The sequence below is a fragment of the Brucella pseudintermedia genome (assembly GCF_008932435.1).
GTDB classification, from domain to species: Bacteria; Pseudomonadota; Alphaproteobacteria; order Rhizobiales; family Rhizobiaceae; genus Brucella; species Brucella pseudintermedia.
In genome coordinates this window covers 1-55,851 of the sequence record NZ_WBWE01000018.1, presented here as the reverse complement: position 1 = coordinate 55,851, position 55,851 = coordinate 1, and the positions used below count along the sequence as shown (strand labels likewise).

Sequence of the window (55,851 nt, the reverse complement as noted above, 5' to 3'; positions counted from 1 at the left end):
GACAAAATCAACGAGCAGTTCCGAGGTATCGATTTTCTGCGACATGATTGCTCTCAGAACGGGCAGGGCGCGGTGAAGCTCACGGCCCGGCCATCTGGGTGCCGGAAAGACAGCTCTTCCGCGTGGAGAAGAAGGCGGTCTGCGGCGGCGAGCGCTTCACCTTCGGCGTAGAATTCGTCGCCGAGGATCACATGGCCGAGCGCTTTCATATGCACCCGCAGCTGATGCGTGCGGCCAGTCAGGGGAAAGAGGCGCAGGCGCGTGGTGTTTTCGCTCCGGCCCAGAACCTGCCAGCGTGTCTGCGCGGGCTTGCCGTGAGCGTGATCGACACGATGACGCGGCTTGTTGTCGGGGTCTATCGCCAGGGGCAGGTCGATCAGACCCTGCTCTTCTTCAACGCGCCTCCAGACCACGGCGACGTAGGATTTTTCCGTGGTCCGCGCCTCGAACTGCGCGGCGATGGCGGCATGTGCCTTGCGGTCGAGCGACATCAGCACGATGCCCGATGTATCCTTGTCGAGACGATTGATCATCTGCGCCTGCGGATATTCTTCCTGAACGCGCGTTGCGAGACTGTCGGACAGGGCGGTATGACGCCCCGGTACGGACAGCAAGCCGCTCGGCTTGTCCAGCACGAGAAAACCCGCATCGCGATGAAGGATCGAGACATAGGGTTTCAGCGGGGGATGATAGACGGGAGCAACGGCGGATAACACACTCATGATCTTTTCTAGCATGGTTTCCTCCATGCGGAGAAGCATGCTCGTGTCTGCGGCGGCAAATGATGCGCTATCCACCGTCGGGCCATGTGATCGTGCAGGGAAACAAATGGCGGAGAGGGAGGGATTCGAACCCCCGATGGAGTTGCCCCCATGCCGCATTTCGAGTGCGGTGCTTTCAACCACTCAGCCACCTCTCCGCGTTGTGCAGCACTGTAAAACGACCCTTGAGGAATCGCACAGTAACAAGCATCAATAACGAATGCCGAGCGTGCAGCGGCTCAATAACGGGCCAGCGCCGATTAGACAAGAGCTAATTTGCATTCCGTTGTGAAAATTCTTGACTTTTCTGCCGCTTCGAACCTATAAGCACCAGACCTTGGGCGTGGGGTGATCCGCGCCTATTGTTTTGATTGCAGATTTCGGGCTTTCCCAAGGCTGCGATCAAGGGCAAGAGCCCGCTCACCAACCGACTGATAAAAAGACGGCCCATCGCTTCGACGCCAATGTCGCAGATCGTGAGAGCCGGACCGAACAACCGAAAGGACAACAAATGTTCGCAGTCATCAAGACCGGTGGCAAGCAGTATCGCGTTGCCGCAAACGACCTCATCAAGGTCGAAAAAGTTGCTGGCGAAGCCGGTGACATCGTAGAATTCGCAGAAGTCCTGATGGTCGGCACGACCATTGGCGCCCCGACCGTCGCCGGTGCCCTCGTCACCGCCGAAGTCGTTGAACAGGGCCGTGCCCGCAAGGTCATCGCGTTCAAGAAGCGTCGCCGTCAGAACTCGAAGCGCACCCGCGGTCATCGTCAGGAACTGACGACCATCCGCATCTCGGAAATCCTCACCGACGGCGCGAAGCCTTCCAAGACGGCCGCCGAGAAGAAGGCTCCGAAGGCAGACGCCGCTGAAGGCGAAGCCGCAAAGCCGAAGAAGGCAGCGCCCAAGAAGGCCGCAGCCAAGGCCGCAACGGCTGAGTAAACAGACAGATTAAAGGAGAACACCAATGGCACACAAAAAAGCTGGCGGTTCCTCGCGTAACGGTCGCGATTCAGAATCCAAACGCCTTGGCGTGAAGAAGTTCGGCGGCGAAGCTGTGCTCGCTGGCAACATCATCGTGCGCCAACGCGGCACGAAGTGGCATCCGGGCGCCAATGTCGGCCTCGGCAAGGACCACACGATTTTTGCAACCGTAAACGGCTCCGTGTCTTTCCGCACGAAAGCCAACGGTCGCACGTACGTGTCGGTTAACCCGATCGCGGAAGCAGCAGAGTAAGCCGGGCACTCTTTAAAGCACCGGCGTCCCATCGGACCCGGTGTAAATGGCAGCCTAGCCAAAAGATCGAAGGGAAGATGGGGCCACCCATCTTCCCTTTTTGCATTTGAGCGCATCTCGAAAAGTGTGAAGCGGTTTTCAAACAAGGTGCGCGTCAAATGAAACGCTCTGGAGGAACGAAAAATGGTTGTCGAAGTTCTGGAAGAAGATTGTTACGACGCTAGCAGTAGCGAAAGAAGAGGCAGTTACACCGATCTGTCGCCCGGCGCGGCAGGTGAAGCAAGCCCCGATCTGAGCGCGGATCTGGCTTATGAACTGGACTGTCCCGTCCTCGTCACTGAAAGGCTGGTGCTGCGCCCGCCACATGCCGAAGACGTGGATGCGATTTCCTATCTTGCCAATAACGCCCGCGTCTCCAGTATGCTTGCCCGTATGCCGCATCCATACACGCGTGAAAACGCCGTCGATTTTGTCGAGCGCGTGCGAAAAGGCGAGATGGGCAATTGCACCTACGCGATCACGCAAGCGGAAACCGGCATCTTCATGGGGTGCTGCGGCATCCATGCGCATAAGCACGGCGAGGGGCTGGAAATCGGCTACTGGCTGGGCGAACCCTATTGGGGCCACGGCTTTGCCACCGAAGCCGCGCATGTGCTGATCGATCTCGCTTTCCGCGCAACGGAAATCGAGCGGCTGCATGTCTCGTGCCGCGCCAGCAATGGCGGCTCGCGCCGCGTGATCCACAAATGCGGGTTCCAGTTCAGCAGCATGGGCATGGCCGACTCGCTTGCCGCAGGCAATGTGCCGGTGGAGCGCTATGTTCTCGACCGCCGCACCTGGATCGGGCTGAGAAGCTGGCAGTCGTAAGATAAGCAACGGTCCTGCGTGAAGCCTTTCCGGACAGGCGCAGGACCTATAATCATCGGGGAATGAAATGATGGATATGCACGCAATCGCCCGCGACAGGATCGTGGTGCGCGCGCTCGAAAAGGGCGACCTGCACCGCTACCGGGCTATAAGATTAAGCGGTTTGCAACTTGCGCCGATGGCTTTCGGTTCGAGTTTCGAGGAAGAAAACGCCTATTCGGACAGCGTCTTCGCGCGCCGTCTGGAACAGGTGGACGGCAATGTGGTTTTCGGTGCCTTCGACGGTGAAAACCTGCTGGGAACGGCAGGCATGTTCCGCCATGACCGCAAGTCCGAGCGCCATCGCGGTACGCTCTGGGGCGTCTATGTGGCTCCCGAAGCGCGCGGGCTGGACCTCGGCAGGGCTCTGGTCGGCAAGGTCGTCGACCACGCGGCCAGCCATGTCGTCGTTCTGGATGCCAAGGTGGTCGCGACCAACGAAGCCGCCAAACGTGTCTATTATGCGCTTGGCTTCAAGACTTACGGCGTGGAACCCAAGTCGCTCTGCGTTCAGGGCCAGTATCTGGATCAGGAATTGATCTATATCGATTTCACCGATCCTGAGCGGAACTCGAAATAGGCATAAACCGGCTTCCTCGACTGTTTGCAGGAAGCCGGTTTTGCTGTAATTGCAACACACCACAGGCGGGCACGCCCGCTTGTAACGATATCAGGGCGCGCGCCGCCCCAAAGCCTGCCGCAGCGCGGGCATCCAAGAAGGTTACGTTCAGATGAAGTTTCTCGATCAGGCAAAGATCTATATCCGCTCCGGCAATGGCGGGGCGGGGGCGGTTTCGTTCCGCCGCGAGAAATTTCTCGAATTCGGCGGTCCAGACGGCGGCGACGGCGGACGCGGCGGCGATGTGTGGGTGGAGGCCGTTGACGGCCTCAACACGCTGATCGATTATCGCTACCAGCAGCATTTCCGGGCCAAGACCGGCATGCATGGCATGGGCCGCAACATGACCGGCGGCAAGGGCGACGACGTTGTCCTCAAAGTGCCGGTCGGCACGCAGATTTTCGAGGAAGACGACGAAACGCTCATCTGCGACATTACCGAAATCGGCCAGCGCTATCGTCTTGCCAAGGGCGGCAATGGCGGTTTCGGCAACCTGCATTTCACGACCTCGACCAACCGCGCGCCGCGCCGCGCCAATCCGGGACAGGAAGGCATCGAGCGCACCATCTGGCTGCGCCTGAAGCTGATTGCCGATGCCGGTCTGGTCGGCCTGCCCAATGCCGGAAAATCCACTTTCCTCGCAAGCGTGACAGCGGCAAAGCCGAAGATTGCCGATTATCCTTTCACCACGCTGCACCCCAATCTGGGCGTGGCGCGTGTGGACGGGCGCGAGTTTGTCATCGCCGATATTCCGGGCCTGATCGAAGGGGCGAGCGAAGGCGTCGGCCTTGGCGACCGCTTCCTCGGCCATGTCGAGCGCACGCGCGTCCTTCTGCATCTGGTGTCGGCGCAGGAAGAAGATGTGGCCAAGGCCTACAAGGTCATTCGCGGCGAGCTGGAAGCCTATGAGCACGGGCTTGCCGACAAGCCGGAGATCGTGGCGCTGTCGCAGGTGGATACGCTGGACGCGGAAGCGCGCAAGGCCAAGGTCAAGGCGCTGAAAAAGGCATGTGGGCGCGATCCGCTGCTGCTTTCGGCGGTCAGCCATGAAGGTCTGAACGACGCGTTGCGCCAGCTCGCCGCCGTTATTGACCAGAGCCGCGCCGCAGAGGCCGGTACGGCGCAAGCCGAAGAATAAGCGTCGGATTTTATTTTGGATGCGGCGAGGGGAATGAAGGCATGCTGAAGAAACTGAAAGATTATCGCCGCATCGTTGTCAAAATCGGGTCCGCACTTCTGGTGGATCGTGCAAGCGGCCTCAAGCGCGACTGGCTGGAAAGTCTCGGACAGGATATCGCCGCGCTGCATCACGCAGGCGTAGAGGTGCTGGTGGTCTCGTCCGGCGCCATTGCGCTCGGGCGCACGGTGCTGGGCCTGCCGAAGAAGGCGCTGAAGCTTGAGGAAAGCCAGGCCGCTGCCGCTGCCGGCCAGATCGCGCTCGCCAAGGCCTATGCCGATGTGCTGGGCGGTCATTCCATCCGTTCCGGCCAGATTCTCGTGACACTTTCCGATACCGAGGAGCGCCGCCGCTATCTCAATGCGCGCGCGACCATCGAGACGCTGTTGAAGCTGAAGGCCGTGCCGGTCATCAACGAGAACGACACGGTGGCAACCACCGAAATCCGCTATGGCGACAATGATCGTCTGGCCGCACGCGTGGCGACGATGATGGGCGCGGACCTTCTGGTCCTGCTGTCGGATATTGACGGGCTTTATACGGCCCCGCCGCACAAGAACCCGGATGCGCAGTTTCTGCCATTGGTCGAAACCATCACGCCGCAGATCGAGGCCATGGCAGGCGCAGCGGCGTCCGAACTGTCGCGCGGCGGCATGAAGACCAAGCTCGACGCGGGCAAGATCGCCAATGCCGCCGGGACCGCGATGATCATCACGTCGGGCACGCGTTTCGGCCCGCTTTCGGCCATCGACCGCGGCGAGCGCGCAACGCTGTTCGAGCCGGCGCGCGCGCCGGTCAATGCGTGGAAGACGTGGATTTCCGGCAATCTGGAACCGGCTGGCCGGTTGACGGTGGACGCGGGTGCGGCCAAGGCGCTGAAATCCGGCAAGTCGCTCTTGCCTGCGGGCGTGAAGGAAATCGACGGCCAGTTCGAGCGCGGCGATACGGTTGCGGTGATGAACGAGGACGGGCGCGAGATCGCCCGTGGCCTGATCGCCTACGATGCCGAGGATGCGCGCAAGATCGCAGGCCATAAAAGCGATGAGATCAGCGAAATTCTTGGCTATGATGCGCGCGCGGCGATGATCCATCGCAACGATCTGGTTGTGCGCGCGGCCAGCAATGCGGACGCGGTGCAGGGGGAGAGGACATGCTGACCAAGGCAGAGACGGCAAACGATATTGCTGCCGTGATGGCGGAGGTGGGGCGCAAGGCGCGCGCCGCCGCAGCACCCCTTGCCATCGCCACCACCGACCAGAAGAACAGGGCGCTGATTGCCGCCGCCGATGCGATGCTGGAAGCGCGGGCCGACATTCTGGAAGCCAACAGGCTTGATCTTGGCCATGCGGAAAAGAACGGCATGGCGGCATCCTTCATCGACCGGCTGACGCTGGATGACAGCCGGATCAAGGCCATTGCTGACGGTATCCGCGCCATCGCCGCGCTCCCCGATCCGGTTGGCGAAGTGATTGCAGAGTGGGATCGTCCGAACGGGCTTCATATCGAGCGCGTACGCACGCCGCTTGGCGTGATCGGCGTCATTTACGAAAGCCGCCCCAATGTAACCGCCGATGCCGGAGCGCTGTGTCTCAAGGCGGGCAATGCCGTCATCCTGCGCGGCGGATCGGATTCGGCGCATTCGTCGGCTGCCATTCACAAGGCGCTGGTCAGGGGGCTTGAAGCGGCGAACCTGCCAGCCGATGCGATCCAGATCGTGCCGGTGACGGACCGTGCGGCTGTTGGCGAAATGCTGAAAGGTCTTGGCGGCGCGATTGACGTGATCGTGCCGCGCGGCGGCAAAAGCCTTGTTGCGCGGGTTCAGTCGGAAGCGCGGGTGCCGGTCTTCGCGCATCTGGAAGGCATCTGCCATCTTTATATCGACAAGTCCGCCGATCTCGACATGGCCCGCAAGATTGCGATCAACGCCAAGATGCGGCGCACCGGCATTTGCGGTGCTGCGGAAACGCTGCTGGTGGATCGCGCCGCGGCTGCGACGCATCTCGCGCCGATCCTCGAAGATTTGTCTGCCAAGGGCTGCGAAATTCGCGGCAGCGAAGCGGTGAGGGCGCTCTATCCGGCGGCAAAGCCTGCCACGGAAGAAGACTGGTCGACCGAATATCTCGATGCGATCATTTCCGTTGCGCTGGTCGACGGCATTTCGGGTGCGATTGACCATATCAACCGCTATTCGTCGCATCATACCGAAGCCATCGTGGCGGAAGATGCGGAAGCGGTTGCGCGGTTCTTCAACGAGATCGACTCGGCCATTCTCCTGCACAATGCCTCTACGCAATTTGCCGATGGCGGCGAGTTCGGCATGGGAGCGGAAATCGGCATTGCCACCGGCAAGATGCATGCGCGTGGGCCGGTTGGCGTCGAGCAGCTGACCTCGTTCAAATATCGCGTGCGCGGCAACGGGCAGATTCGAAGCTGATGCGTTTTGGCTTCGGGCTTTCTGCGCTCAAGGAACAATATCCCGGCGTCGATGCGCATTATCTGCGCATGCCCCATGTCGAAAAGGGCATGGCGGTGGGGCTGTTCGGCGGCTCGTTCAATCCGCCGCATGAAGGCCATGCGCTTGTGGCGGAAATCGCCATAAGGCGGCTGAAGCTCGACCAGCTCTGGTGGATGGTGACGCCCGGCAATCCGCTGAAGGACAGCCGCGAACTGGCGCCGCTCGCCGACCGGCTGAAGCTGAGCGAGCAAGTGGCCAAAGACCCGCGCATCAAGGTGACGGCGCTGGAGGCGGCTTTCAATGTGCGCTACACGGCGGATACGCTGGCGCTCATCCGCGATGCCAATCCCGGTGTTCATTTCGTCTGGGTGATGGGGGCGGACAATCTCGCCTCCTTCCACCGCTGGCAGCGCTGGCGCGAGATTGCGCAGAATTTTCCGATTGCGGTCATCGACCGGCCGGGCTCGACGCTCGCCTATCTGTCGTCGCGCATGGCGCAGACATTTTCCGACAGCCGCGTCGATGAGCAATATGCGCCGATACTGGCGCGGCGCACGCCCCCGGCCTGGACCTTCATCCATGGGCCGCGTTCGTCGCTGTCCTCCACCGCCATTCGCAAGACCCGTACCGCATCTTGATGGTTTCCTGACAATTCCTGCAAGATATGCGTATAGCGGGCAAAGAAACTAAAAAAGTGAACGGGCAGGAAAAGCTCGTGCTCTTGAAACAAAACAGGGACTCTGCCTATTTTAGGGCGTGTGGTGCTTACAACTGCCACACTGCGTTGTTCTGTTGAGAAAGGGAATACACTGAGAACAGCAATTGAGAAGAAGGCTCATCACGTGCCTTCCACGGTCGGGATGGACGAGTCCAATCTCGTGTCCCAGACCTTCGACGCGGCCTTGGCCGGTCTCGAAAACTCCAAGGCGGAATCCATCATCCCCATCGACATTCGCGGAAGATCAACGATCGGCGATTTCATGATCGTCGCGTCGGGCCGTTCGCATCGCCATGTGACGGCGGTTGCCGACCATCTTTTGCAGGCCCTGCGTGAAACGGGCTGCAAGGATATGCGGGTCGAAGGTCTCGAGAGTGGCGATTGGGTTCTCATCGATACCGGCGATATCATCGTCCATATCTTCCGGCCGGAAGTCCGCGACTTCTACAATATAGAGAAGATCTGGCTCGACGAGGGTTTCGACGAAGAACGAGCACTCGAAACGGTGCATTAGAGCATTCGAACCAAAAGTGCGGAGCGCTTTTGGGCGGAATAATGTGTGAAGAAGATTAAAGCGTGACACGCTTTAGTTCGATGAATTGAGAGCGTCATGCGTGTGAGTGTTTTTGCCGTGGGCCGGATGAAAGCCGGCCCCGAACGGGAACTGGTCGAGCGTTATTTCGACCGGTTTTCCAAGGCTGGCCCGCCTTTGGGGCTGGAATTTGGCGGTGTGAGCGAGATTGCCGAAAGCCGCGGCCAGGCGGCGGATCTGCGCAAGGCCGAAGAGGCCCAGCGCATCCATGAAGCGCTTGACAATGGTGCGGCGCTAATCCTGCTTGACGAGCGCGGCAAGGCGCTCGGATCGGAAGCTTTTGCGGATCGCATCGGGCGGATGCGGGACGACGGCAAGCGCCAGCTCATCGTTGCCATTGGCGGGCCGGATGGCCACGATCCGGCCTTGCGATCACGCGCCGATCTCGTTCTGGCGCTGGGCGAATTGACCTGGCCGCACCAGATCGCCCGCATTCTCATTGCCGAGCAGCTTTATCGCGCCGCCACCATTCTGTCGGGTCATCCCTATCATCGGTCATGACTATGGGGTGGCAATTACTCAAGCGGGCTGATCTTCCCCGCCCGATGGGCTTTGATTCGTTGTGAAGGTATTTTTTACTCTTCTCGATAATATCAAATATGGAACAAATAATAATGAAACCGAATTTGATATAAATGAGTGTCTATCCATATATTGGCTATCCAGTATGAAGTGATACGATAGTCCTATTAAGTTAACTGTAGCCATATTCAGCATTAAAACTTTAAGTATAAAGAATGTGAGAAGGGCGTTTTTGGTTTTTAAATCCCTTCTTATTGCCAAATATAATGAAGTTATTCCTAGAATAATAAGTATTGATTGCAATATAATTACGAAAACTATAGATAACACTAATAGTTTTTCGCTATAATATATTTCATAAATAATATCGGCGCTGTAAGCATTCAGTGTATAAAATATATCAAGCGAGATAAATATTGTTGAGGAGATTACTGCTATGATTGGAATCAGCAGGAATCCACCAATTCCTACCGGTTCCTTTTTAAAGAAATCTATAAACATTGTCGTTCCTTGCCTGATCGTCAGGCCCGTCTAAATTCCTAATAGTTCTGGCAGGCTATCATCGTTCTCGAAATGCGTAATGCAGGCGGATGCAGCCGCGGTCAAGCGTCTTCGCACTGAGGAGAACGGGGCTTGCCTTGAAGCCGACAGCCGGAAACAGCGGTATGCCGCCGCCGATCAGTTCCGGCATGAGGTAAATCTCGATTTCATCCAGCGCGCCGCGTTCCAGAAACGCCATCTGCAACTGGCCGCCGCCAAGCATCCACACATCGCCATCATCGAGCGCACGCAGTTCCGCGATCAGCGCATCGATGTCGTGGCGGATTTCAAGCGGTCCCTTCGGATTCTCGATGGGGCGCGAGGTGACGACAATGCTTCTCTGGTCGCGATAGGCCCAAGGCTCATCGCTTTCCGCCACGAAATCATAGGTCGTGCGGCCCATGACGACAGTGCGGATCGACTTGATGAAGTTGCGATAGTCATGCTCGCCCAGATCGGCGTCTCCATATTTGAACAGCCAGTCGAGATTTCCGTTCTCAGCCGCAATGAAACCGTCGAGACTGGCGGCGATGTAGCCGACAATTTTCGCCATGATGAACTCTCCTGTTGATTTATAAATGAACATACGTTTATATATTGTCCATGGCAAGAACGAAATCCATATCCGATGAGGCGGTGCTCGACCGGTTGATCACAATGGTCTCGGAGGCTGGTCCTGAGGGGTTGACCTTCGCGCGGGCGGCGAAGGCTGCCGGGCTTTCCGCCGCCACACTGGTCCAGCGGTACGGCAACCGGGAAGCCATGCTTGAGGCGGTGCTGCTGCGGGCGTGGGACAGGCTCGATGCGGCGACGCGTGCTGCCGATGAAGATGCGGCCCCCGGCCCGCAGGGGGCTGTCGATCTGTTGATGGCGCTGATGCCATCCGATGCCGCTGAATATAATGCCACCGACGGGCTTCTGCTGCTGCGCGAGGATATTCGCAATCCGGTGCTGCGGGCGCGGGGCGCGGCATGGGGCGTCGATCTCGCCCATGCGCTGGGGCGCAGGCTTTCAGGCGATGCGGAAAAAGCCGAACGCCTCGGCTGGCAGATGGCCAATATCTGGCAAGGCGCGCTTATATGGTGGGCGTTCAGGCGTTCCGAGCCGCCGGAAACGACCATCCGGCGCGCGCTGGAGGAATGGCTGGAGGCAGTCTTACCTTCCTGACGGCCTTCCCGAATTCTGTTGTACGATCATGCCCTGCTTTGTAGGCTCCGGCCGCAAACGGCAGGAGAGCTCTCATGCGCGTCGAACAACTGGATCATGTACAACTTGCCATGCCGCACGGCGGGGAAGAGCAGGCACGCGCATTCTATGGCGGGCTGCTCGGCCTACCGGAAGTCCCGAAGCCGTCGAATCTCGCCGCTCGCGGCGGCTGCTGGTTCGAGCGCGGCGCTTTGAAAATCCATCTGGGTGTCGACACAGCTTTCGTGGCTGCGCGCAAGGCGCATCCGGCATTCCTGATAGACGGCCTTGATGAGCTGGTCGAAATCCTGTCCGAAGCCGGTTATCCGGTCAGCGAGGATGAGCCGCTGGAAGGCTATAAGCGCTGTTATGTTTCCGATCCCTTCGGGAACCGCATCGAACTGATGGAACGGCTTTCGGCCTAAACCGGTCGTTATGGTTGATGCTTCGTTAACGGTATCGGGCTAGGTTGCGGTGTCAGCCCTGATTTTGGCCTTGTTTCGTCCCGATAGAACAGCATGGTTCCTGTACGCCTTTTTAAAAAATCTCGATTGCTTGCATCTGTGCAGGCTGGCCTTGTCGTGGCCGGGCTGTTTGCCTCTGCGCCTGTTCTGGCGCAGGATGCATTGCAGCAGCAGCGCGATCAGGCGGCGAGCGAATATGAAAAGCTCAGCAACGAACTCACTGTTACCGGCGACAAGCTGAAACAGCTTGAGGACGAGGTGGCCGGGCTGAAGAAGGATCAGGCCACCATCACCGCCGCGCTGATCCAGTCGGCCAAGACCGACAAGAAGCTGCAGCAGGATATTGCCGATATTGCCGACAAGCTGATCGCGCTGCGCGAGCAGGAAGACGGCATCCGCGCATCGCTCAGCGCAAGGCGCGGCGTTCTGGCCGAAGTGCTGGCCGCATTGCAGCGCATGGGGCTAAACCCGCCGCCCGCCATTCTGGTGCGGCCCGACGATGCGCTCGCCTCGGTGCGCAGCGCCGTGCTTCTTGGCGCCGTGGTGCCCGAAATGCGCGAGCAGGTGGAGGAGCTCACCGGCGACCTGAAAGACATGCAGCAGGTCACGGCTTCCATCGCGGAAGAGCAGGAAAAGCTGAAGACGACCCGCACGGTTCAGGCCGAAGAGCAGAAACGGCAATCACTTCTTCTTGAGGAGAAGAAGAAATTGCAGGCGCAATCGGAACAGGAAATCGAGGCGCAGCGCAAGCGTTCCGAAGAACTGGCGGCCAAGGCGGGCAGCCTGAAAGATCTTATCGACGGGCTCGACAAGCAGATGGCGGGCGTGCGCGATGCAGCCGAAGCGGCCCGCAAGGCGGAAGCCGATCGCCTTGCCGCAGCAAGGGAAAAGGCCGGTGAAGCCGCGCCCGATGACACGCATCTGCGCCCGCAGATCGATTTTGCCTCCTTGCAGGGCAAGCTTGCCTTGCCTGCGGCGGGCAGGACGGTGCGCCGCTACGGCGAGAAGGACGGCGTCGGCGGCTCCATGATGGGGCAGGTGGTCGAAACCTTGCCCTCTGCCACGATTACGTCACCTTCCGATGGCGTGATACTTTACGCGGGCACATTCCGTTCCTACGGGCAGCTCTTGATACTCGATGCGGGCAATGGATATCATGTCGTGATGGCTGGCATGGGTCGAATCGATGTATCGCAAGGCCAGTTTGTACTTGCGGGAGAGCCGGTCGGCGCAATGGGAGAAAAACTTCTCGCAAGTGTTGCACCGATAGAGGTGGGCAATGGCGCGCCATTGCTTTACATTGAATTTCGAAAGGATGGAAAACCCGTCGATCCCGCTCCGTGGTGGACCGAACGGCTTTCTGGAAGGACGTGAAAATGATGCGTAAACTGTCGCTGCTGTTCGCCGGGGCCCTTCTGGGGGCGTCAGCCATGGTGATGGTCCAGGGCGCGCCGGCTTCCACTGCTTTCGCGGCAGGGAAAGATAGCGATGTCTACAAGGAACTGGCCCTTTTCGGCGATATTTTCGAGCGTGTGCGCGCGCAATATGTGACGCCGCCCGACGACAAGAAGCTGACCGAAAGCGCGATCAACGGCATGTTGACCTCGCTCGATCCGCATTCGTCCTATCTCAACCCGGAAGCCGCGCAGGACATGCGCGCGCAGACCAAGGGCGAGTTCGGCGGTCTCGGCATTGAAGTGACCATGGACAACGATCTCGTGAAGGTCATTGCGCCAATTGACGATACGCCCGCCTCCAAGGCCGGCGTGCTGGCAGGCGACCTCATCACCAAGATCGACGGGCAGGAAGTGCGCGGGCTGTCGCTGAACGACGCCGTGGACAAGATGCGCGGCGAAGTGGGCTCGCAGATTGAGCTGACCATTCAGCGCGAAGGCGCCGACAAGCCGATCACGCTGAAGATCGCGCGCGCCATCATCAAGGTGAAGGCCGTTCGCTACCGCGTCGAGAACGATGTGGGCTATCTGCGCGTCATCTCGTTTACCGAACAGACGTCCGATGACCTGAAGAAGGCGATCAAGGATATTCAGGACAAGATTCCGGGCGACAAGCTCAAGGGCTATGTGCTGGACCTTCGCCTCAATCCGGGCGGGCTGCTCGATCAGGCGGTCGCCGTATCCGACGCCTTCCTCGACAAGGGCGAGGTGGTTTCGACCCGTGGCCGCGATCCGCAGGACGTGACGCGCTTCGATGCGCGCAAGGGCGACCTGACCGACGGCAAGCCGGTCATTGTTCTCATCAATGGCGGTTCGGCCAGTGCTTCGGAAATCGTTGCCGGTGCGCTTCAGGATCATCGCCGCGCCACCGTGCTCGGCACGCAGTCCTTCGGCAAGGGCTCGGTGCAGACGATCATTCCGCTCGGCGAAAACGGTTCGCTGCGCCTGACGACCGCGCTCTATTACACGCCATCGGGCAAGTCGATCCAGGGCAAGGGCATCACGCCCGACATCAAGGTCGACCAGCCATTGCCGCCGGAACTGAAGGGTGAGGACGTCGTGCGCGGCGAATCCGAACTCAAGGGCCACATCAAGGGCAATGCCGAGGATGACAACGGCTCCGGTTCGTCGGCCTATGTTCCGCCTGATCCGAAGGATGACATCCAGCTCAACGAAGCCATCAAGCTTCTGCGCGGCGAGGTAGCCAATGCAGCCTTCCCGCCGGACCCGAAGAAGGGCGTATTGAACTGATCGCTCCATGCTGGATCTGAACAGCCCGTTAGGACTGGACAAGAAACCGCGAAAGCGCGGGGGCTTACGCTCCCGCGCTTTTCGTTCGTCCGTGAAAGGTCTGGCCATCGTCGCCGGGCTTTGCCTTGCCGGGGGCGCGGTCTTCGCCATCTGGCAGGCCAATCAGGCGGGGTTCCGCAAGGTTGAAACCGCCGCGCTGGAACCGGCGCAAGCTGAAGTGCCTGCCGCCAAGCCCGAGGTCAAACCCGTGACCGGCAACACGCCGCCGCCCGGCAGCGCATTGCGCGGCGGCAGCGGCCAGCCGGGACCGGCCATCATCAAGGTCACGCCGGACATGCCGCCCGGTATGCCAAATGTCACTGCGGGCGCGGAAGGCAATGTGGTCGTGGTGCACAACACGCATCGGTCCGGGCAGGACCAGCGCGTCGCGCATTTGCCCGAACCGGCGCTGGTCGAGCAGAGCCCGACCGGGCCGCTTCCGGTGCGCGGCGCGGACGGCCTGCGCCCGATGGACGCCTATGCGGTCGGCTGGTCCGGCGCACGCGGGGCGCGGATTGCGCTTGTCATTGGCGGTCTCGGGCTTTCCCAGACCGGCAGCATGGAGGCAATCGACAAGCTGCCGCAGGAAATCACGCTCGGTTTTGCGCCGCAGGGCAACAGTTTGCAGCGCTGGATGCAGGCGGCCCGGCAAAACGGTCATGAACTTGTGCTGCAATTGCCGATGGAGCCTTTCGATTATCCGCGCGTCAATCCCGGCCGCAATACGCTGACGGTGGATGACGGGGCGAAGAAGAATCAGGCTTCCCTGCTGTGGGCGCTGTCGCGCATGACCAATTATGCGGGGGTGATGAACTATATGGGCGCACGTTTCACAGCCGAGACGGAAGCCTTTTCGCCGGTGCTGGGCGAGATCGGCAGGCGCGGCCTTTATTATCTGGATGACGGCACTTCTGCGCGCAGCCAGGCCGACCGGATTGCCGAAAGCGACGCGGTGCCTTTCGCGGCGGCGGATGTGCTGATCGATGCGGCGCAGGACCGCGGCGCGATCCTTGATCGTCTGGACGAGCTGGAGCGGATCGCACGGGCCAAGGGCAGCGCCATCGGCACCGGCTCGGCCTTTGCCGTGACGGTCGATGCTGTTGCCGCATGGGCCAATGAGGTCAAGAAGCGCGGCATTGAAATCGTGCCGGTTTCGGCGCTGGTTCGCGATCCTGAACGGCAGTAAAGCATTTCCAGCAAAAGTGCGAAGCGGTTTTGCGTGGGATAATGCGCAAAACAAAAAGATAGAGCATTTCCAATGGTTCAATTTAAGCTGGAAATGCTCTGAGTCTGCATATCATGGAGAATGTCATGTCGAAGCATAAAGGCCCTGTCGACCCGGAAAGCCTGCCTTACCGTCCCTGTGTCGGGCTGATGGTGCTGAACAAGGCCGGTCTGGTCTGGGCAGGGCGGCGCATCGTCATTCCGGGCGACGAGATGGACGGCGCGACGCAGCTCTGGCAGATGCCGCAAGGCGGCATCGACAAGGGCGAGGACCCGGTCGAGGCGGCGGTGCGCGAACTTTATGAGGAAACCGGCATGAAGTCGGTCTCGCTGCTGGAGGAAGCGTCGGACTGGATCAATTACGACCTGCCGCCGCATCTGGTCGGCATTGCGCTCAAGGGCAAGTATCGCGGCCAGACGCAAAAATGGTTTGCCTATCGCTTCGAGGGCGACGAGAGCGAAATCGCCATCAACCCGCCACCCGGCGGCCATACCGCCGAGTTCGACCGCTGGGAATGGAAGCCGATGGCCGAACTGCCGGGGCTGATCGTTCCCTTCAAGCGCAAGGTTTACGAGGACGTGGTTGCCGCTTTCCGGCATCTCGCGGCCTGATTTGAGAGGAGAGGGCGCGCTCGCCCCTTGTGCCGCCCGCCAACATATAGTCAACTCGCATCAGGCGCGCCGGACGGCGCGTTTTGAGAGGGAGAAAAACGCATGGATGTTGGAAGTCTTCTCGTATTTCTTTTTGTGGGTCTTATCGCCGGCTGGCTGGCAGGCAAGGTCGTGCAGGGCGGCGGTTTCGGCCTGATCGGTAATATTATCGTCGGCGTGATCGGCGCTTTCTTTGCGGGCTGGCTGCTGCCGCGCCTTGGGTTTTCCATCGGCGGAGGGATTATCGCCGCAATCGTCAACGCATTTATCGGCGCGGCCATCCTGCTTGTCATCCTGCGCATCATCAAACGCGCCTGACCTGCAAATATTTTTCTGAACAGACCCGGCTTCCCGAAAGCCGGGTTTCTTCATTGCGAAGTTCAATCCCATGACACCGAATTCCAAACTGTCGCTCGGGCTGATTCTCACCGCATCGGCCGGTTTCGTCGATGCGATTGCCTTCCTGCAGCTTGGCGGCTTCTTCGCTTCCTTCATGAGCGGCAACACGACCCAGCTCGGCACCGCGCTGGCCGGACAACCGGGACCGCAGGGCGCGGTGCTGGTGTGGTTTCCGGCCATCCTGATCGTGCTGTTTTTCGCCGGAGCATTTTTCGGCACGCTGACGGTGCGCGCCCATGGACGCCGGGGCAGCCTTTATGTGATGGCGAGTGTCGTGGCGATATTGCTGCTGGTCGGCGTGCTGCGGCGGGAGGGCGCGCTGTTCATCCAGCCGGTGCTGCTGCTTGCCGCCGCCATGGGCGCGCAGAACGCGGCGGTGCAGCCGATAGGCGCGGCGCGTCTGGGCGTGACCTATGTGACCGGCACGCTCTTCAACGCTGCCGCCGACCTTGCCTGTTCGCTGCGCGGCGAAACGCCGAAATGGCGCTGGCTCCAGCATGTGGCCGTGTGGCTTTCCCTGATGCTTGGCGCTGTCGGCGGCGGACTTGGGCACTCTCTCATCGGCCTCGACGCGCTGTTCGTTCCGGCTGCGATGATTGTGGGCGTCATGGTCGCCTATGCGAAGCTCAACTGAAAAGAGACTTTTCGCTTTCCACCAGTTCGGAAATCAGGGCCGAAACCGCCGTCACGCGCCGCAAGGTGCGGGCGGATTCGTGATAGGCGAGCCAGTAGGCGCGGCGAATGATCCGGTCCGGCAGGACAGGCACAAGATCAGGATCGGCGCGGGCGATGAAGGCGTGAAGAATGCCGATACCCGCACCGGCGCGCACGGCCTCGACCTGTCCGAGAGCGCTCGACACCTCAAAGGCCGGCTTCCAGTCGCGGGAAATTTCCGGCGCATAGGCGAGCGACGGATTGATGACCAGATCCTCCACATAGCCGATCAGCCGGTGATGATTGAGGTCTTCCGGGCTTTCCGGCGTGCCGTTTTCTGCCAGATAGCGCCGATGCGCATAGAGGCCCAGCGTATAATCGACGAGCCTGCGCGCGATCAGCCTGCCTTGTTCCGGACGTTCGACCGTAATCGCGATATCCGCCTCGCGGCGTGACAGTGAAAAGGAACGCGGCACAGGCACAAGCTGGATGGTGAGGTCCGGATATTTTTGGGTCAGCCGCGCCAGCCGGGGCGCGAGGAAATTGACGCCGAACCCGTCCGGCGCGCCGATGCGCACCGTGCCCGACACGGCAATATCGGCATTGCCGACCTGCGAGCGGGCGGCGAGCATTTCGGCTTCCATGCGCTCAGCCGCCAGCAGAAACTCCTCGCCCGCCTGCGTCAGCGTCGAGCCGTTGGTGCGCCGTGTCAGAAGCGTGGTGGAAAGTGCCGTTTCAAGCGCCGTCAGCCGCCGCGCGACAGTGGTGTGGTTGAGGCCGAGCCTTTTGGCCGCGCCCAGAATCTGGCCGGAGCGGGCAACAGCCAGGAATATGCGAATATCGTCCCAGTTCATGGCGGCACACTAGCATAAAAATGCACAACGGATACGCTTTTCAGCGCCTTGCAATCAGGAATTTGCAGAGTCAAGATGGCGGCAACGATGGGGGCCTCTGCGCCCTCCAAAGCGATCATCAGGGAGGTTCTTCGATGCGCAATATCGGACATTTCATCGGCGGCAAGCATGTGGCGGGCAAGAGCGGCCGCACGGCGGACGTCTTCCAGCCGCTCGACGGCTCGGTGCAGGCCAAGGTGGCGCTCGCCACCAAGGAAGAAGTGCGCGCCGCTGTCGAAAACGCCAAGGCTGCACAGCCGGCCTGGGCGGCGACCAACCCGCAGCGCCGGGTTCGGATCCTGCGCAAGTTCATCGAACTGGTCGAAGCCGAATATGACAGCCTCGCCGAGCTCCTGGCCCGCGAACACGGCAAGACCATCGCCGACGCCAAGGGCGACATCCAGCGCGGCCTCGAAGTGGTGGAAGTCTGCCTCGGTGCGGCGCATATGCTGAAAGGCGAGTTCACCGACAATGCCGGTACGGGCATCGACACCTATTCCATGCGCCAGCCGCTTGGCGTCGTGGCAGGCATCACGCCGTTCAACTTCCCGGCCATGATCCCGCTGTGGAAGGCTGGTCCGGCGATTGCCTGCGGCAATGCCTTCATCCTGAAGCCGTCCGAGCGCGATCCGGGCGTGCCGATGCGCCTTGCCGAACTGTTCATGGAAGCCGGTCTTCCGGCAGGCATTTTCAACGTCGTCAATGGCGACAAGGAATCGGTCGATGCGCTGCTCGATGATCCGGACGTGCAGGCCATCGGCTTTGTCGGCTCCACGCCGATTGCACAATATATCTATGGCCGCGGCTGCTCGAACGGCAAGCGCGTGCAGTGCTTCGGCGGCGCGAAGAACCATCTTCTCATCATGCCGGACGCCGACATGGACCAGACCGTCGACGCGCTGATCGGCGCTGGCTACGGTTCGGCTGGCGAGCGCTGCATGGCGATCTCCGTTGCGGTGCCGGTCGGTGAAGACACCGCCAACCGCCTGATGGAAAAGCTGATCCCGCGCGTCGAAGCGCTGAAGATCGGCACCTCCACCGACAATTCCGCCGATTACGGCCCGCTCGTCACCAAGGCAGCGCTCGACCGTGTGCGCGGCTATGTCGATCTCGGTGTGGAAGAAGGCGCGAAGCTCGTCGTCGATGGCCGTAATTTCAAGATGCAGGGCTATGAAGACGGCTTCTACATGGGCGGCTGCCTGTTCGACCATGTGACCAAGGACATGCGCATCTACAAGGAAGAAATTTTTGGCCCGGTTCTCTCGGTCGTGCGCGCCAAGAATTACGAGGAAGCGCTGGCCCTGCCGAACGATCATGAATATGGCAACGGCGTTGCGATCTTCACCCGTGACGGCGATGCGGCCCGCGATTTCGCCAGCCGCGTGCAGGTCGGCATGGTCGGCATCAATGTGCCGATCCCGGTTCCGATCGCTTACTACACCTTCGGCGGCTGGAAGGCTTCCGGCTTCGGCGATCTCAACCAGCATGGCCCGGATGCGTTCCGCTTCTACACCAAGACCAAGACCGTCACCTCGCGCTGGCCGTCCGGGGTTAAGGATGGGGCAGAGTTCGTCATCCCGACGATGAAGTAAGCATTCCGCTTAACACCTCGTCATTCGATGAACTCAGGATGAGGTGATTGGCAACCTTACTGTCCCCCAAGCGAACCCCGCCCTGTGGCGGGGTTTTTGTTTGTATCCTGGCGTCCATGACGGGCAGAATTGGTCATCATCGCCAATGCCCAGCTTCATCTTGAGCCTATCAAGGGGTCGAAGGATGGCTGTGGGGCGGGCTTTCAGGAATGCAGGGGCGGAAAGCCGTGCCGTTCCGTCAGGGCGGCCAAAATCTTGTGCGGGTCGGCAATCAGCGAACGGCCTTCATACATGCCGGTCTCAAACTCGGAACGGTCGCCATCCTTCACTATCAACAGAGGCAGGCTTTGGTTGTCCTCGCCTGCCAGCGCTATCACGCCCTTGCGCGGGCGCTGCCAGTCGATGCGCTCAATATCCAGACTGCTGCCCAGCGCCGGAAACGAAGCCAGCACGCCTTCGATGAGCGCGCAGTGCCAGCAATAGAATGTCTGGCCGGGATAAGCCGGATCTTCAAATCCCGGCTTCAAGAGAAAAAGCTTGTCCTGTTTCATCTGTCACCCCAAATTTGGCCGGGAGAAGGCCGGGCTCGGCTCCCGGAACGCGCATTTCGCAAAGCTTTTCGCACTTTTCGGAATATGATTTGGAACAGCTTTCCAAGCCAGATGCCGGCAATCGATCTATAGCTTGATCCCGATTGCAAAAGCTCAACTTTTTCGATCCCCGCCCTAAATAGACAAAGTAGCCCGATCATCAGGAGTTCCGTTCATGAGCGAAAAGATCAATCGCCGCATCGTGCTGGCATCGCGCCCCGAAGGTCGCCCGACCGCCGAAAACTTCCGGCTGGAGAAAGCGGCGATCCCCAGCCCCGGTGATGGCGAGGTTCTGCTGCGGCTGCGCTATCTGTCGCTCGATCCCTATATGCGCGGGCGCATGAGCGCGGCGAAATCCTATGCCGCGCCGGTCGCCATCGGCGATGTGATGGAGGGCGGCACGGTTGGCGAAGTGGTTGAAAGCGGGAGCGCGGGCTTTGCACCGGGCGATTTCGTGCTTTCGCATTCCGGCTGGCAGGATTATGCGGTCGCCGATGCCTCGACCCTGCGCAAGCTCGATCCGAAGGAGGCTCCTGTGACCACGGCGCTTGGCGTGCTCGGCATGCCGGGCTTTACCGCCTATTCGGGCCTCCTCACCATCGGCCAGCCGAAACCGGGCGAGACCGTCGTGGTGGCGGCGGCAACCGGCCCGGTCGGTTCTGCTGTCGGGCAGATTGCCCGGATGAAGGGCGCGCGCGCCGTCGGCATTGCGGGCGGGGCGGATAAGTGCAAGGCGTTGATCGACGAGTTCGGCTTCGATGCGGCCATTGATCACCGCAGCCAGAATTTCGCGCAGGAACTGGCGGCTGCCTGCCCGAAGGGCATCGACGTCTATTTCGAGAATGTCGGCGGCAAGGTTTTCGATGCGGTGTTTCCGCTTCTGAACCAGTTTGCGCGCGTGCCGGTCTGCGGCCTGATCGCGCAGTATAATCAGAGCGGGCCGTTCGAGGGGCCAGACCGCCTGCCGCTGGTGATGCGGGATGTTCTGTCGAAAAGCCTCACCATTCGCGGTTTTATCCAGCGTGATTTCGCCGATCAGAGGCCAGCCTTCCACCACGACATGGTGAAGTGGATTGCCGATGGGCAAGTGCGCTATCGCGAAGATATTGTCGATGGGCTGGAAAATGCGCCGAAAGCCTTCATTTCCCTGCTGGAAGGCGGCAATTTCGGCAAGCTGATCGTGAAGCTTGCATGAGACTGCAATAAACTACTTGCAGAACGGCCTGTTGAGCGTGATGCTGTGGCTGTTTCCTCTGTTGGAAACGAGTGTGGCGATTCCGAAATTCGTATCACTTCGGAGTGGGTTGCGAACGAACTTCAAATCCACCACACTGAGTCATTGCAAAGGCAGGCAGGGCATGGGCGAGCGCCAGCAGGCGGGCATAGGGGAAGGCGGCGGACCGGGGCGCGAGCGCCAGGAAGAGGCCCAACGCATTCTTGACCGGCTGGAGCGCGAGCAGACCGGGGCCGAAGGCATTGTGCGGCGCGGTTTTTTCCGCACTACGCAACATCTGGCCGCCGCCGACGCCCCCGAAAATGATCCCATCGAGCTTTGGGCCACGCGCGTCGGGCGCGGGCTCGGCTTCCTCATCACGCTGGCGATCATCGTCTGGCTCATTTTCTATCTCATGCAAAGCTAGGTGCCCAATGACGCTTTCAGCGCCTTCGGATGCAACAACCGTTATTGTCATCTCAAGCCACGTCGTGCGCGGATCGGTCGGCAATCGGGCTGCCGTTTTCGCATTGGAAACACTGGGTTTTCCAGTCTGGGCCGTGCCGACCGTGGTGCTGCCATGGCATCCGGGACACGGAGTTCCGGGCGCTCCGGCGGGGCGCATCGTGCCGCCGGCGGAAGAGTTTTCGCGCCTGATGCAGGATCTCGAGCGCGCGCCATGGCTTGGCGAAGTGGGCGCTATCCTGACCGGCTATCTCGGCCATCCCGAACAGGCGGAGGCCGTTGCCGGACTGGTCAAGACCGTGAAGGCGAAAAATCCGCAAGCCGTCTATCTCTGCGATCCGGTCATCGGCGACGAGAAGGGGCTTTACGTGCCCGAAGCGACGGCGACCGGCATTCGCGACAGGCTTCTGCCGCTCGCCGATATTGCGACGCCCAACCGGTTCGAGCTTTCCTGGCTGACGGGCGTGCCGCTCGAAGACAATACCGCCTTGATGGAAGCAGCGCTCGAAGCCGGTCCGGCGACCATGCTGGTCACATCGGCCTTTCCGCTGATGACCGGCAGTATCGGCAATATTCTGCTGACCCCGACCATGGCGCTGATGGCCGAGCATCGCCGTGTCGATGGCCCGACCAACGGGCTTGGCGATCTGACCTCGGCGGTGTTTCTGGCGCGGCGTCTTTCGGGCATGACCGAGGAAAAGATGCTGCAAAGCACAACGGCGGCGGTGTTCGAGATCATGGCGCGTTCGGCCAAGCGGGGCGCGGACGAGCTGATGCTGGAGGCCGATGCATCGAGCCTTGCAACGCCGATGGCCATGGTGCAGACGCGGCGGCTGATGCATCCGACCAAGGGATTTCGCGCCTGATGCAGACCGCCGCCATGTTCGCTGGCGTCGATGGCTGTCCCGGCGGCTGGATCGCGGTGATCGGCGAGGGCGGGGGCTTGCGGGCCGAAGTGTTCGGTAGCTTTGCCGTCCTGGCGGCGTCGCTGCCCGACAAGGCGATCATTGCTGTCGATATGCCGATCGGTCTGCCCGAAAAGGGCGCGCGTTCGGCGGAGCGGGCCGCGCGGGCGCATCTCGGTGAAAGGCAATCGAGCCTTTTCTCCATTCCGCCGCGCGCTGCCGTTTATGCCCCGGATTACCGCGAAAGCTGTTCCCGGTCGCTCGAACGGACCGATCCGCCGCGCAAGGTTTCGAGGCAGGCATTCGGGCTTTTCCCGAAGATTTGCGAGCTTGATGCCTTGTTGCGCGGCGATGCCGGACTTGCGATGCGCGTCATCGAATCGCATCCCGAACTGGCTTTTGCCGCGCTGAACGGCATGAAGGCCATGGCGCTGCCCAAGAAGATCAAGGGCCGCGTAAACCCGGAAGGTCTGGGCGAGCGCCGGGCATTGCTGCGCGGCTGCGGACTGCCGGAAGATTTTTTGCAAAGTCCGGTTCCGCGCGGCGCGAAGGAGGATGACTTTCTCGATGCCTGCGCCATGTATCTCGTGGCCCGTCGCCATGCACGTGGCGAGGCGCGTCCGTATCCCGGCCATGTGGAACGCGACGATTTCGGTCTGCGCATGGCGATATGGGCTTGAGAAACATGCGTGAATGCCAGCGGAAACCTGCGTCCAATTCGACGCAGCCCGTATCGTGCATTTCGATTGATCTCGCTTTTCGATAGGGATATTGGAAAAATATGGTTGATCTTCCAGACTCACTTCTCGCCGGTTATCGAACCTTCATGCGCGAGCATTTTGCCCATGAAACCGCACGATACCGCCATTTGGCCGACAAGGGACAATCACCCGAAACGCTGGTTATCGCGTGCTGTGATTCCCGTGCGGCTCCCGAAACCATCTTCAACACGGCGCCCGGCGAAATCTTCGTCCTGCGCAATGTTGCCAACCTCATTCCGCCCTATGAGCCCGATGGCGAATATCATGCCGCTTCCGCCGCACTGGAATTCGCGGTTCAGAGCCTCAAGGTGAAGAATATCGTCGTGATGGGCCATGGCCGCTGCGGCGGCATCAAGGCGGCGCTCGACACCGAAAGCGCACCGCTTTCCCCGGGCGACTTCATCGGAAAATGGATGAGCCTGATCGCGCCCGCCGCCGAAGCTGTCAGCGGCAACCAACTCATGACGCAGAGCGAACGCCAGACGGCGCTGGAGCGCATCTCCATCCGCTACTCCATCAACAATCTGCGCACATTTCCCTGCGTCGATATTCTGGAGAAGAAGGGCAAGCTGACACTGCATGGCGCATGGTTCGATATTTCGACCGGCGAGCTTTGGGTGATGGATCACCAGACAGGTGATTTCAAGCGGCCCGATCCAGCCTGATCGAATATTCGAGAAGAGTGTTTTGGGAACGGTTCCTTTCATGTCGAGAGGGGCCGTTGCCTTATTTTGGCCATCGGAAATCGGTGATTTTCTTCCCAAAACGCGAAAAATCGCATCAGAACATACAAAAATAGCCCCAAAGATTGGGGCTATTTTGTGAAACTTGCGGCTTTTCTGTGGCAATTTCAAAGCGAAATTGCGGATCGCGGCCTGAGAGCGGGACGATTTGAACTAAATCTTCCTCCCGCTCCGAATTTTTATTGGAGCATGATTTTTTCCGAAAACCGGTTCCCGCTTTTCGGAACCATGCTTTAATTCCCGTCGATGGCCTTGCCCATGACGGCGATGGCGCGCTGGTAGACCTGCGCGGCATTCCAGCCCTGGATCGCGCCGTAGTTCGGTTCGCCCGGCTGATAGCCTGCACCGCGCCGCCAGCCGTGGCCGACGAGGAAGTTCGCGGTCGAATGCAGCGCGTCCGCCTTGTTGCGCAGGTCGAAATGGGCGCCGCCCGAACCGCTGACGCCATACTTCAGGACATTTGCCGGCATGAACTGGGTCTGGCCGACTTCACCATGCATCGCGCCTACCGCCTGCGGGCTGAGGTCACCCTGATCGATGAGCTTGAGAGCGGCATAGAGCTGGCCGGTGAAGTATTCGGAACGGCGGCAGTCATAGGCCAGCGTTGCAACGGCCGACAGCGTGTGCTGCTTGCCGAGATAGGAGCCGAAGCCGGTTTCCATGCCCCAGATGGCGATCAGCGGGCCGGCCGGAACGCCATAACGCTTCTCGATCGCCGCGAAGAGAGCGGCGTTCTGCTGCTTCTGGGCGCGGCCGCGCTTGATGATGGTGTCGGCGCCGCGCTTCTTCATGAAGTCTTCAAAGGAGAGCTTGAAGCTCTTCTGATTGCGGTCGGCATTGATGGTGGCCTGCGCATATTTGGTGTTGGCCAGCGCATTGAGAGCCACCTTGCCAACGCCGCGCGACGGCGCTTCCTTCAGGGTTTGCTGGAGCCAGGCATTATAACCGGCGGCGTTGTTGCCACACTGGGCTGCCTCGGCAATGCCCGTTCCCGTCATCATGCCCATTGCAAGAACTGCTGCTGCCGTCCAAGTCCGGCCCTTGGCAACCAATGCCATTCGTTTCTCCTTTGGAGTTGATTCGACCTCAACGCGAATTTGCCATTCCTTACACCAAATGTCATGCGGCAACGGCAAAACGGGCAGAGGCACGTGCGAAATGCCGCGCTTACAAACATTTTTGCATCAAAACAGCAAGCTTTTGTTCGCGCCCGGTGACGGGTGAAATTTTTTGCTTGGAAGCTGTGGCTTTCATACCTATTGCTTATGGTCTGACTGGTAAAAACTCTTTACCAGCGTTTCATAGCTAGTTTCAACGTTCGTGACATTGACGGGGAGGACGCCACATGTCGAACGGATTTCTTGCGCTATTTGCGTTTCTGCCAATTCTTGTAGCCGGCGTCATGCTGGTTGGATTTCGTGTTCAGGCCCGCATCGCGATGCCGGTGACCTATGTGCTGACCGTGGTGATCGCCATGGCGATCTGGGGCATGAGCGGCAACCGGGTCATCGCCTCGACCATTCAGGGCCTGATCCAGACGGCGGGCCTGCTCTGGATCATTTTCGGGGCGATACTGCTTCTCAACACACTTAAATATTCGGGCGGCATTTCCGCCATCCGATCGGGCTTCGCCCAGATCAGCCCGGACCGCCGCATCCAGGTATTCCTGATTGCCTGGCTGTTCGGCTCGTTCATCGAGGGCGCATCCGGTTTCGGCACGCCTGCCGCCGTGGTGGCGCCGCTGATGGTGGCGGTCGGGTTTCCTGCGCTTGCCGCCGTCACGTTCGGACTGGTGATCCAGTCCACGCCGGTCTCGTTCGGGGCCGTCGGCACACCGCTCATCGTCGGCGTTCAGTCCGGTCTCAATCGCGAGGCGCTGACGGCGCAATTGCAGGGCGTCGGCTCGGGCTGGGAGCAGTTCTTCCATATCATCACATCGGAAGTGGCGATCCTGCACGCGCTGTGCGGCACGTTCATGCCGCTGTTCCTTGTGGTCCTCATGACCCGTTTCTTCGGGCGCAACCGCTCCTGGACGGAAGGCCTTGCCATTCTGCCTTTTGCGCTGTTCGCCGCCTTCTCGTTCACCATCCCCTATGTGTTGAGCGCGGTTTTCCTCGGCGCAGAATTTCCGTCCATGATCGGCGGTCTCGTCGGTCTGGCGCTGGCGACATTCGCAGCGCGCAGCGGCTTTCTCATGCCGAAGCAGACCTGGGATTTCCCACCCGCATCGGAATGGCCCTCAACCTGGCTCGGCAGCGTCGAAATCAAGCTCGATGAGCTGACATCGAAGAAGATTCCGCTGGCGCTGGCATGGACGCCCTATGTGCTTCTGGCGATTTTCCTCGTCGTCAGCCGCGTGTTCCCGTCCGTGGGCGATGCGCTGAAGTCGATCACCTTCGTTGCCAAGGACATCATGGGCGAAGCCGGGATCGGCGGCGATTTCACGCCGCTCTTCCTGCCGGGCGGCCTTCTGGTCATCGTCTGCGTGATCACCTTCTTCCTGCATCGCATGAATGGCGGGCAGTTCGCCAAGGCTTTCGGTGAAAGCACCAAGACGCTGGTGGGCGCGGGCTTCGTGCTTCTGTTCACCGTGCCGATGGTGCGTGTCATGATCAATTCCGGCGTCAACGGCAAGGAACTGGTCAGCATGCCGCTGATGGTGGCCGACTGGGTGGCGACGGAAGTCGGAAACGTTTATCCGTTCTTCGCGCCGTCCGTCGGTGCGCTGGGCGCGTTCCTTGCAGGCTCCAACACGGTATCGAACCTCATGCTCAGCCAGTTCCAATATGGCGTGGCGGAAGGGCTCGGCATTTCCGGTGCGCTGATGGTTGCCGGCCAGTCGGTCGGTGCTGCGGCGGGCAACATGATCGCGATCCACAACGTGGTTGCGGCTTCGGCGACTGTCGGCTTGCTGGGGCGCGAAGGCACCACCCTGCGCATGACCGTCATCCCCACGATCTATTATGTGGTGCTGGCGGGAACGCTGCTGATGATCGGGCTTTATGTGCTGGGCATCGGCGACCCGCTGGCCGGTGTCGCGGCACAATAAACGCAATCGAACGTGAAACCGGCCCCGGTTTGTTTCAGGGGCGCATCCGGAAAAGTGTGAAACGATTTTCGGAACGAGATGCGCCCAAGGGAAACAGGGGCCGGTTTCAGCGTATTCCGGCCTTTTGCTTGACATTGCGGGCCGATCGCCTTAAAGCCTGCACCAATCTATCCGCGATCTTCAGAACGCGAGCCACCGACCGGGACCCATCATGGTATAAAGCGATCCCGGAGGTCCACATCCGACAGCGCGATGCGCCCTCGGGTGCTGTACCGCTTTGGTTGCTTCTTGAACTGGCAGAGCCACGGGACGATTTATCCCTGACGAAGCATAAGCCTCTTCTCGGATTAAAAGGAAATTCGATGTTTGAATCACTTCAGGAGCGTCTTGGCTCCATCCTGAACGGCCTGACCGGACGCGGCGCTCTTTCAGAAGCCGACGTGACGGCGGCGCTGCGCGAAGTGCGCCGCGCGCTGATCGAGGCCGACGTTTCGCTGGAAGTGGTTCGCTCCTTCACCGACAAGGTGCGGGAAAAGGCCGTTGGCGCTGAAATCCTCAAAAGCATCAAGCCCGGCCAGATGGTCGTCAAGATCGTCCATGACGAACTTGTCGAGATGCTCGGCACCGAGGGCGTATCCATCGACCTGAACGCGCCTGCGCCCGTCGTCATCATGATGGTCGGCTTGCAGGGCTCCGGTAAGACGACCACCACGGGCAAGATCGCCAAGCGCCTGACCGAGCGCCAGCGCAAGAAGGTACTGATGGCGTCGCTCGATACGCGCCGTCCGGCAGCGCAGGAACAGCTTCGCCAGCTTGGCATCCAGACCGGCGTCGACACGCTGCCGATCATTGCCGGCCAGTCGCCGGTGGAAATCGCCAAGCGCGCCGTGCAGGCGGCAAAGCTTGGCGCGCACGATGTGGTCATTCTCGACACCGCGGGCCGCACGCATATCGACGAGCCGCTGATGGTGGAAATGGCGGATATCCGCAAGGCCGCCAATCCGCATGAAATCCTGCTCGTCGCCGACAGCCTGACCGGTCAGGACGCCGTCAATCTGGCGCGCAATTTCGATGAGCGCGTCGGCATTACCGGCATTGTGCTCACCCGCATGGACGGCGACGGACGCGGCGGTGCCGCCCTTTCCATGCGCGCCATCACCGGCAAGCCGATCAAGCTGATCGCCACCGGCGAAAAGATGGATGCGCTTGAGGAGTTTTATCCCAAGCGCATCGCGGACCGCATTCTCGGCATGGGCGACATTGTTTCGCTGGTCGAAAAAGCTGCCGAAAACATCGACGCGGAAAAAGCCGCCGCGATGGCCAAGAAGATGCAGTCGGGCAAGTTCGATCTCAACGATCTTGCCGATCAGCTCAGGCAGATGAAGAAGCTCGGCGGCATGGGCGGCATCATGGGCATGATGCCGGGCATGGCAGGCATGAAGGACAAGGTGGCAGCCGCCGGTCTCGACGACAAGGTGTTCGACCGTCAGCTCGCCATCATCGGTTCCATGACCAAGGCCGAGCGCGCCAATCCCGATATTCTCAAGCACAGCCGCAAGCAGCGCATCGCCAAGGGTTCCGGCACCACTGCCGCCGACATCAACAAGCTTCTCAAGATGCATCGCCAGATGGCCGACATGATGAAAGTCATGGGCAAGGGCAAGGGCGGAATGATGAAGCAGATGATGGGCGGTCTCGCGAATAAGATGGGGCTGGGCGGTCTGAGTGGAATGGGCGGTATGCCCGATCTCTCCAAGATGGACCCCAAGCAGCTTGAGGCGCTGGCCAAGCAGGCGGAAGCAGCGGGCCTGACGAAAGGCGGCGGCTTGCCGGGTCTTCCCGGCGGCGGACTTCCGGGCGGTCTGCCCGGTCTGGGCGGACCCAAGCTTCCCGGTCTCGGTGGCGGCCTTCCGGGGCTGCCGAAGAAGAAGTGAGCATCATGAGCGACGAACAGAATACTGCACCGGCTGAACTTCTGGCACTGCGCGCCTCCATCGACAATATCGATGCGGCGTTGATCCATATGCTGGCCGAGCGTTTTCGCTGCACCAAGGCTGTCGGCGTTCTGAAGGCTGAACGCGGTCTCGCGCCGGCTGATCCGGCCCGCGAAAAGCGTCAGGTGGAACGTCTGCGCGCGCTTGCAGTCGACGCCAACCTCGATCCCGATTTTGCTGAAAAATTCCTGAACTTCATCGTGAAGGAAGTCATTCGGCATCATGAGCATACCGCCGCCAATCACGGCGGGAAACAATAGCTATATCGATAGCTTAACCCGTTTTGCCACGGCCATCCCGGGCGAAGCAATTGTCTAAAGGAAAGAAAAAATGTCTCTGAAGATTCGTCTGGCCCGCGCTGGCTCCAAGAAGCGTCCTTACTACCACATCGTCGTTGCCGACGTCCGCAGCCCGCGTGACGGCCGCTTCATCGAAACCGTTGGCGCATGGAACCCGATGCTGGCCAAGGACGCCGAACGCGTGAAGCTCGACGCCGACCGCATCCAGCATTGGATTGCACAGGGCGCACAGCCGACCGATCGCGTTCTGCGCTTCCTCGATCAGGCTGGCCTTGCAAAGCGTCCGGCCCGCAGCAACCCGACCAAGGGTGAGCCGGGCAAGAAGGCGCAGGAACGTCTGGCCATGGCCAAGCAGGCTGAAGAAGAAGCCGCTGCAAAGGCTGCTGAAGCTGCCGCAGCCGCCGCAGAAGCCGCTGCTGCTCCGGCTGAAGAAGCTGCAAGCGAATAATTTTTTCGCGCAGTTTGTGTTTTGAGAAAGCGGCGGAGCAATCCGTCGCTTTTTCTTTTTAATCCGCCATTTTGAATGGGCTGGACGCGCCGCCAAAATCGCTTATCTTATTGATTTGACGGCTCGCATTTGCGTGAACACGTAGGTGCGGGTGACGAATTTGTCCCCCCGGCGCTTGGCAAAGCGCCCTTTTCAGGAGAAGTCCATGTCGGCTGCGACGGTTGCCACTTCTTTCTCTTTTCGCCGCATTTTCATCGCTCTTGGTCTCATCGTTCTGGTTCCGCTGCTCTCCGCATGCGGTTTCAATACGATCCCGACCAATGAGGAACGGGCGAAGGCCGCCTGGGGCGAGGTGCAGAACCAGTATCAGCGCCGCGCCGATCTCGTGCCCAATCTGGTCGAGACCGTGAAGGGCTATGCCGCTCACGAACAGGAAACCCTGCAAGCGGTGATCGAGGCGCGCGCCAAGGCGACGCAGGTGCAGATCACGCCTGAAACGCTCAATAATCCCGAACTCTTCAAGCAGTTTCAGGATAATCAGGCCAACCTGACGAGCGCGCTGTCGCGCCTGATGGTGGTGGTCGAGCGCTATCCGGACCTGAAAGCCAACCAGAACTTCCTTGCCTTGCAGTCGCAGCTTGAAGGCACCGAAAACCGCATCGCCGTGGCGCGCCGCGACTATATCGAGGCGGTTCGTGTCTACAACACGTCGCTGCGCACCATGCCGACGATGATCTGGACATGGATATGGTATCGCGATGCGCAGCCCATGCAGAGCTTCAGCGCCGATGCGGGCAGCCAGACCGCGCCCAAAGTCAACTTCAACTGACGGCGCGATTTATGGCGCGTGCGGCACTCTTGCGTGATCGTCGCGGTCTTTTTTGGCCGCGACATTTGCTTGCGCTCGCTTTCCTGATTTTTTCGAGCGTTCTGGCGCTGAACAATGCGCTGGCGCAGGACGCGCCGAAGCCCGCGCAGGCCCTGACGGGCCGCGTGGTGGACGCGGCGGGGATCATCGATCCGGCTGAGCGCCAGCAATTGACGCAAAAGCTTGCCGATTTCGAAGCGAAGTCGTCCGATCAGGTGGTCGTGGTGACGGTTCCAAGCCTCAATGGCGAAGACATCGAAACCTATTCCAACCGTCTGTTCCGCGCCTGGGCGCTGGGACAGAGCCAAGAAAACAACGGCATCTTGCTCGTGGTTGCGCCCAACGACCGCAAGGTGCGCATCGAGGTCGGCTATGGTCTCGAAGGCGTGATGACCGACGCGCTTTCAAGCGTCATCATCAATGGCACCATCATTCCGGAATTTCGCACCGGCAATTATTCGAACGGTATCGTGCAGGGCGTGGACGGCATTCTTTCGGTGCTGTCCGGCGATGCGGCGGAGCTTGAAGCGCGGGCGAAGCGCAATGTGCAGTCAAGCTCGGACGATGTCGACTGGGTGTTCGTCGTCTTCATCACCTTCTGGTGCCTGATCTTCTTCGGCGGTTTCGGCATGGCGATCCTGACGCCGGTTTTCGGACGCAAGATCGGGCCGGGCAAGTATCAGTGGCTCGGCATGGTCGTGGATTACAACAATCGCGGCGGCGGTTTCTCCGGCGGTGGCGGCTCATCGGGTGGCGGCGGCGCCTCGGGCAGCTGGTAGGGAGACGCAACGATGAAGCATCACACGCTGATTGGCGCCGAGGACCATGCCCGCATCGCCGAGGCGATCCGCAAGGCGGAAGCCGAAACCGCCGGTGAGATCTATGCCGTTCTAGCACGTTCCAGCGACGATTATTTCTTTGCGGCGGGCTTCGTCGCGACTTGCGGCATTCTGGTCGCCGCGGTGGTCGCGGCCTTTCTCGCGCACTGGTACTGGTTCGATATCCGCCTGCCCATGTTCGGCCTGGCGGTGCTGGCGGCGTTTCTGACCGCAATGCTGGTGCTCTGGGTCTTTCCGGCCATCCGGATGCTGCTGGTGCCGCGCCGCATCCGCTACAAGCGCGCGCATCTCAATGCCGTGCAGCAGTTTCTGGCGCGCAATGTGCATATCACCGAGAACCGCACCGGCATCCTGCTCTTCGTCTCCATGGCCGAACATTATGCCGAGGTGATCGCCGATGCGGGCATCCACGCGCGTGTGGAACAGGACGAGTGGAACGCGATTGTCGCAACGCTCATCCATCATGCATCGCGGGCGCAGGTGGCCGAAGGTTTTGTGCTGGCAATCGGTCAGGCGGGGCTATTGCTGGAGAAGCATTTCCCGGCAGGCCCGGACAATGTGAATGAACTCGACGATCACCTGATCGAGCTCTGAGCACTTCATTCTTCATCAGAATCATCTGCAACTTTAGTCTGAAATGCGGCGAAACCGACCCACGGCTTCGCGCCTCTGGCAGGTTTCGTGGGGGGCGTGGAGAATTCCTCCGGCATAATCCGAAATTTCGCAGGAAGTTTTCGAAGTTTTGTTCCAAATTAAATGGATTAAATGCTGTTTTTCTGACTTTCCGGGAAATTTTTCGTTATTTTCAGCGAATTGCCATCGAATCCGGTGCCCAATCTGCTAGTTTGGCGCGCATTGCCATCATGACAGGAGTATCCGACGTGACTGCAAAGCAGGATCGGTCGAGCAAGGTTAAGGGTTCCAAGGCAGGCAAGGAGGAGAAGAAGGGAGGAAAGTCGAAGGCGCTTACGGCCTTCTCGCAGCTTCTCTTCGAATGGGCGCCGCCAGAAGATCTGGCCGCTTACGATGCCGCCGCTCTCGACAGTTCGGCCCGTCACGGCTATGCGGCGCTTGAATCCTGGCGCAAGGGCAAGAGCATCATCAGCGTCGACAACGGCATCGAACGCCATGGTCGCCCGGTGAGCGTCATCACCATCGTCAACGACAACATGCCGTTCCTGCTCGACTCCATCATGGGTGAGCTGAACGATCATGCCAGCCAGATTTTCATGGTCGTGCATCCGGTGCTGGATATTGCCCGGGAGAAGGACGAACTGGTCATTCTCGGCGAAGCATCGCAGCTTGCGCCCGCCAAGGGCGTCGAGCGCGTCAGCCTGGTGCAGATTCATCTCCCGGCCCTCGACAAGCAGGCCAAGGCCGCCCTGACCGCCGCCATCAAGCGCGTGCTCGGACAGGTCCGCGCCGCCGTCAGCGACTGGAAGCCGATGCTCAAGCGCCTCGACGGCGCCATTGCCGATTACAAGCGGGTTCACGAAATGACGGGCGATCCGGCCATGCCGGAAGCGATCGCCTTTCTGGAATGGCTGCGCGACGACCGTTTCATCTTCCTCGGCCTTCGCGAGCTGACCTTCAAGGGCAAGGGCGACAAGCGCGAACTGGTTCCGGTCAAGGAAACGCTCGGCATCCTCAACGATCACGAAGTGCGGGTCCTGCGCAAGGATGACGACGACACGGTGACGCCGCGCGAGGTGACGGAATTCCTCGACGGCGGCGAGCCGCTCATCGTCACCAAGGCGAACTCGCTTTCGCTGGTGCATCGCCGCTCCTATCTCGATTATGTCGGCGTGAAGATATTCGGCGAGAAGGGTGAAGCCGTCGGCGAACTGCGCCTTGTCGGCCTTTTCACCTCGGTTGCCTATACGAGTTCAGTCGCGGGCATCCCGTTCATCCGCTCCAAGGCCGATGCGGTCATCAAGCATCTGGGCTTCAACCGCGAGGACCATTCGGGCAAGGCGCTCATCAACGTGCTGGAAGAATATCCGCGCGACGAGCTTTTCCAGATCGATGTGGAAAGCCTCACGGCCAATGCCGAACTGATCCTGGCGCTCGGCGAACGTCCCCGCGTTCGCGCCGTGCCGCGTCTCGATCGCTTTGGCCGTTTCGCGACCGTGCTGGTCTATATCCCGCGCGACCGTTACGACTCGGTCGTGCGCGAGAAGATCGGCCACTATCTGGTCGACGTCTATGGCGGCGACAGCTTCGAGTTCCACCCCGTCTTCCTGCAGAACGGCCTGACGCGCGTTCAGTTTGTCATCCGCCGTCACGAGCGCTCCACGCCGCATGTGGACCGGGAAGCGCTGGAAGCTGAAGTGCGCGCCATTGTGCGCACATGGGACGATGCGGTGCGCGAAAGCTCCGACAGCGCTGACGCAAAGACCGTTGCGCTTGCTGCAAGCTTTCCGCCATCCTACCGCGAAATCTTCACGGCGCCGGAAGCGCTGGTCGATGCCGAGCGCATTGCCGGCCTGAGCGCAGAAGCTCCGCTTTTCGTGGACTTCTATCGCTATCGCACCGATGGTCCCGATGCGGTTTCGCTGAAGATCTATCACCACGGCGCGCCGGTCGTGCTGTCGCAACGCGTGCCGCTTCTGGAAAACATGGGTTTCCGCGTCGTCAGCGAGCAGACCATCGACCTGCCAAATGCGGGCAAGGATGGCGCGCCTGTCTACCTTCACGACATGCAGCTCGTGAACGCTTATGGTGCGCCCGTCGATCTTTCCGACGATGGCGAGATGCTGGAAGACGTGTTCCGCAATGTCTGGAACGGTCTGGCCGATAATGACGGCTACAACGCGCTGGTGCAGACCGCGCGGCTGACGGCACGCCAGATCATGATTTTGCGTTCCTATGGCCGTTACCTGCAACAGGCGGGCATCGCCTATTCGCAGGGCTTCATCGCGGCAGCACTGAACCGCTACCCGGAAATCGCTAGCGACCTCTATTCGCTGTTCGACCTGCGTTTCAACCCGTCGGCCAAGCGCCGCGATGCGGCTGAAAAGAAGCTGGTCGACGGCATCGAAACCGCGCTCCTGGGCGTGCCGAGCATCGATGACGACCAGATTTTGCGCCGTTTCCGCAATCTGATCGAGGCGACGCTGCGCACCAACGCCTATCAGCCGGATGCCGAGGGCAAGCCGCGCGTCACCTTCGCCTTCAAGCTCGATCCGCGTCTGGTCGACGGCCTGCCGGACCCGCGCCCCTATCGCGAAATCTTCGTCTATGGGCCGGAAGTGGAAGGCGTGCATTTGCGCTTCGGCGCGGTCGCCCGCGGCGGCCTGCGCTGGTCGGACCGCGCACAGGATTATCGCACCGAAGTGCTGGGTCTGGTGAAGGCGCAGCAGGTCAAGAATGCGGTGATCGTGCCGGTTGGCGCCAAGGGCGGCTTCTATCCGAAGCGCCTGCCGGTCGGCGGCGACCGCAATGCGGTGTTCGAAGCCGGTCGCGATGCCTACAAGATCTTCATTTCCACGCTGCTGTCGGTCACCGACAATATCGAGGACAGCCATGTCGTGCCGCCGGCGGAAGTCGTGCGTCATGACAATGACGATCCTTACTTCGTCGTTGCCGCCGACAAGGGCACGGCCACATTCTCCGATACGGCCAACGCCATCAGCCAGGCGCATGATTTCTGGCTGGACGATGCGTTCGCGTCCGGTGGTTCCGCCGGTTACGACCACAAGGGCATGGGCATCACGGCGCGCGGCGCGTGGGAAGCCGTGAAGCGGCATTTCCGCGAACTCGACATGGATATCCAGAACGAGCCTTTCACGGTTGCCGGTGTGGGCGACATGTCTGGCGACGTGTTCGGCAACGGCATGTTGCTTTCCGAACAGATCCGTCTGGTGGCGGCGTTCGACCATCGCGATATCTTCATCGATCCGAACCCGGTTCCGGCGGACGGCTTTGCCGAGCGCAAGCGTCTGTTCGAGCTGCCGCGTTCGAGCTGGCAGGACTATGACCGCTCCAAGCTTTCGGCTGGCGGCGGCATTTATAGCCGCAGCCAGAAGACGATTACGCTGTCGCCGGAAGCGGCCGAAGCCATCGGCCTTGGCAAGACCTCCGGTACACCGCAGGAAATCATGACGGCGATCCTGAAGTCGAAGGTCGATCTCCTCTGGTTTGGCGGTATCGGTACCTATATCCGCTCGTCCGCCGAAACGGATGCGCAGGTAGGCGACCGCGCCAATGATGCGATCCGCATCACCGGCTCGGAAGTTGGCGCGCGGGTGATCGGCGAAGGCGCAAACCTTGGCGTGACCCAGCGCGGGCGTATCGAATATGCACTGTCGGGCGGTCGCGGCAACACGGACGCCATCGACAATTCGGCAGGCGTCAACTGCTCGGACGTCGAGGTCAACATCAAGATCGCGCTGGCTGCCGCCATGCGTTCGGGCAAGCTCAAGCGCCCGGCGCGCGACAAGCTTCTCACCAGCATGACCGACGATGTGTCGGCGCTGGTCCTGCGCAACAACTATCTGCAGCCGCTGGCGCTTTCGCTGAGCGAACGTCAGGGACTGGCGGAACTGCCCTATCAGGCGCGCTTCATGGCGGAACTGGAAGCCCGCAAGCTTCTCGACCGCAAGGTGGAGAACCTGCCGTCCGACGCCATGCTGATCGAGCGCCAGAAGGCTGGCCAGCCGCTCACCCGCCCGGAACTGGCGGTTCTGCTGGCCTATGCGAAGCTGTCGCTCTGTGACGATCTGGTGGCGAGCCAGCTTCCGGACGAGCCTTACTTCCAGTCGCTGCTGATGGGCTATTTCCCGAAGCGCATGGTGAAGACCTATGCGGAGGAAATCTCCGGCCATCGCCTGCGCCGTGAAATCGTCGCCACCTTGCTCGCAAACGATGTCATCAATCGCGGCGGCATCACCGTCATCAGCCGTCTGGCCGATACGACCGGCAAGTCGCCTGCCGATATCGTCCGCGCCTATGTGGCGGTGCGCGACGGTTTCGATATCGACACGATCTATGACGCCATCGATGCGCTCGATAACAAGGTGCCGGGCGACGTGCAGAACCAGTTCTACCATCTGGTCGGCGAAATGCTGCAGGCGACGACGGCATGGGTGCTGCGCAACGACACGACCCGCGCCAACCTGACGGAGCTGGTGGATACGATCACCCGCGCCCGCGCCGAACTGGAGCCGCGTTTCGACGGGCTGATGCCCGAATATCTGAAGAGCGCGCTTCAGACCGACAAGGCCGCCTTCGTGGAAATGGGCGCGCCGGAAAAGCTGGCACAGCGTCTTGCCAATCTCCAGCTTGCTGGCATCATGCCGGACATTGCGCTGATCGCGCATCTGGCCGGCGCCGACCGGGTGGTTACCGCCAAGACCTATTTCGGCGTTTCGGAAGCCTTCCGCATCGGCCGCATCGAGGAAGCCGCACGCGCTATCCCCGTCACGGATTATTATGACGGGCTGGCGCTGTCACGGGCAAGCGATACGATCACGCAGGCCGCACGCGGCATCACCATTGCGGCGCTCAAGCGTTTTGCCAAGGACAAGGACCCGGCGGCAGCCTGGTTTGCAGCCGATGGCGCCCGCATCGAGCAGGTGAGGAACCGCATGGTTGCGCTGACGGAAGGTGGCGACCTGACCGTTTCGCGACTGGCGGTTGCGGCCGGCCTGATGTCCGATCTGGCGCAGTAGAAAAGCCGGAAAATGCGGCAAAACAAATAGTTGGACCGGTTCCGGCGATCCTGCCGAAACACGAACCACCTGATTTTAGAAGGGCGGCCTCGGCCGCCCTTTTTATTTCCTTTGCAACTTTCCTCTATGGATATAAGTTCGGGCTAATATGATTTGGGTCTGAAATTCATCCCGTACATTGGAGGAATGAAACAGCCGATTGGCTCGGCTGGTCCGCGCGCATCCGCCCCGAAAATCGAAGCCGGTTTTTGGAAGGCGCTGCGCGTAAATGTATGGGGTTGGATTGTTTTCATACGCCAAAGGCGCATGGTGCCTATCGCCGGAAGCAGCTTCGGGCGTGGGGGAGGAAAGAGTAATTGAGCGATCAGCTTGTGGCTGTCCGCAGCCATGTCTCGCGACGTGGCGTATGGGGCTGGATATTTTTCGACTGGGCGGCACAGCCGTTCTTTACCGTCATTGTAACCTTCATTTTCGGTCCGTATTTCATCTCCCGCATGGCGGATACGCCGGAAGCGGGGCAGGTCGCCTGGGGGTATGGCTTTGCCGCCGCGGGCTTCGTGATCGCCATTCTGTCGCCCGTTCTGGGGGCGATTGCCGACAAGACCGGTTCGCGCAAGCCATGGATCGGCTTCTTTGCGGTCCTGAAGATCGCGGGCCTGCTGGCGCTGTGGTTTGCGGTGCCGGGCGCAAGCCTGTTCTGGGTGCTTCTGGCCTTCAGCATCGCGATGGTCTCGGCGGAATTTTCCATCGTTTTCAACGATTCCATGATGCCGCGGCTGGTCGCCGCCAGGGAGATTGGCAAAGTGTCCAATCTGGCCTGGGGACTCGGCTATCTGGGCGGGGTTCTGGTGCTGATCTTCGTCGTGGTCTTTCTGGCGGCGTCGCCCGAGACCGGCAAGACGCTGATCGGGCTTCCGCCGCTCTTCGGGCTCGATCCGGCCAGCGGCGAGGATGCCCGCATCACCGGGCCTATCGCGGCGCTGTGGTATTTTGTGTTCATCATGCCGATGTTTCTGTTCACGCCGGATCAGGCGCGCGGTGAGCCGCTGCGTCAGGCGGTCCGCAGCGGTCTGGCTGAACTTAGATCGACGCTGGGGGAAGTGCGAAAGCGTCCGGGCATTGCCCGCTTTCTCGCCGCCCGCCTTGTCTATCAGGATGGGCTCAACGCCATTGTCGCTCTCGGGGCCGGTTATGCCGCTTCACTGTTTCACTGGAGCATCAACGAAATCGGCCTCTTCGGCATGATCACCAATGTGTCGGCGATCCTGAGCTGCCTCGTTGCCGCGCGCCTTGACGCAAGGATCGGTTCGAAAGCTATTGTAATGGGATCGCTGGTGCTGCTGCTCGTGGCTTCATTCGGCATCGTTTCCACCAAAGCGGATTCCCTGCTGTTGGGTCTTGTACCGGTTGACCACGCCGAGACGAAAGGACTGTTCTCGACGGTTTCGGAACAGGTGTTTCTGGTCTACGGGCTGATGATCGGCGCCGCGCTCGGCCCCGTGCAGGCATCCGCCCGCTCGTGGTTTGCGCGCAGCATCAAGCCGGAGGAATCGGGCCGCTATTTCGGCATTTATGCGCTGGCGGGACGCGCGACGAGCTTTCTCGGGCCGTTTCTGGTGGCGACCATCACCGCTCTCAGCCAGTCGGCGGCGCTCGGCATGTCGGTGCTGTTGCTGTTTTTTGCCGTTGGGCTCTATCTGGCGGCGATAACGCCCTATCCCGCTGACAAGCCGCTTTCATCCGGCCCGTTGTGACGGGCCGGAACGCGGCCTTTATTCGATCCAGCCCAGCGAACGCTGCACGGCCTTTTCCCACGAGCGGAACAGGCGCGTGCTTTCCTCGGCTGACATGCGCGGGTGCCAGCGATGGCTCACCTGCCAGTTTTCCACGATGTCCTGCGTCGATTTCCAGTAGCCGACGGCAAGTCCCGCCGCATAGGCGGCGCCCAGCGCCGTCGTCTCGATGATTTTCGGGCGCACGACCGGCACGTCCAGAATGTCGGACTGAAATTGCATGAGAAGCTCGTTGACGGTCATGCCGCCATCGGCGCGCAGTTCCGTGATCTCGACGCCGGAATCCTTCACCATCGCATCCAGCACTTCGCGCACCTGATAGGCGCTTGCCTCAAGTGCTGCGCGCGCGATGTGGCCCTTATTGGCGAAGCGGGTGAGGCCAGCGATGATGCCGCGTGCGGAATCCTGCCAGTGCGGCGCATAAAGGCCGGAGAAAGCCGGAACGAAATAGACGTCGCCATTGTCCTCGACAGTGCGCGCCAGCGTTTCGATGTCGCCGCTGTTCTTGATGATGCCGAGATTGTCGCGCAGCCATTGCACCAGAGCGCCGGTGATGGCGATGGACCCTTCCAGCGCATAGACCGGCTTGGCGCCGTCGAGCTTGTAGGCAACCGTGGTCAGTAGCCCAAAATTGGAGGGCACCAGTTTCTCGCCGGTATTCATCAGCATGAAGCAGCCGGTGCCATAGGTGTTCTTGGCTTCGCCCGGTTCCAGACAGGCCTGCCCAAAGAGCGCTGCCTGCTGGTCGCCCAGAATGCCTGCAAGCTTGACGCCGGAAAGCGCGGGCAAGGTGATCTCGCCATAGACCTCGCTTGAAGAGCGGATTGCCGGCAGGCAGGCTGATGGAATATCGAACAGGCGAAGAGTATCCGCGTCCCATTCCAGCGTCGCAAGATCCATAAGCTGGGTGCGGGAGGCATTGGTCACGTCGGTGATGTGAATGCCGCCCTCAGTGCCGCCGGTGAGGTTCCAGACCAGCCATGTGTCGATGGTGCCGAAAAGCGCATCGCCCGCTTCGGCCTTTTCACGCGCTCCCGGAATGTGATCGAGTATCCAGCGCAGCTTGAGGCCGGAAAAATAGGTGGAGATGGGCAGGCCCGTCTTTTCGCGCAGGCGGTCCGCGCCGCCCTCCTTGGTGTAACGGGCGACCAGCTCGTCGGTGCGCGTATCCATCCAGACGATTGCATTATAAAGCGGCGCGCCGGTCTTCCTGTCCCAGAGCAGCGTGGTTTCGCGCTGGTTGGTGATTCCAATGGAAGCTATGTCGCCCGGCTTCAGATTTGCCTTCCTGAGCGCGGCGGCGATGACGTGCTGCGTGTTGCGCCAGATTTCCACCGGATTGTGCTCGACCCAGCCCGCTTTGGGATAAATCTGCTCGTGTTCGCGCTGGTCGCTGGCGACGATATCGCCCTGCCTGTCGAAGATGATGAAACGCGAACTCGTGGTTCCCTGGTCGATGGAACCGATAAACTGCGTCATGGGGCGGGCTCCTCCAAATCTGTTCGAAACGAATGTAAACGAAAGAATATGAAACTCAAAATAGAGCATTTCCAGCAAAAGTGCGAAGCGGTTTTGCGTAGGATAATGCGAAAAAACAAAGAGATAGATCGGTTCCGGGATTCCGCTAGGATCAGAACCGATCTAAACGAAGGCCCCGGAACGGTTGGTTCCGGGGCCTCGATAAATGTGTGGCTCACAAGGATTTAGTGGCGGAAGTGACGCATGCCGGTCATGACCATGGCAATGCCATGTTCGTCGGCAGCGGCGATCACTTCGTCGTCGCGCATGGAGCCGCCGGGCTGGATGACAGCAGTTGCGCCAGCCTGAACTGCGGAGAGCAGACCATCGGCGAACGGGAAGAACGCATCGGAAGCGACCACGCAGCCCTTGGTGAGCGGTTCGGCAAGACCGGCTGCTTCGGCTGCATCTTCGGCCTTGCGGGCTGCGATGCGGGCCGAATCGACCCGGCTCATCTGGCCTGCGCCGATGCCGACCGTTGCGCCGTCCTTCACATAGACGATGGCGTTCGACTTCACATGCTTGCCGACGCGGAAGGCGAATTTGAGGTCGTTGAGTTCGGCTTCGGTCGGCGCGCGCTTGGTGACGACTTTCAGATCAAGGTCATCGACCACGCCATTGTCGCGCGACTGGACCAGCAGGCCACCGGCAACCGTCTTGGCGGCGATGCCCTTGGCGCGCGGGTCCGGCAGACCGCCGGTCACGAGCAGGCGCAGGTTCTTCTTGGCGGCGACGATGGCCTGAGCGCCTTCGGTGGCATCCGGTGCGATGATGACTTCGGTGAAGATTTTCACGATTTCTTCGGCTGCTTCCTCATCGAGCGTCTTATTAAGCGCTACGATGCCGCCAAAGGCTGAAACCGGATCGCAGGCGAGCGCCTTGAGGTAGGCTTCCTTGATGGTGGACGCCTCCGCCACGCCGCATGGATTGGCGTGCTTGATGATGGCGACAGCTGCGGTGCGGGCGGGATCAAACTCGGCCACCAGCTCGAAAGCCGCATCGGTGTCGTTGATGTTGTTGTAGGAAAGCTGCTTGCCCTGAAGCTGGGTCGCGGTGGCGACGCCGGGGCGCTTTTCGCCGGTGAGATAAAAGCCAGCCGTCTGGTGCGGGTTTTCACCGTAGCGCATGACGGAATGCAGCTTGCCTGCGACCGAGCGATAGACCGGCGTTTCTTCGTTGATTGCCTCGGCAAACCAGTTGGAAATGGCCGCATCATAAGCTGCCGTGCGCGAAAAGGCCTTGGCGGCAAGCTTCTTGCGGAAGGCGAGCGGCAGGGAACCGGAATGCTTTTCCAGTTCGGCCACCACGTCGGCATAGTCGGCAGGATCGACAACCGTTGCGACATAGGCGTGGTTCTTGGCGGAAGCGCGGATCATCGCCGGGCCGCCAATGTCGATATTCTCGACGGTCGTGTCGTAGTCGCCGCCCTGGAAGCGGACTTCCTCGAACGGATAGAGATTGATGACGGCGAGATCGATGCCGCCAATGCCGTGTGCTTCCATGGCCGCGACGTGTTCCGGGTCGTTGCGCACGGCGAGCAGGCCGCCATGGACTGCCGGATGCAGCGTCTTGACGCGCCCGTCCATGATTTCCGGGAAGCCGGTGACTTCGGACACGTCCTTCACCGGAATGCCTTCTGCGGCAATCGACTTGGCGGTGCCGCCGGTCGAGAGGATTTCGACGCCTTGCGCATGAAGCGCCTTGGCGAAATCGATCAGGCCGGTCTTGTCGGAAACGGAAAGGAGGGCGCGGCGCACCCGATGAAGATCGGGAGCGGGAATATGCTTGGAGCTGACAGCCATAGGGAGTTGGTCTCTTCGTTGCTGAAACGGATGCGTTCAGGAAAGTGGACGGCTCGCCGTAACACAGGCGCGCCGAGAATCCTACCGCAAAAGACCAATTTGAACTTTATACGTAGCTGCCGAGGGCGACGCGGCTGAACTGCCAGTTCACTTCCGGCAGGTCGGAAGCCGGGAAGGAGAGCACAATCTGTTTCGATGTCACGGGGCCGCGGAAGCCGGCAAAGAAGATCGAATCTTCCAGTTGCGGCGCAACTTCAAAGCAGGAAAAGACCCAGGTGTCGTCGCGATCCGCTGACAGGACGATCAATCCGTTCTCATCGAAGGAAATATCGACCGAGGGATGCAGGTGGAAGCGGACGGCAATATTGTCGCGCCCGTTGGCCTTCAACGGACGGCCATCGCCGCGATAGAAGCGGTCGGCGCCCTGGATGACGCTGCCATTATGCGACAGCACGAGGCGGCGTTCGTGATAGATGCCGAACAGGCGCGCATAGCCGTCATGGCTGGCAACAAATCCCTGCCGCCCCATTTCCTCGATCCGGTCGCGCTGCACGCGAGTCGGGCCTGCAATGATCGGCGTGCCGATCATGTTGGAAAGGCCCGCATTGAGGCTGAAACGGCACGAGGACGTGTCGTTGATGGTGGCGGTGGAATGCGCAGCCGTCGAGCGGCCCAAGGGACGAAATTCCGGCGGGCCGAAACGGTCGATGCCGGAATTGACGATATAGCGCTGGCGCCCGGAGGACATTTCAAAGGCGAGGCAACCCGCATGGGCATCCCGCGATGCGGTCACCGGCGGCGGCAGTCCGGTATCGGCGATGATGGTGGTGGACCCCATCGAAAGCCGTTCATAGCCGGAATAGGGCGCATGGGTGAGCGGCGATCCGGCGGTCTCGTCGTGGCGGAGAACCGAGATGATGCGTTCCGGCATTGTCGGGCCAACGCCGTTGAAAAGCGCGAGGCTGCCATCCTGATGACGGAAGAAGCGCAGTGCCGGCAACATGCGCTCAACGGCTTCGATCAGCGCCTTGGGCGGCGATTCGGTGCCGTTGGCATAGGTCTGGCGGAGCGGCAGAAGATCGGCCAGAAGTTCCAGCACCGTAACGGGATTGCGCGAGATGTGCCCGCCATCGGGCAGGATCTGGCGCTTCAGCTCATATTCCAGATTGCGCCGCGCGGCGCGGGCCGTCGGCGGCGAAACTGGCAAGGCAAGCGCTGCGAAGGCAAGAGCGATGCGGGCGCGCAGGCGTTCCTCGCCGTCATCCATGGCGGCGGCGACGGTGCGCAGGTAACGCACCTGCATGGCGAGTGAGCGCATGAATTTGCGATAGGCGGGGAGTTCGGCGCCCGACAGAATGAGATTGGAATGCTGGAGCCAGGCGATGATGCGCTGGGCGGTGACTTCCGGCGACCAGGCAAGACCGCCGATGCGCTTGCCGAACATGCGCATCCAGTCATCGACGAGCGCGCGCGCATTGGCGGTTGCCAGTTCGCTGTTGGCGCTTTTCAGATGACGCAGCCAGCCGAAACTCTGAAGGGCTGCCTCCCATTCCGGTGTCGGCGGCTCGACGGCAAAAGGCGACAATCCGCCGGTTTCGACAAGACGACCGGCGAGCGCAAAGCGGCCATGATAGAATTCCTGCGCCAGCTGCGGGTCGGCGACGCGCAGGTCTGGCGGGGCGATCAGAATGCGGTCCGGGGTAAAGCCGGTGAAGCGCCAGCGATAAAGCGGCCCCATGCGCAGACGGCGGCTGAACTTGCGCCACGCCTGTGCAACGGCCAGTCCCCAAAGGTGCGGGGTTTCGCTGAGGGCGACTGCCACCCGGTCTTTCTCCGTATCGTTTGTCATTCTGCTGCGGCCAAATCGAACAGCCGGTTTCCTTTGATACAATTGTACTGAAATGGTGAATCGAGCGTTAACCATACCGGACGGAAGCGCGTCCGGTATGCGAAAACACTTATTTAGCGGTTTTATACGCGCTTGAAGCGGGCGGCGAAGAAGCCGTCCATGCCAGCCATTTGCGGATTGCCGTCAAAACGATCCGGCGGCAGGTCTGCAGGCGTAGACCGCAAAAAGCCTTCTGCCGTCACCAGCCCTTCAAGACCGGGACAATCCTGCTCCGTGATCGGGTATGGCTCCAGCAGCGGATTTTCCGCCGCCTTGCGCGCCATTTCCTCGCCTTCGAGCGGATGCAGCGAACAGTTGGAAAAGACGATCACGCCGCCGGGTTTGACCAGCGTGGCCGCGTGCGCCAGAAGCTTGCCCTGAAGTTCGGCAAGCTTGGCAATGTCCTGCGGCGTCTTGGTCCATGGCACGTCCGGGTGACGGCGCACCGTGCCGGTGGACGAGCAGGGCGCATCCAGAAGCACGGCGTCGAACAATTCATCCGGCTGGAAATCCATCAGATTGGTGGCGACGGTCTTCGCCTTGAAACCGAGCCGTTCCAGATTGGCGTTGAGACGCTTCAGGCGGTTTTCGGAAAGGTCGAGCGCGGTCACATCCGCGCCCTGAAGCACGAGCTGCGCCGTCTTGCCGCCGGGGGCGGCACAGAGATCGGCCACCCGTTTGCCCTTGATGTCGCCCATCAGGCGGGCAGGCAGGCTCGCCGCCACATCCTGCACCCACCAGTCGCCTTCGGCAAAGCCGGGCAGGTCGGTGAGATTGCCTTCGACCGTTTGCAGGCGCACCGAACCGTTGGGAAGCGCCACGCCGCCGAGCTTCTCGGCCCATGCCTTCGCATCGCCCTTGACCGTGAAATCGATCGGCGGCTCATAGGCGTGCATGGCGAGAATGGTTGCGGCTTTTTCCGCGCCATAGGCGTCGGCGATGCTTTTGGCGAACCATTCCGGCACATTGGTTTCGGGCTCAAGCGTGTGGGCGAGAGCGCGTTCCTTGTTGCGCGCCAGACGCCGCAGCAGCGCATTGACCAGACCGGCATATTTGCGGTTGCGCGGATCGTTGTTTGCCGCTTCCACCGCCAGATCGACCGCCGAATGGTCGGGAAGGTCGAGATAGAAAATCTGGGCGATGGCGACGTGCAGAAGATGTTTCAGCGCCACAGCATTTTCCGGCAATGGCCGGTCGAGCCGCTTGTTGATGGCGCGTTCGATGCTGCCGCGATTGCGCAGCGCAGAACCCAGAATGGCGCGAACCAGCGCGCGGTCGCGCGGCTCCAGCGCCAGATATTGCGGGTGGCCGTGGGTATTGTCGGTGAGGCCGTCGAGCGAGGTGTTCTTCTCGATCACCGCACCGAGCAGGCGCGCCGCACACAAACGCGCCGCCAGACCGGGGCGCAGGTCTGCGGCGTAGTTGTTCTGCGGCTTTTTGTTTCCACGCTTCGGCGCGGCTTTTTTATCGTTCACACTACTCTTCTTTATTTACGACCACGGTCCCCGATAGCCGGAACCGCCACTGCTATTGCCGCCTGCATTACCCCATGGACCGGTGCTTTGGGAAGGGGCAGCGGCACGCGGCGCCATTCCGGCGGAGCGGATGCCCATTTCGGCAGCCATCTGCTCAAGCGCTGCAATGCGGTTATCGGTATCCGGGTGGGTCGAGAAAAGATTATCCGCGCCGCGCCCGCTCAGCGGATTGATGATGAACATATGCGCGGTTGCCGGGTTGTGTTCGGCTTCCTCGTTCGGGATGGCCTTGGCGCCACGCGCGATCTTGCCCAGCGCCGACGACAGCCATAGCGGATTGCCGCAGATTTCCGCGCCGCGCCTGTCGGCGGCATATTCGCGGGTGCGGCTCACCGCCATCTGCACGATCATGGCGGCAAAGGGCGCGACGATCATGGCGAGAAGCGTGCCGACGACGCCCATGATGCCGTTGCCGTTCTCGCGGTTGCCGCCAAGGAAGAAAGCAAAATTGCCGAGCATGGAGATCGCACCGGCAAGCGTTGCCACGATGGTCATGGTCAGCGTGTCGCGGTTTTGCACATGCGCCAGCTCATGCGCCATCACGCCCGCCACTTCTTCCGGCGAAAGCCGGTTAAGCAGGCCGGTCGTCGCGGCAACGGCGGCGTTTTCCGGGTTGCGGCCCGTGGCGAAGGCGTTCGGCTGGTCTTCGTGGATGATATAGACCTTCGGCATCGGCAGGCCCGCATTGGCGGCAAGGCCGCTCACCATGCGGTAGTAATCAGGCGCGCTGCGCTCGTCCACTTCCTGCGCATTGTACATGCGCAGCACCATCTTGTCGGAGTTCCAGTAGCCGAACAGGTTCATGGCGACGGCGATCACAAGCGCGATCATCATGCCGCCTCCGCCGCCCAGCAAATAGCCGATGCTCATGAACATGACCGTCATGAGGGCGATCAGCATGGCAGTTTTCGTCATATTCATCCGTGGCGGTCTCCAAATCTTGAGCCGCGCGCCCTCGCAAGGGTTTTGCACGGCAAGCCTTTCTGCCTATATGATGGGTATGAACAGGCTTCGCTTCAATAATGGGAGCAGATGCAGCCAACAGGAATGTGACCGATGAGCGAAAAAACCGACGCAACCGAAGCCCCGGAAAATGTGGACAAGCGCACGTTTGAAGACTTGCCGCCCGCGGCCCAGCGCGCCTTGAAGGAAGCCGAAGCGCGCCGCGCCGCCGAAAAGGAAGCGCAAGCACCGCGCGAAATTGGCGGTCGCGGCGGAAAAGATCCGGCCCGTTATGGTGACTGGGAGATCAAGGGACGGTCGATAGACTTCTAAAAAGTTTGGGATGCAGGAACGAAAATCTCAGCAAACTTTTAGCGGCCATCCAACTTCCTGCAACGCCCTCATCCTGAGCCGGTGCGCAGCATCGTGTCGAAGGACGAGGGTTTGCTTCATTCCTGATCCTTCGAGACAGCGTCCTTCGGCAAGCTCAGGACGCTTCCTCAGGATGAGGAGGGCGGTGTGCTTTCAAAGCAGAAAGGCCGGGAAATCCCGGCCTTTCGTTTGTCATTTCTTGTTCTGGCGATTTTCGATCAGGTCGTCCACGACGCCCGGATCGGCCAATGTCGAGGTGTCGCCCAGTGCGCTGAACTCGTCTTCGGCGATCTTGCGCAAGATGCGGCGCATGATCTTGCCCGAGCGGGTCTTCGGCAGGCCCGGCGCGAACTGGATCTTGTCCGGCGTGGCGATTGGGCCGATTTCCTTGCGCACGTGCTGGGTCAGTTCCTTGCGTAAAGCCTCTTCGTCATGGACGGTCTCGCCGGTCATCAGCGTGACATAGCAATAGATGCCCTGTCCCTTGATCGGATGCGGATAGCCCACAACGGCAGCTTCCGAAACCGAGTGATGCGAGACGAGCGCCGATTCGATTTCCGCCGTGCCGAGGCGATGGCCGGAAATGTTGAGCACGTCGTCGACACGGCCCGTGATCCAGTAATAGCCGTCCTCGTCGCGGCGGCAGCCGTCGCCGGTGAAGTACTTGCCCTTATAGGTCGAGAAATAGGCTTCGACGAAGCGCTTGTGGTCGCCGTAAAGCGTGCGCATCTGGCCCGGCCACGAATCGATGATGCAGAGGTTGCCGTCCGCAGCACCCTCGACGACCGCGCCTTCATTGTCCACGAGCTCCGGCTTGATGCCGAAGAACGGCCGTGTTGCCGAACCGGGCTTCAGGTCCGTCGCGCCCGGCAGCGGCGTGATGAGAATGCCGCCGGTTTCCGTCTGCCACCACGTATCGACAATCGGCGAGCGCTGGTCGCCAACCACGTTGTAATACCATTCCCAGGCTTCCGGATTGATCGGCTCGCCGACCGAGCCGAGCAGGCGCAAGGTCGAGCGCGACGACCGGGTGACGAATTCATCGCCCGCACCCATCAGCGCGCGGATGGCCGTCGGTGCTGTGTAGAAAATGTTGACGTGATGCTTGTCGACCACTTCCCAGAAACGCCCCTGATCGGGGAAGTTGGGCACGCCTTCGAACATCAGCGTCGTCGCGCCGTTGGCGAGCGGGCCGTAGATGATATAGGAATGGCCCGTCACCCAGCCCACATCTGCCGTGCACCAGTAAATGTCGCCGTCATGGTAGTCGAAGACATATTGATGCGTCATCGACGCATAGACGAGATAGCCGCCGGTGGTGTGCAGCACGCCCTTCGGCTTGCCGGTGGAACCGGAAGTGTAGAGGATGAAGAGCGGGTCTTCCGCGTTCATCGGTTCCGGATCGCAAGTGGGCTCGACGCTTGCCACTTCCTGATGATACCAGAGATCGCGGCCCGGTCCCCAGCTTACCTTGCCGCCGGTACGGCGCACGGTGAGAACCTTGTTGACCATGACATATTGCTTGGCGGCAATGTCGATGGCGGTATCGGTGTTTTCCTTCAGCGGAACCGGCTTGCCACCGCGCACGCCTTCATCGGCGGTGATGACGAAGGTGGATTCGCAGTCGACGATACGGCCAGCCAGCGCCTCCGGCGAGAAACCGGCGAAGACGACCGAATGCACCGCGCCGATGCGCGCGCAAGCCAGCATCGCATAGGCGGCTTCCGGGATCATCGGCAGGTAGATCGTGACGCGGTCGCCCTTCTTCACGCCGTGCTTCTTCAGCACATTCGCCAGACGGCAGACGTTTTCATAAAGTTCGCGATAAGTGATCTTCTTGTCGATATACGGATTGTCGCCTTCCCAGATGATGGCGACCTCGTTGCCACGGTTCTTCAGGTGGCGGTCGATGCAGTTATAGGAAACATTGGTGACACCGTCCTCATACCATTTGATGGAGACGTCGCCATTGAAATCGGTGTTCTTGACCTTGGTGAAGGGCTTGAACCAGTCGATGCGCCGTCCGTGCTTTGCCCAGAAGCCGTCCGGGTCGCTCACGCTTTCCTGATACCAATCGAGATAGGTTGCGTTGTCGATGAGCGTGTTTCTCTTTGCCTCGGCAAGGACCGGGTAAAGCTTTTCCGACATGATTTCCTCCTTCAGCATTCCGCGAACCGGACAGCCGTGTCCCGCTCGCATAATGCACCCAAAACTGCCCGGCACCTCCCGCCGGATGAGACGGCCTGCCGAGAATGGCAAGACCATCGGGTGCCCTGTCTACCTTCCATCGAGGGCAAGGTAAATTAGACAATCGGCGCGTCCATGATCCACAATGACGCATCGTAGGGAAGGGCGGCTGGCAGCACTCGCTGTCGATTGTTGCTAATATATTGTTTTTACAGTTTAAAAACCATTTTGAGAGATTATCTTCTAATCAGGAGCCTTGCAATATGGCTCTTCACAAAAAGGGGAAATCGCGATGACGACGTCCGCTTTGAATGCGAAATCAGCCTTCGAACTCCAACTTGCCGGCTACGGTCTGACGACGGCGAAGGTCTTCTACCACCTGCCCGATCATCCGCATCTGCTGCAGCTTTTCGTCTGGCAGGATTATGACCTCGCGCCGGATTTTCCGGTGCTCAATCATTTCATCGAGTTCTGGAACAGGGAAATCGACGGGCCGTTGCATTCGGTCAGCTACACGCATTTCCGGCTGCTCGGCCCCTCGGACTGGAGGAACGTGCAGGGCGAGATCGTCCTGCATTAGTATTTAGTTTGGCCATCGCAAGTCAGGGCCAGACGTATAGGGCAACCGACCGGCACGTTTTGGCCGGGATGTCATTCCGGGAAAAGACGGCCTGTCGGCTGTCTCCGCATGGCCTTCATCAAAATTCTTGCAAAAAAGACTTTGCCCGGTTGTTTCAACAACTGCGGAAGTGACAATAATCTCTACCTCTGGTAGTGCCGGATGTGGAGATTATTCCATCTGGCAGGAGATAATATTGAAGCCTTTTCTATTCGCATCCATATGCTCGGCTCTGGTTTTTTTGAGCGCATGTACAACATCGCCCTCATCCCAATTAGCCTCCAGTGCTACGTCTGATGCCTGTGGTGCCTCACAATATCAGAAACTGGTCGGTGGTCCTTCCTCTGCCACGAACAAGTTAAAAATACCCGGAGATTCACGACATTATGGGCGGGAAGAACGCGTTGCTACCGATACGCCGACCCGTTTGAACTTTGTCCATAGTGGAACAGCCTTCGAGTCGGTCACCAATCCGAAATCGACCGTGATACGTGTATTTTGCGGCTGATTTTTTCGCAGTTCACGAACCCCGAAATTGGGGTTCGTGGGGCGAATAGGCTTCTGATACCCTTTGATGTAAATCTCATTCCAACGGCTCAAAGCCACACCGAACCATGAATTCGTCACTACAGCCTAGCTCCGCCCGCCGAAGATTGCCGAGCCGACACGCACCGATGTCGCGCCGAAGCCGATGGCGGTTTCATAATCGCCCGACATGCCCATGGAGAGCTTTTCGACGCCTGCTTCACGCGCTAGCTTTTCCAGAAGCGCGAAATGCGGCCCCGGATTTTCGTCCGCAGGCGGGATGCACATCAGCCCCTCGATGGCGAGGCCATGTTCCTTGCGGCAGCGTTCGACAAAGGCGACTGCTTCCTTCGGCGCAATACCAGCCTTTTGTTCTTCAAGGCCGGTGTTCACCTGCACATAGAGTTTGGGGCTTTTGCCCTGCTTCCTGATTTCATCGGCAAGGGCAGCGGCGATCTTTTCGCGGTCGACGGTTTCGATAACATCGAAAAGGGCGACGGCATCGGCAGCCTTGTTGGATTGCAGCGGGCCGATGAGATGAAGTTCAATGCCGGAATAATCCGCACGCAGTTGCGGCCACTTGCCTTGCGCTTCCTGCACGCGGTTTTCGCCGAAGACGCGCTGGCCTGCATCGAGCGTGGGACGGACGGCATCCGCGTCGAAGGTTTTCGACACCGCGACAAGCGTAACGGAGCCCTCATCGCGCTGTGCTTCCTTTTCAGCTTGGGCGATTGCGGCCTTGACCGTGTTCAGGTTCGCTACGATATCCGACATGAAACTCTCGCTTTCAGGCTTTTCATCCGCAAAAGGTTGACGCTTTCGCCAATACGTGGTGAAGGTCGCCATTAAATATCGACTCTCCTTATTGCATCACCTTCGTACGAGTAAATACGGTCATGGCAGCCGAACGTTATAATCCGCGCGTGGCGGAAGCTCATTGGCAGAAAGTCTGGGAAGAAGACCGGACTTTTGAAACCGACAATGGCGACAGCCGCGAGAAGTACTATGTCCTTGAAATGTTCCCCTATCCGTCGGGGCGCATCCATATGGGTCATGTGCGCAACTATGCGATGGGTGACGTGGTTGCCCGCTACAAGCGCGCCAAGGGGTTCAACGTGCTTCATCCGATGGGATGGGACGCGTTCGGCATGCCTGCGGAAAACGCGGCGATGCAGAACAAGGTTCATCCCAAGGAATGGACCTACCAGAACATCGCGACCATGCGCAGCCAGCTGAAATCGATGGGGCTTTCGCTCGATTGGTCGCGCGAGTTCGCGACTTGCGACGTAGAATATTATCATCGCCAGCAGATGCTGTTCATCGACCTTTTCGAAAAAGGTCTGGTGACGCGCAAGACCTCCAAGGTCAACTGGGACCCGGTCGATAACACCGTGCTTGCCAATGAGCAGGTGGTGGACGGTCGCGGCTGGCGCTCGGGCGCGCTGGTCGAACAGCGCGAACTGACGCAGTGGTTCTTCAAGATCACCGATTTCAGCGAGGAATTGCTGGCCGGTCTCGACACGCTCGACCAGTGGCCGGAAAAGGTTCGCCTGATGCAGCGCAACTGGATCGGCAAGTCGGAAGGCTTGCAGGTTCGCTTCGCGCTGGATGGCGAGACCGCGCCGGAAGGTTTCTCGGAAATCGAAGTCTATACGACCCGCCCCGACACGCTGTTCGGCGCGGCTTTCGTGGCGATTTCCGCCGATCACCCGCTGGCGAAGAAGCTCGCTGAAAACAATGCCTCGCTCACCGGTTTCATTGAGGAATGCCATCAGCAGGGCACGTCGCTGGCAGCGCTTGAAACGGCAGAGAAGAAGGGCTTCGACACTGGCGTGAAGGTCAGGCACCCGTTCGACGAGAACTGGGAGCTGCCGGTCTATGTCGCCAATTTCGTCCTGATGGAATATGGCACGGGCGCGGTGTTCGGTTGCCCGGCGCACGATCAGCGCGACCTGGATTTCGCCAATAAATACAAGCTGAAGGTTACACCTGTCGTTCTGCCGAAGGGCGAGGATGCGGCGACATTCAGCATCGGCGATACGGCCTATACAGATGACGGCGTGATGATCAATTCGCGCTTCCTCAATGGGCTTTCGCCGGAAGCCGCCTTCAACGAAGTGGCAAACCGTCTGGAAAAGACCACTCTCGGCAATCGCCCGCAGGCAAGCCGCAAGGTGCAGTTCCGCCTGCGCGACTGGGGCATTTCGCGCCAGCGCTACTGGGGCTGCCCGATCCCGATGATCCATTGCGAGGCTTGCGGCGTCAATCCGGTGCCGCGCGCCGATCTGCCGGTCAAGCTGCCGGACGATGTCGAGTTCGACCGTCCGGGCAATCCGCTCGACCGTCATGCCACATGGCGTCATGTGAAGTGCCCGAAATGCGGCGGCGATGCGCGGCGCGAGACCGATACGATGGACACGTTCGTCGATTCGTCGTGGTATTATGCGCGCTTCACCGCGCCATGGGAAAACGAGCCGACGGATCGCGCGGTTGCCGACCGCTGGCTGCCGGTCGACCAGTATATCGGCGGCATCGAACACGCGATCCTGCATCTGCTTTATTCGCGTTTCTTCACCCGCGCGATGAAGGTTGCCGGTCATGTCGGCATCGATGAGCCGTTCAAGGGCCTGTTCACGCAGGGCATGGTCGTGCACGAAACCTACAAGGCCAATGGCCAGTGGGTGGCGCCCGCCGATATCCGCATCGAGGAAAGCGATGGCAAGCGCAGCGCGACCCTGCTTTCGACGGGCGAACCGGTGGAAATCGGTTCCATCGAGAAGATGTCGAAGTCGAAGAAAAACGTTGTCGACCCGGATGATATCATCGCTTCCTACGGAGCCGATACGGCGCGCTGGTTCATGCTGTCTGATTCGCCGCCCGAGCGTGACGTGATCTGGACCGAAGCCGGTGCCGAAGGCGCTCATCGTTTCGTGCAGCGCGTCTGGCGTCTGATCTCGGAAGCTGCCGAACAGTTGAAGGACGTTGCGCCGAAGGCGGGAACAGAGGGCGAGGCGCTTGCCGTTTCCAAGGCCGCGCACAAGGCGGTCAAGGCTGTCGGCGACGATATCGAGAAGCTGGCCTTCAATCGCGGCGTTGCCCGTCTTTATGAACTGGTCAACACGGTTGCAGGCCCCTTGCAGCAGGTTGCTTCGGGCAATGCGGACGACGCTTTGAAGGGCGCTGTCCGTGACGCCACGGAAAAGCTCATCCTGATGCTGGCGCCGATGATGCCGCATCTGGCCGAACAGTGCCTGGCGGCGCTGGGCGGCACGATTGACGGTCGTGAAACGCTGGCCGCCCGCAGTGCCTGGCCGGTGTTTGATCCGGCATTGGTAGTGGAAAACGAGATCGTTCTGCCCGTGCAGATCAATGGCAAGAAGCGTGGGGATTTGACAATCGCCCGCGACGCTGATCAAGCTAGCATCCAGCAGGCGGTGCTCGAACTTGACTTCGTCAAGGCTGCGCTCAACGGGGGCTCGCCGAAGAAGGTTATCGTGGTGCCGCAAAGGATCGTCAATGTCGTTGCCTGACCGCTTTTTTTCCGTAATCAAAGCGCTCCGCGTGGTGTTTTTCGCACTTGGGGCTGCGGTTCTGATGGCTGGATGCACCGTGCAGCCGCTTTACTCCTCCGGCGCTGGCGCCGGTGGAACCATAGGCGGCAGCGTGACGCCGGACATGCGCACCAAGCTTGCTTCGGTCGCGATCGATCCGGCTGGCGACGTGTTCGGCCAGCAGGTCCGCAATCGCCTCATCTTCCTGCTCGGCGGCGGCGCCGGCGAGCCGGCCAACCCGACCTATCGGCTTGGCCTTGGCCTGAGAAGCTATACGCTTGCCGCAGTGAGTGTGGATGTTGGCGATACGACCGACCGTACCGGCCGTCCATCGGCCGGTATCGTCAAGGCAACGTCGAATTTCGTGCTGCGTGACAAGGACGGCAAGCCGCTTGCCGCGGGTACTCGCACGGTCGGCGCTTCCTTTGACCGTCCGCGTCAGGAATTTGCGAACCTGCGTGCCGAACGAGATGCGCGCAAGCGCGCTGCGGAAGAACTGGCCGAACAGATCTTCCTCGCTTTAGCGCAAAAGATATCGAAGCTCCAATAGAGCGGTTGCTGTTTTAAAGGTAAGGTTGGAACCGCTCCATCCATTTGTTTTCCCGCATTTGCGAACGCAAAACCGTTTCACGCTTTTGCTGGAAATGCACTAAGTTGGGGTGGCCCGATCTGGCGGAAGGCGGTACTCTCGGTGCCGCCTTTTGTGTTTTAGGGAGCAATGATGCGTCTCGTTTCGTTTTCCGCGAAGGGCTATCGTTCGTTGCGTTCCGTTCGTGTCGATCTCGGGCAGGTAGCGGTTTTTGTGGGCGAGAACGGGGCCGGGAAATCCAACCTCTATCGCGCCCTGCAACTGGTGAAAGCCGCCGCCGAGGGCAACTTCTCAACTGAAATCGTGCGTGAAGGCGGAATGCAGTCGGCCATGTGGGGCGGAAACCGCCGCAAGAGCGAACCGGCGCGCATCATTCTGGAAGCCCATTTCGAGGATGAAAGGCTGGCATCGCGGCTTGTCTACAGTGTCGAGGCGGGGCTGCCGCCGCCGGTCTCCGGCGCCTTTCGCTTCGAGCCGCAAATCAAGGAAGAGGAACTGAGCCTCGATACGGGGCGCCGTCCTGTCGATCTGATGAGTCGGCGCGGCCCGGCTGTCTTCGCCCGCGACGGCGAGGGACGGCGTATGGAGCATCCGTCACGCCTGCTGAGCTCGGAAAGCGCGCTGGCGGTGCTTGGGCAATCCGGTCATTATCCCGAGATCGGCGATCTTGCCGCGCAGATGCGAAGCTGGCGCTTTTACCATGGCTTCAGAAGCGACCGGGATGCGCCGACGCGCCAGCCTGCCATTGCCGCGACCGCCGCCATGCTCAATGAGGATGGCGGTAATCTTGCTGCCGTTTTCGCGACGCTGGTCCATATTCGCCAGGATACGGTCGACCTCGACCGGCTGATAGCCGAGGCTCTGGACGGTGCGGCGCTGGATGTTCCGGAACCCGGCGAAACGGCCAGCTTCGGCCTGAACTTTCCCGCCTTTCCGCAACGAATATTCCGGCCCGGAGAATTGTCCGACGGGCAAATCCGCATACTTGCCCTTGCCGGCGCGCTGCTTTCCTATCGCCTGCCGCCGCTGATCGCCCTCAACGAGCCGGAGGCGAGCCTGCATCCCGATATGCTTCCCTCGCTTGCCCGCATGATCGCCCAGGCATCCGAGCGCAGCCAGATATGGGTGGTGACGCATTCCGCTACCCTTGCAAGCGCCATTGCCGAGCAATGCGGCGCGCGGCCGATCCGGGTGAGCAAGCAGGATGGAGAAACGGTGCTGGAATAAAAAAGCAACGGTGTTAGGTGTCAAGCACCGTTGCGTTTGCGTCCCGGATTCTCGCGTTGAGGATAATGATCATTTTTCGCATGACGGCGACGAGTGCGACTTTGCTCGGCTTTCCCTTTTGCTTGA

The 55,851-nt window shown here is 60.4% G+C and carries 52 protein-coding genes, 1 tRNA gene and 1 pseudogene (1 of these 54 only partly in view); 38 read left to right on the top strand and 16 right to left on the bottom strand.

The genetic code is table 11. The annotated features are described in order from the left end of the window. The 3 genes from F9K78_RS20080 to F9K78_RS20070 all read right to left on the bottom strand — a co-directional run. A protein-coding gene (locus F9K78_RS20080; protein ID WP_121987140.1) for a class I SAM-dependent methyltransferase crosses the window boundary here: on the bottom strand, positions 1-45 show its 5' portion. The gene continues 573 nt to the left of window position 1, outside the view; the window shows 45 of its 618 coding nt (coding positions 1-45); its start codon is at positions 43-45; its stop codon lies off the left edge, out of view. 8 nt (positions 46-53) lie between these two features. Beyond that, entirely contained in the window at positions 54-722 is a 669-nt protein-coding gene (locus tag F9K78_RS20075; RefSeq protein ID WP_121987143.1) for a pseudouridine synthase, read from the bottom strand. Between the two features lie 107 nt (positions 723-829). Then, a tRNA-Ser gene (locus F9K78_RS20070) sits at positions 830-919 on the bottom strand. 353 nt (positions 920-1,272) lie between these two features. Here F9K78_RS20070 and rplU point away from each other — a divergent pair. The 10 genes from rplU (at position 1,273) to rlmH (ending at position 8,964) form a co-directional block, all read left to right on the top strand. Beyond that, on the top strand, positions 1,273-1,701 hold the full coding sequence (gene rplU, locus F9K78_RS20065) for a 50S ribosomal protein L21 (protein ID WP_121987139.1): 429 nt from the start codon (positions 1,273-1,275) through the stop codon (positions 1,699-1,701). A 25-nt stretch (positions 1,702-1,726) separates the two neighbouring features. After that, on the top strand, positions 1,727-1,996 hold the full coding sequence (rpmA, locus tag F9K78_RS20060; protein WP_002964927.1) for a 50S ribosomal protein L27: 270 nt from the start codon (positions 1,727-1,729) through the stop codon (positions 1,994-1,996). Between the two features lie 183 nt (positions 1,997-2,179). Beyond that, entirely contained in the window at positions 2,180-2,863 is a 684-nt protein-coding gene (locus tag F9K78_RS20055) for a GNAT family N-acetyltransferase (RefSeq protein ID WP_121987138.1), read from the top strand. Between the two features lie 67 nt (positions 2,864-2,930). Next, the gene (locus tag F9K78_RS20050; protein ID WP_121987137.1) at positions 2,931-3,482 is read left to right on the top strand and encodes a GNAT family N-acetyltransferase; all 552 of its coding nucleotides are present in this window, start codon (positions 2,931-2,933) and stop codon (positions 3,480-3,482) included. 151 nt (positions 3,483-3,633) lie between these two features. Next, a complete protein-coding gene (gene obgE / locus F9K78_RS20045) occupies positions 3,634-4,659 on the top strand; it encodes a GTPase ObgE (RefSeq protein WP_121983868.1) in 1,026 nt (341 codons plus the stop codon). 41 nt (positions 4,660-4,700) lie between these two features. Further along, on the top strand, positions 4,701-5,855 hold the full coding sequence (proB, locus tag F9K78_RS20040) for a glutamate 5-kinase (protein WP_121987136.1): 1,155 nt from the start codon (positions 4,701-4,703) through the stop codon (positions 5,853-5,855). Continuing rightward, positions 5,849-7,132, top strand: a complete 1,284-nt coding sequence (locus F9K78_RS20035; protein WP_121987135.1) for a glutamate-5-semialdehyde dehydrogenase — start codon at positions 5,849-5,851, stop codon at positions 7,130-7,132. The genes proB and F9K78_RS20035 overlap by 7 nt, the downstream gene beginning before the upstream one ends. After that, complete coding sequence (locus tag F9K78_RS20030) at positions 7,132-7,791, top strand: nicotinate-nucleotide adenylyltransferase (protein ID WP_121983865.1); 660 nt, start codon at positions 7,132-7,134, stop codon at positions 7,789-7,791. The genes F9K78_RS20035 and F9K78_RS20030 overlap by 1 nt, the downstream gene beginning before the upstream one ends. Before the next feature lie 222 nt (positions 7,792-8,013). Next, complete coding sequence (gene rsfS, locus F9K78_RS20025) at positions 8,014-8,385, top strand: ribosome silencing factor (RefSeq protein WP_121987134.1); 372 nt, start codon at positions 8,014-8,016, stop codon at positions 8,383-8,385. 96 nt (positions 8,386-8,481) lie between these two features. After that, positions 8,482-8,964 (top strand): 23S rRNA (pseudouridine(1915)-N(3))-methyltransferase RlmH, encoded by a 483-nt coding sequence (gene rlmH, locus F9K78_RS20020; RefSeq protein WP_121987133.1) that lies wholly within the window; start codon positions 8,482-8,484, stop codon positions 8,962-8,964. Between the two features lie 18 nt (positions 8,965-8,982). On the opposite strand, the gene F9K78_RS20015 is transcribed toward rlmH, so the two are convergent. Both F9K78_RS20015 and F9K78_RS20010 read right to left on the bottom strand, forming a co-directional pair. Beyond that, positions 8,983-9,486, bottom strand: coding sequence for a DUF2569 family protein (locus tag F9K78_RS20015; RefSeq protein ID WP_121987132.1), 504 nt, complete (start codon positions 9,484-9,486; stop codon positions 8,983-8,985). A 58-nt stretch (positions 9,487-9,544) separates the two neighbouring features. After that, positions 9,545-10,078 carry a dihydrofolate reductase family protein gene (locus F9K78_RS20010; RefSeq protein WP_121987131.1) on the bottom strand — a complete coding sequence of 178 codons (534 nt, stop codon included), beginning with the start codon at positions 10,076-10,078 and terminating at the stop codon, positions 9,545-9,547. A 50-nt stretch (positions 10,079-10,128) separates the two neighbouring features. On the opposite strand from F9K78_RS20010, the gene F9K78_RS20005 reads away from it, so the two are divergent. The 8 genes from F9K78_RS20005 (at position 10,129) to F9K78_RS19970 (ending at position 16,826) form a co-directional block, all read left to right on the top strand. After that, entirely contained in the window at positions 10,129-10,692 is a 564-nt protein-coding gene (locus F9K78_RS20005) for a TetR family transcriptional regulator (RefSeq protein WP_151682629.1), read from the top strand. 74 nt (positions 10,693-10,766) lie between these two features. Next, positions 10,767-11,135, top strand: coding sequence for a VOC family protein (locus F9K78_RS20000; RefSeq protein ID WP_121987129.1), 369 nt, complete (start codon positions 10,767-10,769; stop codon positions 11,133-11,135). A 93-nt stretch (positions 11,136-11,228) separates the two neighbouring features. Next, positions 11,229-12,548 (top strand): murein hydrolase activator EnvC family protein, encoded by a 1,320-nt coding sequence (locus F9K78_RS19995; protein ID WP_121987128.1) that lies wholly within the window; start codon positions 11,229-11,231, stop codon positions 12,546-12,548. 2 nt (positions 12,549-12,550) lie between these two features. Then, positions 12,551-13,879, top strand: a complete 1,329-nt coding sequence (locus tag F9K78_RS19990) for a S41 family peptidase (RefSeq protein WP_121983858.1) — start codon at positions 12,551-12,553, stop codon at positions 13,877-13,879. Positions 13,880-13,886: 7 nt separating this feature from the next. Then, on the top strand, positions 13,887-15,104 hold the full coding sequence (locus F9K78_RS19985) for a divergent polysaccharide deacetylase family protein (RefSeq protein WP_121987127.1): 1,218 nt from the start codon (positions 13,887-13,889) through the stop codon (positions 15,102-15,104). A gap of 125 nt (positions 15,105-15,229) precedes the next feature. Continuing rightward, entirely contained in the window at positions 15,230-15,754 is a 525-nt protein-coding gene (locus F9K78_RS19980; protein WP_121983856.1) for an RNA pyrophosphohydrolase, read from the top strand. Between the two features lie 102 nt (positions 15,755-15,856). After that, entirely contained in the window at positions 15,857-16,111 is a 255-nt protein-coding gene (locus tag F9K78_RS19975; protein ID WP_114216965.1) for a GlsB/YeaQ/YmgE family stress response membrane protein, read from the top strand. A gap of 70 nt (positions 16,112-16,181) precedes the next feature. Further along, positions 16,182-16,826, top strand: coding sequence for a YoaK family protein (locus F9K78_RS19970; RefSeq protein ID WP_121987126.1), 645 nt, complete (start codon positions 16,182-16,184; stop codon positions 16,824-16,826). Here the strand turns inward: F9K78_RS19970 and F9K78_RS19965 are convergent. After that, a complete protein-coding gene (locus F9K78_RS19965) occupies positions 16,819-17,700 on the bottom strand; it encodes a LysR family transcriptional regulator (RefSeq protein ID WP_121983854.1) in 882 nt (293 codons plus the stop codon). The two genes, F9K78_RS19970 and F9K78_RS19965, sit on opposite strands and share 8 nt — an antisense overlap. Before the next feature lie 134 nt (positions 17,701-17,834). Here F9K78_RS19965 and F9K78_RS19960 point away from each other — a divergent pair, with 134 nt between their 5' ends. Continuing rightward, entirely contained in the window at positions 17,835-19,331 is a 1,497-nt protein-coding gene (locus F9K78_RS19960; protein WP_121987125.1) for a CoA-acylating methylmalonate-semialdehyde dehydrogenase, read from the top strand. Positions 19,332-19,534: 203 nt separating this feature from the next. On the opposite strand, the gene F9K78_RS19955 is transcribed toward F9K78_RS19960, so the two are convergent. After that, positions 19,535-19,882, bottom strand: a complete 348-nt coding sequence (locus tag F9K78_RS19955; RefSeq protein WP_121987124.1) for a DUF3088 domain-containing protein — start codon at positions 19,880-19,882, stop codon at positions 19,535-19,537. A gap of 214 nt (positions 19,883-20,096) precedes the next feature. Between F9K78_RS19955 and F9K78_RS19950 the strand changes: the two genes are divergently transcribed. From F9K78_RS19950 to F9K78_RS19930, 5 genes are all read left to right on the top strand, one after another. Next, entirely contained in the window at positions 20,097-21,116 is a 1,020-nt protein-coding gene (locus tag F9K78_RS19950; protein WP_121987123.1) for an NADP-dependent oxidoreductase, read from the top strand. Positions 21,117-21,279: 163 nt separating this feature from the next. After that, on the top strand, positions 21,280-21,561 hold the full coding sequence (locus F9K78_RS19945) for a hypothetical protein (protein ID WP_121987122.1): 282 nt from the start codon (positions 21,280-21,282) through the stop codon (positions 21,559-21,561). A gap of 7 nt (positions 21,562-21,568) precedes the next feature. After that, a complete protein-coding gene (pdxY, locus tag F9K78_RS19940; RefSeq protein WP_121987121.1) occupies positions 21,569-22,465 on the top strand; it encodes a pyridoxal kinase PdxY in 897 nt (298 codons plus the stop codon). Beyond that, positions 22,465-23,184: a DUF429 domain-containing protein gene (locus tag F9K78_RS19935; RefSeq protein ID WP_121987120.1), complete on the top strand. Its 720-nt coding sequence runs from the start codon at positions 22,465-22,467 to the stop codon at positions 23,182-23,184. Before pdxY ends, F9K78_RS19935 begins: the two co-directional genes overlap by 1 nt. 101 nt (positions 23,185-23,285) lie before the next feature. Continuing rightward, positions 23,286-23,930 (top strand): carbonic anhydrase, encoded by a 645-nt coding sequence (locus tag F9K78_RS19930; protein ID WP_121983848.1) that lies wholly within the window; start codon positions 23,286-23,288, stop codon positions 23,928-23,930. A gap of 311 nt (positions 23,931-24,241) precedes the next feature. Here F9K78_RS19930 and F9K78_RS19925 read toward each other — a convergent pair whose 3' ends face one another. Further along, positions 24,242-25,066 carry a lytic murein transglycosylase gene (locus F9K78_RS19925; protein WP_121983847.1) on the bottom strand — a complete coding sequence of 275 codons (825 nt, stop codon included), beginning with the start codon at positions 25,064-25,066 and terminating at the stop codon, positions 24,242-24,244. 287 nt (positions 25,067-25,353) lie between these two features. Here F9K78_RS19925 and F9K78_RS19920 point away from each other — a divergent pair, with 287 nt between their 5' ends. From F9K78_RS19920 to F9K78_RS19880, 9 genes are all read left to right on the top strand, one after another. Then, on the top strand, positions 25,354-27,057 hold the full coding sequence (locus F9K78_RS19920) for an L-lactate permease (RefSeq protein ID WP_121987119.1): 1,704 nt from the start codon (positions 25,354-25,356) through the stop codon (positions 27,055-27,057). Between the two features lie 362 nt (positions 27,058-27,419). Next, the gene (ffh, locus tag F9K78_RS19915) at positions 27,420-28,991 is read left to right on the top strand and encodes a signal recognition particle protein (protein ID WP_121987118.1); all 1,572 of its coding nucleotides are present in this window, start codon (positions 27,420-27,422) and stop codon (positions 28,989-28,991) included. A gap of 5 nt (positions 28,992-28,996) precedes the next feature. Further along, positions 28,997-29,311 carry a chorismate mutase gene (locus F9K78_RS19910; protein WP_121983873.1) on the top strand — a complete coding sequence of 105 codons (315 nt, stop codon included), beginning with the start codon at positions 28,997-28,999 and terminating at the stop codon, positions 29,309-29,311. Positions 29,312-29,381: 70 nt separating this feature from the next. Continuing rightward, positions 29,382-29,798, top strand: coding sequence for a 30S ribosomal protein S16 (rpsP, locus tag F9K78_RS19905; protein ID WP_021588087.1), 417 nt, complete (start codon positions 29,382-29,384; stop codon positions 29,796-29,798). Between the two features lie 205 nt (positions 29,799-30,003). Beyond that, positions 30,004-30,627, top strand: a complete 624-nt coding sequence (locus tag F9K78_RS19900) for a LemA family protein (RefSeq protein ID WP_121987117.1) — start codon at positions 30,004-30,006, stop codon at positions 30,625-30,627. Positions 30,628-30,638: 11 nt separating this feature from the next. Continuing rightward, complete coding sequence (locus tag F9K78_RS19895) at positions 30,639-31,445, top strand: TPM domain-containing protein (RefSeq protein ID WP_151682628.1); 807 nt, start codon at positions 30,639-30,641, stop codon at positions 31,443-31,445. A gap of 12 nt (positions 31,446-31,457) precedes the next feature. Next, positions 31,458-32,099, top strand: coding sequence for a TPM domain-containing protein (locus F9K78_RS19890; RefSeq protein ID WP_121983407.1), 642 nt, complete (start codon positions 31,458-31,460; stop codon positions 32,097-32,099). A 287-nt stretch (positions 32,100-32,386) separates the two neighbouring features. Continuing rightward, positions 32,387-37,177: an NAD-glutamate dehydrogenase gene (locus F9K78_RS19885; protein WP_121986195.1), complete on the top strand. Its 4,791-nt coding sequence runs from the start codon at positions 32,387-32,389 to the stop codon at positions 37,175-37,177. Between the two features lie 356 nt (positions 37,178-37,533). Next, positions 37,534-38,931 carry an MFS transporter gene (locus tag F9K78_RS19880; protein ID WP_121986180.1) on the top strand — a complete coding sequence of 466 codons (1,398 nt, stop codon included), beginning with the start codon at positions 37,534-37,536 and terminating at the stop codon, positions 38,929-38,931. A gap of 18 nt (positions 38,932-38,949) precedes the next feature. Here F9K78_RS19880 and glpK read toward each other — a convergent pair whose 3' ends face one another. The 5 genes from glpK to htpX form a co-directional block, all read right to left on the bottom strand. Further along, positions 38,950-40,449, bottom strand: a complete 1,500-nt coding sequence (glpK, locus tag F9K78_RS19875) for a glycerol kinase GlpK (RefSeq protein WP_121986179.1) — start codon at positions 40,447-40,449, stop codon at positions 38,950-38,952. A 224-nt stretch (positions 40,450-40,673) separates the two neighbouring features. Next, positions 40,674-42,290 carry a bifunctional phosphoribosylaminoimidazolecarboxamide formyltransferase/IMP cyclohydrolase gene (gene purH / locus F9K78_RS19865; RefSeq protein ID WP_121986177.1) on the bottom strand — a complete coding sequence of 539 codons (1,617 nt, stop codon included), beginning with the start codon at positions 42,288-42,290 and terminating at the stop codon, positions 40,674-40,676. A 106-nt stretch (positions 42,291-42,396) separates the two neighbouring features. Beyond that, positions 42,397-44,139 carry a heparinase II/III family protein gene (locus F9K78_RS19860; RefSeq protein WP_121983402.1) on the bottom strand — a complete coding sequence of 581 codons (1,743 nt, stop codon included), beginning with the start codon at positions 44,137-44,139 and terminating at the stop codon, positions 42,397-42,399. A 122-nt stretch (positions 44,140-44,261) separates the two neighbouring features. After that, complete coding sequence (locus tag F9K78_RS19855; RefSeq protein ID WP_121986176.1) at positions 44,262-45,653, bottom strand: RsmB/NOP family class I SAM-dependent RNA methyltransferase; 1,392 nt, start codon at positions 45,651-45,653, stop codon at positions 44,262-44,264. A 15-nt stretch (positions 45,654-45,668) separates the two neighbouring features. After that, entirely contained in the window at positions 45,669-46,634 is a 966-nt protein-coding gene (htpX, locus tag F9K78_RS19850) for a zinc metalloprotease HtpX (protein WP_121986194.1), read from the bottom strand. Positions 46,635-46,769: 135 nt separating this feature from the next. On the opposite strand from htpX, the gene F9K78_RS19840 reads away from it, so the two are divergent. Then, a complete protein-coding gene (locus tag F9K78_RS19840; protein ID WP_121986175.1) occupies positions 46,770-46,988 on the top strand; it encodes a DUF1674 domain-containing protein in 219 nt (72 codons plus the stop codon). A 231-nt stretch (positions 46,989-47,219) separates the two neighbouring features. Here F9K78_RS19840 and acs read toward each other — a convergent pair whose 3' ends face one another. Then, complete coding sequence (gene acs / locus F9K78_RS19835; protein WP_121986193.1) at positions 47,220-49,175, bottom strand: acetate--CoA ligase; 1,956 nt, start codon at positions 49,173-49,175, stop codon at positions 47,220-47,222. Positions 49,176-49,506: 331 nt separating this feature from the next. Here acs and F9K78_RS19830 point away from each other — a divergent pair, with 331 nt between their 5' ends. Then, complete coding sequence (locus tag F9K78_RS19830; protein ID WP_006471250.1) at positions 49,507-49,794, top strand: usg protein; 288 nt, start codon at positions 49,507-49,509, stop codon at positions 49,792-49,794. A 672-nt stretch (positions 49,795-50,466) separates the two neighbouring features. Here the strand turns inward: F9K78_RS19830 and F9K78_RS19825 are convergent. After that, a complete protein-coding gene (locus F9K78_RS19825) occupies positions 50,467-51,132 on the bottom strand; it encodes a YggS family pyridoxal phosphate-dependent enzyme (protein WP_121986192.1) in 666 nt (221 codons plus the stop codon). Between the two features lie 122 nt (positions 51,133-51,254). On the opposite strand from F9K78_RS19825, the gene leuS reads away from it, so the two are divergent. The 3 genes from leuS to F9K78_RS19810 all read left to right on the top strand — a co-directional run bounded on the left by leuS (position 51,255) and on the right by F9K78_RS19810 (position 55,725). Further along, the gene (gene leuS, locus F9K78_RS19820; protein WP_121986174.1) at positions 51,255-53,888 is read left to right on the top strand and encodes a leucine--tRNA ligase; all 2,634 of its coding nucleotides are present in this window, start codon (positions 51,255-51,257) and stop codon (positions 53,886-53,888) included. Continuing rightward, positions 53,875-54,459, top strand: coding sequence for an LPS assembly lipoprotein LptE (lptE, locus tag F9K78_RS19815; RefSeq protein ID WP_121986173.1), 585 nt, complete (start codon positions 53,875-53,877; stop codon positions 54,457-54,459). The genes leuS and lptE overlap by 14 nt, the downstream gene beginning before the upstream one ends. A 171-nt stretch (positions 54,460-54,630) precedes the next feature. Then, on the top strand, positions 54,631-55,725 hold the full coding sequence (locus tag F9K78_RS19810) for an AAA family ATPase (RefSeq protein WP_121986172.1): 1,095 nt from the start codon (positions 54,631-54,633) through the stop codon (positions 55,723-55,725). Between the two features lie 13 nt (positions 55,726-55,738). On the opposite strand, the pseudogene F9K78_RS19805 reads toward F9K78_RS19810, so the two are convergent. After that, positions 55,739-55,851 (bottom strand): annotated as a pseudogene (locus F9K78_RS19805) (IS110 family transposase); the annotation flags it as partial.

What these genes read in the sequence shown, in the direction of transcription:
- F9K78_RS19985 (WP_121987127.1), top strand. Translation starts at nt 13,887, where the DNA reads ATGCTGGATCTGAACAGCCCGTTAGGACTGGACAAGAAACCGCGAAAG.
- F9K78_RS19960 (WP_121987125.1), top strand. Translation starts at nt 17,835, where the DNA reads ATGCGCAATATCGGACATTTCATCGGCGGCAAGCATGTGGCGGGCAAG.
- rsfS (WP_121987134.1), top strand. Translation starts at nt 8,014, where the DNA reads ATGGACGAGTCCAATCTCGTGTCCCAGACCTTCGACGCGGCCTTGGCC.
- F9K78_RS19810 (WP_121986172.1), top strand. Translation starts at nt 54,631, where the DNA reads ATGCGTCTCGTTTCGTTTTCCGCGAAGGGCTATCGTTCGTTGCGTTCC.
- F9K78_RS19910 (WP_121983873.1), top strand. Translation starts at nt 28,997, where the DNA reads ATGAGCGACGAACAGAATACTGCACCGGCTGAACTTCTGGCACTGCGC.
- F9K78_RS19895 (WP_151682628.1), top strand. Translation starts at nt 30,639, where the DNA reads ATGGCGCGTGCGGCACTCTTGCGTGATCGTCGCGGTCTTTTTTGGCCG.
- F9K78_RS19825 (WP_121986192.1), bottom strand. Translation starts at nt 51,132, where the DNA reads ATGTCGGATATCGTAGCGAACCTGAACACGGTCAAGGCCGCAATCGCC.
- F9K78_RS19950 (WP_121987123.1), top strand. Translation starts at nt 20,097, where the DNA reads ATGAGCGAAAAGATCAATCGCCGCATCGTGCTGGCATCGCGCCCCGAA.
- F9K78_RS19945 (WP_121987122.1), top strand. Translation starts at nt 21,280, where the DNA reads ATGGGCGAGCGCCAGCAGGCGGGCATAGGGGAAGGCGGCGGACCGGGG.
- F9K78_RS20075 (WP_121987143.1), bottom strand. Translation starts at nt 722, where the DNA reads ATGAGTGTGTTATCCGCCGTTGCTCCCGTCTATCATCCCCCGCTGAAA.
- htpX (WP_121986194.1), bottom strand. Translation starts at nt 46,634, where the DNA reads ATGAATATGACGAAAACTGCCATGCTGATCGCCCTCATGACGGTCATG.
- F9K78_RS19900 (WP_121987117.1), top strand. Translation starts at nt 30,004, where the DNA reads ATGTCGGCTGCGACGGTTGCCACTTCTTTCTCTTTTCGCCGCATTTTC.
- rpsP (WP_021588087.1), top strand. Translation starts at nt 29,382, where the DNA reads ATGTCTCTGAAGATTCGTCTGGCCCGCGCTGGCTCCAAGAAGCGTCCT.
- proB (WP_121987136.1), top strand. Translation starts at nt 4,701, where the DNA reads ATGCTGAAGAAACTGAAAGATTATCGCCGCATCGTTGTCAAAATCGGG.
- F9K78_RS19930 (WP_121983848.1), top strand. Translation starts at nt 23,286, where the DNA reads ATGGTTGATCTTCCAGACTCACTTCTCGCCGGTTATCGAACCTTCATG.
- F9K78_RS20035 (WP_121987135.1), top strand. Translation starts at nt 5,849, where the DNA reads ATGCTGACCAAGGCAGAGACGGCAAACGATATTGCTGCCGTGATGGCG.
- F9K78_RS19920 (WP_121987119.1), top strand. Translation starts at nt 25,354, where the DNA reads ATGTCGAACGGATTTCTTGCGCTATTTGCGTTTCTGCCAATTCTTGTA.
- rplU (WP_121987139.1), top strand. Translation starts at nt 1,273, where the DNA reads ATGTTCGCAGTCATCAAGACCGGTGGCAAGCAGTATCGCGTTGCCGCA.
- F9K78_RS19970 (WP_121987126.1), top strand. Translation starts at nt 16,182, where the DNA reads ATGACACCGAATTCCAAACTGTCGCTCGGGCTGATTCTCACCGCATCG.
- F9K78_RS19860 (WP_121983402.1), bottom strand. Translation starts at nt 44,139, where the DNA reads ATGACAAACGATACGGAGAAAGACCGGGTGGCAGTCGCCCTCAGCGAA.
- F9K78_RS19990 (WP_121983858.1), top strand. Translation starts at nt 12,551, where the DNA reads ATGATGCGTAAACTGTCGCTGCTGTTCGCCGGGGCCCTTCTGGGGGCG.
- F9K78_RS20030 (WP_121983865.1), top strand. Translation starts at nt 7,132, where the DNA reads ATGCGTTTTGGCTTCGGGCTTTCTGCGCTCAAGGAACAATATCCCGGC.
- F9K78_RS19935 (WP_121987120.1), top strand. Translation starts at nt 22,465, where the DNA reads ATGCAGACCGCCGCCATGTTCGCTGGCGTCGATGGCTGTCCCGGCGGC.
- F9K78_RS20015 (WP_121987132.1), bottom strand. Translation starts at nt 9,486, where the DNA reads ATGTTTATAGATTTCTTTAAAAAGGAACCGGTAGGAATTGGTGGATTC.
- F9K78_RS19980 (WP_121983856.1), top strand. Translation starts at nt 15,230, where the DNA reads ATGTCGAAGCATAAAGGCCCTGTCGACCCGGAAAGCCTGCCTTACCGT.
- lptE (WP_121986173.1), top strand. Translation starts at nt 53,875, where the DNA reads ATGTCGTTGCCTGACCGCTTTTTTTCCGTAATCAAAGCGCTCCGCGTG.
- F9K78_RS19925 (WP_121983847.1), bottom strand. Translation starts at nt 25,066, where the DNA reads ATGGCATTGGTTGCCAAGGGCCGGACTTGGACGGCAGCAGCAGTTCTT.
- F9K78_RS20055 (WP_121987138.1), top strand. Translation starts at nt 2,180, where the DNA reads ATGGTTGTCGAAGTTCTGGAAGAAGATTGTTACGACGCTAGCAGTAGC.
- obgE (WP_121983868.1), top strand. Translation starts at nt 3,634, where the DNA reads ATGAAGTTTCTCGATCAGGCAAAGATCTATATCCGCTCCGGCAATGGC.
- F9K78_RS19965 (WP_121983854.1), bottom strand. Translation starts at nt 17,700, where the DNA reads ATGAACTGGGACGATATTCGCATATTCCTGGCTGTTGCCCGCTCCGGC.
- acs (WP_121986193.1), bottom strand. Translation starts at nt 49,175, where the DNA reads ATGTCGGAAAAGCTTTACCCGGTCCTTGCCGAGGCAAAGAGAAACACG.
- F9K78_RS19840 (WP_121986175.1), top strand. Translation starts at nt 46,770, where the DNA reads ATGAGCGAAAAAACCGACGCAACCGAAGCCCCGGAAAATGTGGACAAG.
- F9K78_RS20010 (WP_121987131.1), bottom strand. Translation starts at nt 10,078, where the DNA reads ATGGCGAAAATTGTCGGCTACATCGCCGCCAGTCTCGACGGTTTCATT.
- F9K78_RS20005 (WP_151682629.1), top strand. Translation starts at nt 10,129, where the DNA reads ATGGCAAGAACGAAATCCATATCCGATGAGGCGGTGCTCGACCGGTTG.
- F9K78_RS19830 (WP_006471250.1), top strand. Translation starts at nt 49,507, where the DNA reads ATGACGACGTCCGCTTTGAATGCGAAATCAGCCTTCGAACTCCAACTT.
- F9K78_RS20000 (WP_121987129.1), top strand. Translation starts at nt 10,767, where the DNA reads ATGCGCGTCGAACAACTGGATCATGTACAACTTGCCATGCCGCACGGC.
- rpmA (WP_002964927.1), top strand. Translation starts at nt 1,727, where the DNA reads ATGGCACACAAAAAAGCTGGCGGTTCCTCGCGTAACGGTCGCGATTCA.
- F9K78_RS19995 (WP_121987128.1), top strand. Translation starts at nt 11,229, where the DNA reads ATGGTTCCTGTACGCCTTTTTAAAAAATCTCGATTGCTTGCATCTGTG.
- ffh (WP_121987118.1), top strand. Translation starts at nt 27,420, where the DNA reads ATGTTTGAATCACTTCAGGAGCGTCTTGGCTCCATCCTGAACGGCCTG.
- F9K78_RS19975 (WP_114216965.1), top strand. Translation starts at nt 15,857, where the DNA reads ATGGATGTTGGAAGTCTTCTCGTATTTCTTTTTGTGGGTCTTATCGCC.
- F9K78_RS19955 (WP_121987124.1), bottom strand. Translation starts at nt 19,882, where the DNA reads ATGAAACAGGACAAGCTTTTTCTCTTGAAGCCGGGATTTGAAGATCCG.
- glpK (WP_121986179.1), bottom strand. Translation starts at nt 40,449, where the DNA reads ATGACGCAGTTTATCGGTTCCATCGACCAGGGAACCACGAGTTCGCGT.
- leuS (WP_121986174.1), top strand. Translation starts at nt 51,255, where the DNA reads ATGGCAGCCGAACGTTATAATCCGCGCGTGGCGGAAGCTCATTGGCAG.
- rlmH (WP_121987133.1), top strand. Translation starts at nt 8,482, where the DNA reads ATGCGTGTGAGTGTTTTTGCCGTGGGCCGGATGAAAGCCGGCCCCGAA.
- F9K78_RS19890 (WP_121983407.1), top strand. Translation starts at nt 31,458, where the DNA reads ATGAAGCATCACACGCTGATTGGCGCCGAGGACCATGCCCGCATCGCC.
- pdxY (WP_121987121.1), top strand. Translation starts at nt 21,569, where the DNA reads ATGACGCTTTCAGCGCCTTCGGATGCAACAACCGTTATTGTCATCTCA.
- purH (WP_121986177.1), bottom strand. Translation starts at nt 42,290, where the DNA reads ATGGCTGTCAGCTCCAAGCATATTCCCGCTCCCGATCTTCATCGGGTG.
- F9K78_RS20050 (WP_121987137.1), top strand. Translation starts at nt 2,931, where the DNA reads ATGATGGATATGCACGCAATCGCCCGCGACAGGATCGTGGTGCGCGCG.